The organism is Novosphingobium jiangmenense, from assembly GCF_015694345.1.
GTDB classification, from domain to species: Bacteria; Pseudomonadota; Alphaproteobacteria; order Sphingomonadales; family Sphingomonadaceae; genus Novosphingobium; species Novosphingobium jiangmenense.
Window position 1 is genome coordinate 115,220 of sequence record NZ_JADQDC010000011.1, and the last position, 47,568, is coordinate 162,787.

Below are 47,568 nucleotides of genomic sequence, written 5' to 3' on the forward strand. Positions count from 1 at the left end.
CCATCCGGTCACGACCAGCACGCCGCCGAGCGCGGCCATCGGCACCTCGCGAAGGATGAACGGCAGCAGCGCGACGAAGCCGAGGATCCACACGCCGTGGACCATTGCCGAAAGACGCGTCTTCGCGCCCGCCTGCACATTGGCCGAACTGCGCACGATGACGCCGGTCATCGGCAGGGCGTTGAAAACGCCGCAAAGCAGGTTGCCCACGCCCTGCGCGCGCAGTTCCTTGTTGTAGTCGGTCCGGGCCCCATCGTGCATGCGGTCAACCGCGGCGGCCGAGAGCAGGGTCTCGGCGCTGGCGATGAACGCGATGGCGATGGCCGAAACGATCAGCGACCCTTGCGTCAGCGGCGCGAGGAAGCCGCCATCAGGCAAGGCAAATGCGGCACCGATCGAATCCGGCACCACAATCCGGGCTACGTCCAGCCCAGCGCCCCAGGCCACCAGCGTCGCCGCCAGAACGCCGAGCAGCGCCCCCGGCAGCAGGCCGAGGCGGGCGGGCTTGAGCTTTTCCCAGCCGATCATCGTGGCGATGGTGAGCAGGCCGAGCATCAGCGCCAGCTCGGTCGAGCGCAAGTCGAACGGGGTCAGGCCGAGGATGCGCGCGGGCATCATGGCAAGGTTGTCGATCCCGCTGGACTGGGGCTTGGCATCGAACAGGATATGGAACTGCCCGATCACGATCAGCGCGCCGATCCCGGCGAGCATGCCGTGGACCACGGCAGGGGAGATCGCGCGGAAGACGCCGCCGAGCCGGGCAACACCGGCCACGAACTGCAAGGCTCCGGCAAGCACGAGGACCGGGCCGAGGGCGGAAAGGCCGTTGTCGCGCACGAACTCGAACACAATGACCGCCAGACCTGCAGCCGGACCACTCACCTGAAGGGGCGAGCCGGCCAGCAGGCCGACGACGATGCCGCCGATGATGCCGGTGACCAGCCCCTTTTCCGGCGGCACGCCCGAGGCGATGGCGATGCCCATGCACAGCGGCATGGCCACCAGGAACACCACGACCGAGGCCGTAAGATCGCGCGCAAGGAAGCGGGTCATCCCGCCTTGCGCGGCCGGAGCAGAGGTTGCCGCGTTCATTCTGCGGCCTCGGATGTCCAGCTGTCGATTACCGAACGGCGACGGGCCGGGAGCGCCACAGGCAACGGCTTGTCCTCGCGCAACGGCGAGAACTCGCCGGTCTCGCCATCGAGCCCGAGCACGACGCCGGCGCTGATGTCCACGAACCAGCCGTGCAGCGCCATTTCACCGCGCGCGATGGCTGCCGCGACCGACGGGTGGGTGCGCAAGTGTGCCAGTTGGGCAATCACGTTCTGCAGGCTGACGGCGCGAACCCGCTCGTCGCCATGAAGGTTGGGCGAGCAGGTCGATACGACATGCTCCGCCGCCGCGCCGTGGCGCAGCCAGGCAACCACGTTCGGCATGCCTTCGGGCAGTTCGGGGGCGGAGAGCGCCTTCATCGCGCCGCAGTCGGAATGGCCGCAGACGATGATGTCGCGCACGCCGAGCGCCATGACCGCGTATTCCACGGTCGAGGTCACGCCGCCGTTCATCGTCGCAAAGGGCGGGACCATGTTGCCGGCGTTGCGGCAGACGAAGAGTTCGCCCGGCTCGGCCTGCATGATCTGTTCGGGCACGATGCGCGAATCCGCGCAGGAGATCATCAGCGCCTTGGGGCTTTGCCCCTCGCTCACGAGCTTGCCGAACAGTTCGCGGCTGTCGGGGAAAACGGTCTTCTCGAAGTGGAAGACGCGGCCGATGAGTTCGTTCACGGCGCTGGACCTTTCGTTAAAGCGGACGACCGACGGACGGCGTCCAAGCCCTAACCAAAGTATGTATCGCGTCTTTCCGCTTCGGCGCGGCTTCGTAACGAACTGTTTCGCCTGCCCTCAGTTCGTCGCAAGCGGGAAGCGGACGGTCACCACCAGGCCACCGGTCGGCCGGTTCCGCAAGTGCAGGATGCCGGCATCGAGCTGGATCGCCCGGCGTACGATGGCCAGTCCCAGCCCCATGCCCGGCGTATCGCGCGAGCGGGCGGAATCGAGCCGGACGAACGGCTGCAGCACATCATCGATGCGGTCGGCAGGAATGCCCGGACCATCATCGTCGATGACGATTTCGGCCATGTCCTGATCGCGGCGCACCGTCACCCTCACGTTGCCGGCATAGTGCAAGGCGTTCTCGATCAGGTTCGAGAGCGCCCGGCGCAGGGACACCGGACGGGCCATGATCTCGAGGCTTTCCAGCCCGTGGAACGTGGCATCGGCACCGTTGTCTGCGGCCGTATCGACCAGCGTCTGCGCCATGACGGCAACGTCGATCCGCTCGGCCGGCAGGCGGCTGCCTCCGGATTCGACGAAGGCCTGAAGCGATTCCAGCATGTGCCGCATCTCGCCAAGGTCGGCGCTCATGCCTTGGCGCGACTCGTCGTCGAGGTCGAGTCCCTCGATCCGCAACTGCATTCGTGACAGCGGAGTGCGCAGATCGTGCCCGATCGCCAGCATCGATTGCGTGCGATTGGTCATCGATTCATAGACGCGCTGCTGCATCTCGTTGAAGGCGTGGATCAGGTCGCGCACTTCGGCCGTGCCCTGCTCGGCCAGTGGCTGCGGCGGCCCTGCCCCCACCGTTTTCGATGCCCGCACCAGCGTGCGCAAGGGCGCCAGCGTCGCCCGGAACAGCACCCATGCCAGCAGCACCAGCGCCAGAGTTGGCAGCAGCAGCGTCACGATCCGTCCGGCGTTCAGCGACCACGCACCGCTTTCGTAAGTCTGGAACAGCAGGACGCTGCGATCGGGCAACAGCAGCGAACCGCTGACATTGCCGGCGCCGACGGGCTTCAGATGCAACTGGAGATCGGCCCGGCCGAGTTCGGCCGCATCCTCGACAATCTGCTCGCGCAGCCGCGAAAGCTGTACCGAGCCGGTGGGACGCGCCCCCTGCGGCCGCCAGTCGAGCGCAAAGCGATCGGAACTCAGCGCCTTGGCCACCTGCTGGCGCTCTGCGACAGGCGCCCGTCCGATCGCGCGGCTGGCAATGACCAGACTCTCGGCGACGCGCGCGGCATCGTCCTCGCGCAGGGCAAAGCGGTTGGCGCGCTCGAACAGGAAGGTGTTCGCGGTGAAATCGACCACTGCAACAAGCAGCAGGATCGCCAGGAGTCGCTCGGGCAGGCCAAAGCGGCGGGACAGCATCAGCCGCGCTGCACTTCCGCCTTGAACATGTAGCCCACGCCCCGGACCGTGACGATCGGCGCATTGCCGCCCGCCGCCGAAAGCTTGCGGCGCAACCGGCTGACCAGCACGTCGACGCTGCGATCGGAACTGTCACCCAGACGCGTGCGCGAAAGCTCGATCAGGCGCTCGCGCCCGAGCACGCGCTGTGGCTGGCCGATGAAGGTCGCGAGCAGGTCGAACTCGGCGCCGGTCAGGTCGACCATCGCGCCGCTTGGCGAATGGAGTTCGCGCCGCGCCATCGAGACGGTCCAGCCATCGAAATGAATGTCGCCACTGCGGTTGCCGGTATCGCCCGCCGTATCGGTGACGACATTGGCACCGCGGCGCAGCACCGCGCCGATCCGCGCGACCAGCTCGCGCGTGCTGAACGGCTTGGGCAGGTAATCGTCAGCGCCGAGTTCCAGCCCCAGCACCCGGTCTTCCTCGCTGCCACGGGCCGAGACGAAGATGATCGGCACTTCGCTCTGCTTGCGCAGGCGGCGGAACAGTTCGATCCCGCTCGTCCCCGGGAGCATAATATCGAGGACCACGAGGTCCGCCGGCTCACTTTCGAGCGCGACCCACATCTCCGCCCCGGTGGCGGCGGTGCGGACATTGTAGCCGTTCTCGCGAAGGGCGCGTGCGGTCAGCGTCCGCAGCGGTCCGTCATCCTCAACAAGTACGATCGAAGGAGATTGCATAAGATCCCGACGCGGTTGCAGCAGCACGGTCCACGATAACAGCGGCAGCCGTGGTGCCAAGGTTGAAGAACACGCATTCTGGTGGCGATTTCCGGGGAAAAGCGCCGGAAAGGCGAAAGAAAAGCCGCCCGCCCGGCCTGCCCCCGCAGACCAGCACACCCGCAAGCTGGAGTCCGCGCTTTGCGGGTGACGGGCCACTACGAGACAAAATGTTGCTGGATTACATTTTTGACTGATCTGGTCTGAATTGCGAGAGGTCGAGCCGCTCGCTCGGCCCCAACCACATCACGTGTGCCGTGTGGTCTGCCAGGTCATCGCCGCTATTGCCGTGGCAGAACACGGTGAACTGCCCGCGATGCAGCATTAGCCATTCGATCGCCTCGCCGATTCGCGCTGCCGGTATCGTCATCTGGCAGGACCCGCGCGGATGTGGCCCGACGGGCTGGCGATGCACGCGCCCCATCGCCACGCCCAGCGCCGCTTTCATGGCAGCGCACAGCGTGCCAGCTTCCTCCGCCTCGTCAGCGTTGAAGTAGACGTGTGCGTGGTAGTCGGCAAAGCCCTGCATTTCCTGCTATTGCGTCAAGCGCTTGCCAATCGCAACATCGTGCTGCCAAGGACTTCCCGATCGGCTTGCCGCTTCGGCAGAGTCGACGGATATCTACGACTATTGTCCAAAAGCCCAAACGGCCGACACACGATAGATTAGTGGGCAAGAGAAAGCTTCGAGGAGGGTTTGTACATGGGCGCAACAGTCTATCCGGTCCCCGCACAATGGGCCGAGAACGCCCTTGTCGACGAGGCACGCTACTTCGAGATGTATCGCCAGTCGGTAGAGGATCCCGAAGGCTTCTGGGCCGAGCACGGCAAGCGGCTCGACTGGATCAGGCCCTTCACCAAGGTGAAAAACGCCTCCTACAACGAAGCCGACTTCGGCATCCGCTGGTTCGAGGACGGCACACTCAACCTATCGGCCAACTGCCTTGACCGCCATCTGGCAGAGCGTGGCGACCAGATCGCCATCCTGTGGGAGCCGGACAGCCCGAGCACGCCGCACCGCGAGATCACTTACCGCCAGCTCCACGAACAGGTCTGCCGCTTTGCCAACCTGCTCAAAGCGCAGGGGGTGAAGCGCGGTGAGCGCGTCACGATCTACCTGCCGATGGTGCCCGAAGCTGCCGTTGCCATGCTCGCCTGCGCCCGCATCGGTGCGATCCACTCGATCGTTTTCGCGGGCTTCAGCCCCGATGCCCTCGCCGGCCGCATCGTCGACTGCGACAGCCGCATCGTGCTGACCTCCGACGAAGGCCTGCGCGGCGGCAAGAAGGTTCCGCTCAAGGCGAATGTCGACGAGGCGCTCAAGCAATGCCCCGGCGTGAACAGCGTCATCGTGCTGCGCCACACCGGCGCCGACGTGCCGATGGTCGAAGGCCGCGATGTCGATTGGGCTTCGGGCGTTGCCGCGCAAAGCGCAGAGTGCGCGCCTGAGGAAATGAACGCGGAAGACCCGCTGTTCATCCTCTACACTTCGGGCTCCACCGGCAAGCCCAAGGGCGTGCTGCACACCACCGGCGGCTACTCGGTCTGGGCCTCGATGACCCACCAGTACGTGTTCGATTACCGTCCCGGCCAGATCTACTGGTGCGCGGCCGACATCGGCTGGGTCACCGGCCACTCCTATGTCGTCTACGGACCGCTGACCAATGGCGCGACCACGGTGATGTTCGAAGGCGTGCCCAACTTCCCCGATCCGTCGCGCTTCTGGCAGGTGGTCGACAAGTTCAAGGTCGAGATCTTCTACGGCGCCCCCACCGCCCTGCGCGCCCTGATGCGCGAAGGCGATGACTGGGTAAAGAAGACCAGCCGCCAGTCGCTGCGCCTGTTGGGCTCGGTGGGCGAACCGATCAATCCCGAAGCCTGGGAATGGTATCACAAGGTCGTCGGCGACAGCCGCTGCCCGATCGTCGACACCTGGTGGCAGACCGAGACGGGCGGCGCGATGATCACCCCACTCCCCGGCGCCACGCCGCTCAAGCCCGGCTCGGCCAGCCGCCCGTTCTTCGGCGTGAAGCCGGCGCTGGTCGACAACGATGGCAACTTCCTTGAGGGCGCAACCGATGGCTGCTTGGTCATCACCGACAGCTGGCCCGGCCAGATGCGCACCGTCTGGGGCGACCACGAACGCTTCTTCCAGACCTACTTCAGCACGTTCAAGGGCCTCTACTTCACCGGCGACGGCTGCCGTCGCGACGAGGACGGCTACTACTGGATCACCGGCCGCATCGATGACGTGATCAACGTCTCTGGCCACCGCATGGGCACCGCCGAGATCGAGAGCGCGCTGGTCGCCCACGCCAAGGTCGCCGAAGCTGCCGTGGTCGGCATGCCGCACGATATCAAGGGCCAGGGCATCTACGCCTTCGTCACCTGCAATGCCGAGGTCGAGCCGGACGAGGCCCTGCGCAAGGAACTGATCCAGTGGGTCCGCCACGAGATCGGCCCGATCGCCACGCCCGACGTGATCCAGTTCGCCCCCGGCCTGCCCAAGACCCGCTCGGGCAAGATCATGCGCCGCATCCTGCGCAAGATCGGCGAGAACGACATGTCCAATCTCGGCGACACTTCGACGCTGGCCGATCCCAGCGTGGTCGACAACCTCGTCGCCAACCGGCCGCAGCTGGAAAAGGCCTGATCTGAAGAGGGGCGCGGCTGCTCAGCTGCGCCCCCCTGCCGGACGTCAGCCTGAATTTTCGTCCCCGCATAAACCTTCGTCATTGCGAGGAGACGAAGTCGACGAAGCAATCCAGCGTTGCCCAAACCGCCCTGGATTGCTTCGCTACGCTCGCAATGACGAGCGTGTATCTGCGAGATTGGTGCGCTTACGTCAGCAGCTTGCCGCTCTTCTCGCGGATCACGCCTTCGATCATGCGCTTGGCAAAGCCGAGGCTGGCGGGGATATCCACTTCGACCACCAGCTCCTTCTCGGCCAGTTCCACCCCGCAATCGAGCGTGTAGCCCATCGCGCTGACGGTCATCACCATGTGGTCGTCGTCGGTGAAGGTTGTGCTCACAGTGGCCATGCCATCGGCCTTGGCCGCCGCCTGCGCCGCCTTTTCGCGCAAGCGCCGCCGTGCTTCGTCACGGTCGAGCGAGTGGGGGATGGCGATGCGCATTCAGGAGACCTTCGGAGCTTCAAGCTGGGGCGCCGCCTCTAGCCCTTCCCCATAGCGATAGTCCAGATAGCGCCCGCGTACCGCCAGTGCGTCGAGATCGCCCGATGCCAGTTGACGCGTGATCTCGTCGATCTCCTTGCTGATCTTGCCGAGCCCATCGGCCAGTTGCTGATCGGCATTGCGCCCGCCGCGCTCCTCGCGCCGCAGATGGGCCGGGATCTTGCGGTAGCTCTCCACCATGCCCGGCAGATGCTCGCCCACCAGCTTGCGCACTTCAACCGCAGCGGGTTCGGCGGGATCGATGCCTTCCAGCTGCAGTCCAAGGCCATCAAGCTGCACGCCGATCTGGTCCACCAGTTGCACCGCAGGCGCGGGCAGCGCGGGCCGCTGCGCTTCGAGCCACAGTTCGGTGCGACCGACCATCGTGCGCACGTCGCCGGTGTTGAGCGCCGCAAGATCAGGCACCTTCATCTTCGGGAACGTCGCGAAAAACCACAGCGCCGCCACGATGGCGAGGCCGAGCACCATCACCCCGGTGATGCCGATGCCGTCGAGGATCATCCCCGCCACCATCGCGCCGACCAGCAGCACGCCGACCGACATGGCCATGCGCGCGGCCTTCTTGCCGAAGTGCTGGCGCTTCAGTTCCGCAGACCGCCTGCCGATGCTGCGTCGGCCGCCCGCCTGCTGGCGCACCAGCGATGAGCGCGCTTCGGCAAGGATGCGGTCGCTGTCATGAGCCGAGGAATTGGCCATGCCTCGCTCAGCCCTCCAGCGTCAGCAGCGGCGAGGTGTCCGGCCCTGCCAGCTTGGCCTGTGCAGCCCCTTCGGCGCGCGCGATGTAGCCCTTCGACTTCTCGACCTCGCCCGAAAGCGTATCGACCGTCTGCTTCATCGCATCGAGCGCCTTGAGCTTGAAGGTGTCGATCGTGTCCATCGTATCGTAGATGTTCTGGAAGGCACGCTGCAGCGTCTCCAGCGGGATCGTGCTGGAAGCGGCCATCTCGTGAATCTTGCCGGTCTGTTCGCGCAGCAGCTTGCCGGTGGAATCGATCATGTTCGCGGTGGTGGTGTTGAGCGCGGTGATCTGCTGGAGCACCAGCCGCTGGTTGGTCATCGCCTGCGCCACGGTCACTGCCGTGCGCAGCGCCGCCACCGTCGTGGTGCTGGCGCGGTCGACGCCCTTGACCAGTTCGACGTTGTTCTTCTTGACCAGATCGAGCGCGAGATAGCCCTGCACCGTCACCGCCATCTGGGTCAGCAGGTCCTGCGTACGCTGGCGGGTGTAGAACAGCGCGCTTTCGCGGATCGCCTTGGCCTTCGCCGGATCGGTGTGATCGAGATCGGCAGCGGCTTCCTCCAGCTTGGCATCGAGCGTCCTGGAGATGTGGATCATCTGCTCTAGATTGCCCATCGCTTCCCACAGCTTCTGGCGCTCTACATCGATGCCGGCGTTGTCCATCAGCAACTCGTCCTTGCCCGAGGCGAGGCGTTCGAGGATCGCCTTGATGTGGCCCTGCGCCGAGGTGTAGCCGTCGAAGTACTTCTTCAGGCTGTTGCCGAAGGGGATGATGCCAAGGAACTTGCGGCCCGAGGACAGGTTGCCCTGCCTACCGGGATCGAGGTCCTCGATCGTGCGGCGCAGCGCGGCAAGGTCGGCGCCAACGCCGCTGTCCTTGTCCATCGCGCGGATCGGCCGGTCGAGGAAGCGGTTCGACATGCCCGCTGCCTGCGAAATCTCCTTGCGGCCCATGTTGGTCAGCTGATCGACCTTCTTGCCGAACTCCGGACTTTGCGCGTCGACAGAGATCAGGTCAGCCACGAAGGCATCGACCTTGGCTTCCAGCTTGGAGCGGTTCTCGTCTGAAACCGGCACTAGCCCTGCCGCCTGTGCGGGCGCGACCACCGGCACCGGATCGGGCGGGGTCAAGCTGATCGGGGTCATTGTCGCGGTTTCGGTGGGGGTAGAAGCCATCGTGCTGGGACTTTCGGAATTGAACGCGTTCAAAGCTATGCTCGCAACATGGTATGTCGCGCCGTCGCGCGCAAGCTGTCTTATACTCGCAACACAGCGCCGCGCCTTGGGCCATATCGACGGAGCGTTGCCACAGGTCCATCAACGGCATGATGACCACGATGAAACGATGCGCCGTGTTCGGCGCCAGCGGCGGGATCGGCGCCGCCCTGACCACCCTTCTCGCCGCACGCGAAGACATGAGCGAAGTCCACGCCCTGTCGCGCAGCGGCGGCATTGGCGCGGGCAAGATCATCGCCCACCACTTCGACCTGCTTGACGAAACCTCGATTGCGCAGGCCTGCCAAGGCATCGGCGCACCGCTCGACCTCGTGATCGTCGCCACCGGACGCCTGGTCCGCGAAACAGGGGAAGGCCCCGAAAAATCCTGGCGCGCGCTGGATGCCGCCGCGATGGCAGAGCTCTACGCGATCAACACCATCGGCCCTGCCCTGATCGCGCGGCATACGCTGCCCCTGCTGCCAAAGGACCGCCCCGCCACGTTCGCCGCGATCTCCGCCCGCGTCGGCTCGATCGGCGACAACCGCCTTGGCGGCTGGCATTCCTATCGTGCCTCGAAGGCGGCGCTCAACATGCTGGTGAAGAACTTCGCCATCGAACTCGCCCGCACCCACCCGCAGGCCGTGGCCGTCACCCTCCACCCCGGCACCGTCGACACACCGCTATCGCGCCCTTTCCAGCGCGGCGTCGCGCCCGAAAAGCTGTTCACCCCCGAACGCTCGGCCGGGCATCTGCTCGCTGTGATCGACAGCCTGACACCAGCGCAAAGCGGCAAGATGATCGCGTGGGACGGTGCGGAAGTGCCCTTCTAGGAAACCGCAGCGGCCAAGGCTTCAGCAACCCTCGCCTGCTCAATACTTGACGTTGCGGGTAAAGCCGCCGTCGACGGTGAGGTTCACGCCGGTAATCCACGAAGCCCGCGCCGAGGCGAGGAACAGCACGGCATCGGCAATCTCCTCTGGCTTGCCGAAGCGACCCTGGGGATGTCGGCTGCGATTGGCCTCGGTGTATTCGGGCATTTCCGTGCCGAGAAAGCCCCAGCTGCCATCGGGGATCCACACCGGCCCGGGACACACGCAATTGCAGCGGATGCCATCCTTCATGTAATCGACCGACAGCTGGTGGGTGTAGTTGATCAGCGCGGCCTTCATCGCCCCATAACTCAGCCCGGATTCGCCGAACGCGTGGTTCTCGATGGCGGTGATGGTCGACATCTGCACGAACGCGCCGCCGCCTGCGGCCTTCAGATGCGGCAAGGCGGTGTCGAACATCGCCACGGCCGACATCAGATCGACATTGTAGTTGATGTCCCAGCCCTTGCGGCTGCGCGGTATCCCGCCAAGCGCGCTGGCATTGGACACGACGATGTCGATGCCGCCCATGTCGGCAGCGGCCTTCTCGACCCAGGCGGTCACCTGATCGAAATAGCCGCAATCGACAACCGAGCCATAGACCTGCCCGCGCGAGGACAATGCTTCGACCGCATCCTCCACGCCGTCGCCCGCCAGCTGCGTGGCGTAGACCTCCTTGTCGCTGGGGTTCGGCTCGCCAGAGCGTGCCCTGCGGCCGCAGAACGAGACGATTGCGCCCTCGTCGAGAAAGCCCTCGACGATCCTGCGCCCGATCCCGCGCGTTGCCGCACTGACGATGACTTTCTTGCCCTTGAGTTCAAGATCCATGGCGTCTCACCTGTTGTCGTGCCGGCTTCAGAGCGGCGGGATGGAATCGTTCGGATGGATTTCCATGATTTCGAACAGGTTTCCGAAGAAGTCCCGTCCATAGGTCGCGGCATGGCCGGTCTTGTTGCCGTGCGCGTCGGTCTCGATCACCGAAAGATCGGGCGGCGTGTTGAACTCCAGCCCGGCGGCAACCATCCGCTCATAGACGGCCTGAATGTCGTCCACCTGAAAACCGATGTGGGTGTAGCCGTTCCGGCTCACCGGTCGCCTGGGATCCTGCGGCGGCGAGACCGGCGAGGTATACTCGAAGACTTCGACATGAATGTTTTTCAGGCGCGCCATGAAGGTCTTGGCCGCCGATCCCTCGATCCCGACGATCGCATCGATCCAGGCATTGCCGGGGTGCCACTCCACCGCCATGATCTCTTCGGCTCCCAGCAGGTCGATATAGAATCTCCGTGCCGTCTCGATATCCGGCACCGAGACGGAGACGTGGTGCACGCCTTGCAGGTGCTGCTTCACTTGGCCCCCTCCAGATACTTGTCGAGCGTATCGTGCAGGTGCCGGATGCGCGCTTCCTGATAGATCGAGAGCGTTTCGGCCCCCTTGCCGCTGGCATACATGCCTTCGCGCTGCAGCCGCATGATGTCGGTATCCTGATCGAGCACGCTGGCGAGGAAGGCATCCATGCTTGCGACGCTGGCAAAGGTCTCGTCCTCGCGGATGACCTCGACAGAGGCGACCTCGAAATCGCCGTCGCGTGGCTTCGGGTGAAGCACGTACTGGTCGAATATCGCCCGGTCCCGGTCATGGCCATCGGGGCGGAACTGCTGGATCAGGCACAGGCCCGGCGCCGGATAGACCAACAGGTTCGGAAAAAGATGATACTTCAGGGAATCGATCATCTCCGGAACCGAATGGGTCGAATAATCAAGGCCATGCCGCGCGCGCATCTGGTTGCGAAGCTGCTCGGCCATGACCCAGCGCGCGGTCTTCCCCTCCGGCACCCTCGCCCGCTCGCCGACCAGCGCACTGTCGGCCACGAGCATGCTGTCGAGCAGTTCCTGCTCGCTGGGCGGGTTCGTCACGGTGGGGCTTGGTGAAGCCATCGCGCACAGATCGCGGCTGACATGGTCGGAGAAGATGTCGTGCTGCATGTTCTGGTCGCCGACCGTCCGGGTCATCTCGGGATGGACGTAGGGCGTATGGTACGCTTCCATGAACGCTTCCATCGCCAGCTTCCAGTTGCCCGGCAGGTGCTTGCGCACATGCGTGGCAACGTACCAGCCGGTCAGGTCCCAGTTCGCGAAATGATCGGGAAGCACTTCGAGATAGTCGAGCAGCGGCGGCGCATCGCGATCGAAGTTCACGAAGATCATGCCGTTCCAGCTCTCTACGCGGACTTCGGGCAGGCACGCCTTTGCCCGGTCGAGCTGGGGGAATTCGAAATCGCAAGGGATGGCCTTGAGCGTACCGTCGAGGTTCCATTGCCAGTTGTGGAACGGGCAGGTGATGTCGGGCGACCACCCGGTCGCCCCCGATGGCTTGAGCTTCGTGCCGCGATGCAGGCACGAGTTGTAATAGCCCTTGAGCCCGTCCGGGCTGCGCGTGATCAGCACCGAAAAGCGCCCGATATCGTGGACCACGTAGTCCCCGATCTCGGCAAGATGCTCGTCCCGGCAGGCGAACTGCCAGACGCGCTTCCACATCCGCTCCATCTCGGAATCGAAGAATTGCTGATCTGTGTAGCGCGCAAAGGCAATGTCGCGCAGGTCCTGAGGCGGGTTGGATTGCTGCACCAGCACCTCGGGCAAGTCACCATCGCGCCCCGCCACATCGGCCCAGGTCCTGCCCGGATAGCGATCGCGCATCATCTGCTGAACGTCAGTCATGGATAAGCCACTCCCAAACGAAAAAGAAGATGAATTCATGTTCTGATTAAGGCTCCATTCTCTCCCTCTTCGGGTCAATTACGAGAAAGGATAGGTCTGGCGCTGCCCGGCGGGTTCCATCTCGGGAGAGCCCGGGCTCAGCTCTCGATCCTGAGGTAGCGCAGCGCCATCTCCAGCGCCTCGGACGCAAAATCGCCGTCGGTCACTTTGAGGCCGCGACCATATTCCCCGTCCATTGGCAGGACCGACCAAACCACGGCCCCCCGTATGATCGAATGCGCATAGAGCACCTGCCGCCGCAGCTGCTCCGGATCGCGGTCCGGCAGCTTTTCGACCAGAAGATCGGCCACGAGCGCAGCAACCGTGTCGTTGGCGTTGCTCTGATCCTGATGGACGTCCGGATTCTCGAGGCGCATGCGCTCGATCAGCCGCAGCAGTCCGGCATCGACCGTGAACGCCGTGAAGACGATGTTGAGGTGAAGCTGCACGATCTCGCGCGGCGTGGCCGCACGTGCCACAGGGGACGTACACAGCGCAGTGATCTCGCGCATCCGGCACGACCGGTATCCGGCAATGATCGCGGTGAGCAGGGCCTCCTTGTCAGCGAAGTGCTTGTAGAAGGTGCCGACCGGCACGCCCGCCTCGCCCACGATGTCGGCGACGCGCGTTGCGTCGATCCCCTTGGCAGAGAACTGCTTCACCGCGCTTCTGACGATGCGGCCCAGCGACTCCCTGCTTCTGTTCTGCAGCGGCTTCGAGAAGGCCTCGCTGCCTTCCATCCACCGCAAGGGATCCCGTTCGAAGGAGATGGAGTCCGCTGAGGAGGCTGGATCGCTTTGGGCTGGCACTCGGCGTGATTAGCCGTCTTGTGCGGTGATTGCTACGCTGCCGGTTCGCCCACCTGACACATTCGATACCTGACGCGTTCCTCGGCGCGCGGGATAGTGCGCTGCGAATTGGGGATCGGAGGATGTGACATGCCAGAAGCGCAAGCACTCGGGTTCGAGGTCGTGGCCGAAGGTTTCGCGTTCATCGAGTCGCCGCGTGTCATGGCAAACGGCGACCTGTGGTTTTCAGACCTCAATGGCGGCGGCGTCTACCGCAAGCGCAAGGGCTGCGCGGTCGAGACGATGCTGCCGGGCAGGCAATGGGTCGGCGGCATGGTGTTCGATGAATCCGGCGCCGTGCTCTGCGGCGGGAAAGGCGGCATCGTCGCGCTCGATCCTGTCTCCGGGGCGACGATTCCCGTCCTGTCCGAACTTGAAGGCGTGCCGATCATCGCCGTCAACGACATGGAAGGCGATGGCCGCGGGGGCTTCTTTGCCGGGACGATCGACTTCGTCTCCATCATGGAAAAGGGCGAGCCCCCCTCACCCGGCTCGTTCTTCCACGTCTCTGCCGAAGGAAAGGTAACGGTCCTCAGGCGCGACGTCTTCGCCTCGAACGGCATTGCCACAAGCCCCTGCGGAAACTGGCTCTACCACTCCGAGACCTCGCGTGGGATCTGGCGCTACCGGCTTGGTGCCGACGGCCTGCCGGGGGCGGGAACGCTGCTGGTCGAGGAAGAGGACAGCGACGGCCTTGCCGTCGACAGCGAAGGCAATCTGTGGCTGGCCTGCTGGAGTTCGAGCCGACTCATGCAGTACGCGCCAGATGGCACCGCGCTCCAGGCGCTGACCCTCCCTTACACGCACATCGTCAGCGTAGCGTTCGACCCGACGAACAGGCACCGCCTCTTCGTTGCCACCGGCGGCAATGACAGCGCGCCGAAGGCCGGAGCGGTCGTGAGCATCCAGGTCAAAGTGCCCGGCCTCCCCGGTCCGCAGACAAGGCTCGAAGCTCTGTCCAATTGGACGAACAGAGCGAAGTAGGCGCGAGACACGAGAGTTCCGCAAAGGCACCCGCTGCGCCGCGTTTCACTCAACGATGCGCGAAATGGAGCGGTGAAGGGAATCGAACCACGCTCGTAGCGGCTTGCCGCGAAGAGCCACAAAGACTCGAGGTTTCCCCGAAGGCACCCGCTGCGCCGTATTTCTGCTCAACGATGCGCGAGATGGAGCGGGTGAAGGGAATCGAACCCTCGTATTCAGCTTGGGAAGCTGCTGCTCTACCATTGAGCTACACCCGCGCGCGGCGATTGCCGACGAGGACCGTCTTGCGGACAGCCGGCCTCTGCCATGGCCGGGGGGAGCCGTCAACATTTGGGCGTCAACCTTTGCATGCGAGCCGCTGCGCGAGGGCGTGATCTGCGTATCGACGCAGATCTTCCAACGCGCGAGACTCACCTTCAATCCAGCCGAAAATCCTTTTCGCATCCGCAAAAACAAAGGCGTTGACGAACTTTTGACATCTGTCCAGTCTTTCCTCGACACCGCGTTCGACTCGTTTCCGGACACGGCCTGCCAAGGGGGAAATCGCGACCATGACTTTGGCCGAAACTGCTGCCCGTGATGCTGCCACGGATGTAAGCCAGACGGGGGCGAAGCGCCCGCATCGTCGGCACCTTCTGCAATTCCTTGCCCTGACCGCGCTCCCGGCCTCGATCGTGCTGGCGCAATCCGCGAAGGAGCCGCCGCGCGCTCCTTCGAACCCGGTCGAGACCGAGGCCGGCATCGCGATCAAGGACCCCTTGGTCGTCGAGAAGTGCGGCACCTGCCATACTGCAGATGCGAAGGGCAACCTCTCGCGCATCTCTTATGTGCGCACCACCCCCGAAGGCTGGGCGCAGGTGATCCGGCGCATGGCCTCGCTCAACGGCCTGTCGATCACGCCGACCGAAGCCAAGGCGGTGATCCGCTCGCTCTCGGCCAGCAACGGCCTTTCGCCCGAGGAAGCCAAGCCGGTTTCCTACCTGCCCGAACACCGCATCGTGGTCGAAAGCAACATTCCCAACGAGACGATCCGCCAGTCCTGCGCCGCCTGTCACGCCTTTGCCCAGCCACTGTCGTGGCGCCGTTCGAAGGCGGAATGGAGCCTGCTGCGCAACTTGCACGTCGCGATGTATTCGCAGGCTGACGCGCAGTTTCGCAAGCCGGTGGAAGACCCGACGCAGCCCGTCCCCGCCAATGGTGCGCCCAAGCCGCTCCCGGTCGAGGTCGCGCTCGACTACATGAACAAGAACGCGCCGCTGATGACGCCCGAGTGGACGAAGTGGCAGGCCCGCCAGTCCTCGGCCAAGCTCGGCGGCAAGTGGCTGGTCAACGCCTTCCTGCCCGGCAAGGGCCTCTATGTCGGCGAGATGATGCTGACGCCCGCTGGCGCCGATGACGATTACACCACCGCCATCACCCTAAAATCGCTGGCCGATGGCTCGACCCTCACCCGCAGCGGCAAGGGCCTGGTCTACACCGGATATTCCTGGCGCGGCACGTCGTCGAGCGGCCCTGCCGGGGCCCGCCCGGACGCACCGCAAGACCACGAAACCCGCGAGACCATGCAGTTCTCGCCCGACCGCAAGAGCGCGGAAGGCCGCTGGTTCTGGGGTGACTACACCGAGTTCGGCTTCAACGTGAAGCTGACCCGCGCCGCCGCCGAACCCACCGTCTCCGCCGTCTGGCCCTATGCGCTCAAGGCCGGAAGCAAGGGTGCATCGCTCAAGCTGATCGGCGATGCCTTCCCGGCGGGCCTGAAGGCTTCTGACATCGATCTTGGCAAGGGCGTGACGGTGACCAAGGTCATCTCCGCCAGCCCGACCGAGGCGGTGCTCACGGTCGATGTCGCCCCCGATGCCACCGTCGGCGCGCATGATGTCGGCGTGGGCGGATCGATCCTGGCGGCCGGCCTGCCGGTCTACAAAAAGGTCGATTACATCAAGGTCACGCCCGAAACCGCGATCGCCCGCCTCGGCGGCAGCGAGAAGCATACGCCCGGCTACCAGCAGTTCGACGCGCTGGGCTATGACGCCGGACTCGACGGCAAGCCATACACGGCGGACGACGTTTCGCTTGGGCCCATCGACGTGACCTGGGCGATGGAGGAACTGCCGACCGTCTATTACGACGACGACGTCAACTACGTCGGCAAGCTCAGCCCGACCGCGCTGTTCACGCCCGCCATCGACGGGCCGAACCCCGAGCGCAAGTGGGGCCGCAACAACTACGGCGAAGTCTGGGTCGTCGCCACCGCCAAGACCGAGAAGGACGCGCTGGGCAAGCCGCTCAAGGGCAAGGCGTTCATGGTCGTCTCGGTGCCCGCTTACAAGCGCTGGGATCAGCCGGAGGTGGCCAAGTGACCACCGCCCTCGTCCCCAAGTATCGCCGCGGCGACATCCACCTGTTCGAGGCCGAGGGCGCTGGCTTCGTCTACCTTGCCTCGGCAGGTGCGATCTTCGCGCTCGATGAAGGCGCAGCCAATGTCATGGCCGTGCTCGGCGAACGCCAGATGGCCTATGGCGAGATGGTTGCCGCGCTGGTCGAAAAGGGCTATTCGCGCGCCGATGCCGAAGACCTGATCCGCGAGCTGCGCGCGGTGCGGGGCATCGTCTCGGACGAGATCCGTGAGGCTCCCCTCGCCCCGGCGGCTCCGCCCGAGGACTACCCGTTGCAGGCGCTGGTGCTGAACGTCACCAACCAGTGCAACCTTGCCTGCACCTATTGCTACGAATTCGGCGCGGACAAGATTGCCACGCCCGCAGGCAAGCCCAAGTACATGACGCTGGAGACGGCCAAGACCTCGGTCGACTTCCTGCTCAAGAGCTCCGGCGAGCGCGAGGTGCCGCACATCACGTTCTTCGGCGGCGAGACCTTGATGAACTTCAAGCTGCTGCGCGACGTCGTGCTCTATGCCAACGAGGCCGCCGCTGCGGTCGGCAAGCGCATGACCTACAGCCTGACGACCAACGCGACGCTGCTGACCGACGAGATCATCCAGTTCCTTTCCGATCAGGCAATCGGCGTCACGGTATCGATGGACGGTCCGCCCGACCTGCAGGACCGCCACCGCGTCTACAAGAACGGCAAGGGTTCCTACGCGGTGATGGAACCGCGCCTCAGGAAGCTCATCGCCGGGCACAAGACCCGCGCGATCACTGCCCGCGTCACGCTGACCGAAGGCGTGACCGACGTGATCCGCATCTACCGCCACTTGAAGGACGACCTCGGCTTCCACGAAGTCGGTTTCGCTCCTGTGACCGACTCCGGGCAGCAGGCCTACACGCTTGACGACGAGGGCATGGACACGGTCGTCGCCGCGTTCCACGAACTCGCCGCCGAATGGCTCGCCTACGCCTTGCGCGGGGAGATGCATGGCTTCTCCAACGTTTCGGAGACGATCAGCGAGCTGATCCAGGGCACCAACAAGTCCCACCCCTGCGGCGCGGGCCTTGGCCTTGTCGGCGTGAGCCCGTCAGGCGATCTATCACCCTGCCACCGCTTTACCGATGCCGATACCCATGTGCTCGGCCACGTCACGACCGGGCTGGACAAGGAAAAGCGCACCGACTTCCTGACGCGCGGGCATGTCGGCGCGAAGTACGAATGTTCGTCCTGCTGGGCACGTCCGCTCTGCGCCGGTGGCTGCCATCACGAGGCCTTCGTCCGCTACGGCGATACCGGCCACGCCAACCTGCACTACTGCGACTGGATCCGCGAATGGACCGAGGCCTGCCTCAAGATCTACGGCACGGTCGCCCAGCGTAATCCCGAATTTCTTGAACGCTTTGCTGCACGAAAGGGCTTGTCATGAAGCACCTGAAACCCCTCAACAAGAAGGCTCTGCGGATCGAGGAAACGATTGCCTCGACCGAGGAAGACGTGATCGCGCTTCAGCAGAAGCCGATGCACACGCCGATGGGCTGTTCGATCTCGTTCTCGCCCGGCTGGGAAGTCGATGCGGGCGGCGGCACGGCGGGCCTGTGCCAGCCGGCCGAGCGCGACATTTATGACTGCTATGTCACCTGCTTCTGGCCGGTGCAGGTCCCCGATCACGTCAACTACTCGCCCGACTGGGCCAGCAATTGCGCGACCGCGGCCAAGGACTGGCGCAGCCTCGACATCATCTTCCCTTGAGGGCTTCCGTCCTCACGTGACCTCACTGCATCGGAAGACCAGACCCATGAAGAAACTAGGGTTAGCTCTCGTCTCGCTTCTCGCCGGCACCGTCCCGGTCCATGCCTCGACGGTGTTCATGGGGTCATACCCCGACAAGATGCTGATCGTCGACGAGGCGACGGGCGAGATCAAGGACCGCATCACGCTGGCCTCGGGCCTGCCGACTTCGATGCGCATCTCGAACGATCAGAAGAAGATCTACGTCACCACGATCACCACCAGCGGCATCGAGGTGATCGACACGGCGACCAAGAAGGTGGTCAATTCCTTCAGCCTGAACACGCCGACCACGCGCTATCGCTTCGGCGGCGGCGTGCCGGACCCTTCGGGCAAGTTCTTCTACACGATGATCCAGAAGTTCGAGAAACTGCAGGATCGCTGGACCGTCAGCCCGCAGATGTTCGGGGTGATCGACCTGACCAAAAAGGCGGTCGTCCGCACCGCCGACGTGCCCGACGAGGACGTGCGCAATGGTGCAGGGCGCGGCAACTACATGCTGTCCAAGGACGGCAGCACGCTGTTCCTGATCCGCGACAAGGTGCTGGTGATCGATACCGCCTCGCTCAAGGTCAAGGACCGGCTCGAGTTCTCCAAGCCCGAGGCGACCGGCATCGAGGGCGTCAGCTTCGGCGGCGGCGTGGAGGCACTGCGCAACCCCGATCAGTACGTCTCGATGTTCACGGCGCAGGACCCCTATATCCGCAACAAGGTCTATGGCGTGGGCCGCTTCGACCTCGTCACCAAGAGCTTCGACTTCCGCCCGATCGGCCCGGCGCCGGTGGGCGGCGGCATGGCCGGCCTGCAAGTGTCGAAGGACATGAAGGAAGGCTGGACCGTCGTCACGCAGGAGAAGGTCGGCAACAAGCGCTGCGAATTCTGGCACCTCGACCTGACGACCAACCTGGTCAAGAACAAGGCCGAATTCCCCTGCCGCACGCGCTTCCAGTTCGGCATGTCGGGCGATGGCAAGCTGCTCTACATCTATGGCGCGAGCTACGACATCGAGATGTACGATGCGCAGACGCTGCAGCACGTAAAGACCATCGATCTCGGCAACGACACCACCGGCGCGGGGATGATCATTACCCAGTGACGATCTCTGCACTCTTGAGGGGGCAGGGCGTCGCGGTGGCTACGGCCGCGCACCTGCTGGACCGGGCCGGGTTTGCGTTTGCGCGCGAGCCCGGCCTGCGGCGTCCGGTGCCGGTGATCATGCTGAGCGATGCGGCACTGGGACTGCTGCGAGACGTGTTCGGCAATGGGGCGCTTTTTGCCGACAGGCCTCGGATCGAGCGGCGGGTGGTGAAGTGGGGCAGCGCTGAGGCGGTGGAGATGCCGCACGGGGCGGTTGTCGTTTCGGAAGACAGTCTAGCCGATGTTCTTGATATGTTTCCCCGGGGAAACGTAGCGAAGCGAAGTTCAGCGAAGCCCGACAGGGCGCAGCTAAACATCCAACAATCCAATGATTTCAATGCAAAGATTACCCTCCAAGCAATGCCGCCGTTCTCGTGCGGAGAAACCTTGCGCTTCGGCGAACGGCTGTCGACGACCGCGCGAGTCACCCTGAAAGCAGACGCCCCTGCCCGCACCTGCTGGATCGAAGCGGTGGACGCAGGCTGGCTGTTCCTGATCCCCGATGGCTTCGGACAAGCGTGGCTCCTCGCCGTGGGCGGTAACCCCCAGACCCTGGCGCAGGACGCCCCGCTGATCGGCCCGCTGATCGACATGCTGGAGCCGGCCGGCGGCCAGTTCGACACCAGTCCCCGCATGCTGGCGCAATTGGCGGGCGTTGGCTGGCTGGCCTGTGGCACCGCCGCCATCGCCTTCGACCCGATCTGCGGCGACGGCACCGCGCAGGCGGCGCGGGAAGGCATCCTTGCCGCCGCCGTGATCGGCGCGCTGGCACGGGGCGAGGACCCTGCCCTGCTGGCCACGCACTACCACTCGCTGCTGCTCGCCTCGCTGCGGCGGCACCTGCAACTGTCGCTGCCATTCTATGCCAATGGCGGTGCGGGGCGCTGGTGGCATGAGCAATACGCAGCCGCCAAGGCTGGCTACGAGCAGACGACCGCCTTGCTGGCCAGGCTCCCCGAACCGCGATTTGCGCTCCATGGCTTCGATCTTGTCCGGCGCGAGCGGGCGGCATGAGTGAGGCGCCCAAGATCGCGCCGTGGAGCACCTACAAGCGGCTGTGGCCGTGGCTGAGGCCCTATGCGCCGCGTCTGGTTCTGGTGCTGCTCGGCAGCCTCATGGCCACCGGGCTGACGCTCGCGCAGCCGTGGATCTCCAAGCTGATGATCGATGAGGCGCTGCTCAAGCGTGACTGGCCGATGCTGGTCCGAATTGCCGGGCTGATGATGGCCGTGACGGTGGGCGGCTTTGCCGTCAACGCGCTGGTGTCATACCGCTACGTCTCGCTCTCGGCGCAGATGCTGTTCGACATGCGCGTGGCGCTGCTGCGCCATCTTCAGCGCCTGTCGCCGCGCTTCTATGGCAGTTTCCGGCTGGGCGACCTGATGTCGCGGCTCAACTCCGACGTTTCGGACGTGCAGCGCGTGGCGGGCGATACGCTGCTTTCGGTGCTGAGCAACGTCCTGTTCTTTGCCGGCTCCGTCGCAATGATGCTGTGGCTGGACTGGAAACTGTTCCTCGTCGGCACGGTGCTCGTGCCCTTCGCGGTCATGAGCTTCCTCCACTTCCAACGCCGCATGACCGACCTGACCCGCCAGATGCGCGAGCGCGGCGCGGACATCGGCAGCCTGCTCGCCGACACGATCCTCGGCGTGCGTACCGTCAACGCGCTGGGGGCCGAGGCGCATGAAGCGGAGCGGTTTGCCAAGGCCAACGGCGGTTTCGTGGCGACAATGCTGCGGATGCAGACGACCTCGTTCCTGACGGGGGCACTGCCGGGCACGATCGTCACGGCATCGAGCGCAGCGGTGATCCTCTATGGCGGGAAGCAGATCATCGACGGCACGATGACCATCGGCGCGCTGGTGGCGTTCATCACCTACCACGGCCGACTGCTTGCCCCGGTGCAGGCCTTGATGGGGCTGACCGCGAGCCTTGCGACGGCGCGCGTCGCCCTCGCCCGCATCTTCGAGCTGTTCGATACCGCGCCCGAAGTGATCGAGGCCGAAAAGCCCTGGCCGCTGCCGCTGGTTGCGCGCGAGATCCGGCTGGACAACGTGACCATGCACCATGGCCGCGAGCCGGTGCTGGACGGCGCAAGCCTGACGATCCCGGCAGGCTCGTTGACGGCGATCCTCGGCCCCTCCGGCGCGGGCAAGTCGACACTGGCGGACCTGCTGGTGCGGTTCCTCGATCCGGTTGCGGGCACGGTGAGCATCGACGGGGCGGACTTGCGGGAGGTATCTCTGGCCGACTTGCGCGCTCGCGTCCTGCTGGTCGATCAGGCGCCGTTCCTGTTCAACGCCTCGATTGCGCAGAACATCGCCTTTGCGAAGGCTGAAGCCTCGACAGAGGAGATTGCCAATGCCGCCAACGCCGCCGGGCTCGATCCGCTGATCGCGCGCCTGCCCGAGGGCCTCGCCACCCGCACCGGCGAACGGGGCCTAGCCCTCTCGGCAGGCGAACGCCACCGCATCGCCATCGCCCGCGCGCTGCTGCGCCAACCCGACGTGCTGATACTTGATGAGCCGACGGCAGCGCTGGACGAGGAAACCGAGCGCGTCGTGGCGCTGGGCCTGCGCCGCGCGCTGCCCCACGCCACGCTCATTGTGATTACCCACAAGCCTGCGCTGGCGGAGATGGCCGATCATGTGATCCGGCTTGAGAACGGCAAGGCGCGGATGGAACCGCAGGTGACGGCGCATGGCTAGAGTCGCGGTGATCGACAGCGGAGTGCATCCGACGCACCCGCACATCGACGCGGCGCTTCTGCTTCCGGGGTGCTCGGTGCTGGCCGATGGCACGGTGCTGCGCGACCCGTTCGAAACGCTGGACAAGCTCGGCCACGGAACGGCGGTCACGGCAGCGATTCAGGAACTGGCACCGCAGGCGCAGATCATGCCGATCCGTGTCTTTCGCGATGGCCTGCGCGCCTCGGCTCGCGCGCTGGCGACAGGTATCCGGCAGGCGCTGGAGGCGGAGTGCGATGTCATCAACCTCAGCCTCGGCACGCCCAATCCGCAACATGCCGAAGTCTTTGCCCTGCTGGCAGAGGAGGCGGAAGCCCAAGGCGCGCTGATCGTCGCGGCCTACGAGGCCGAGGGGCAGCCGTGCTGGCCAGGTTGCCTGCCGGGAGTACTCGGCGTCGGCCTCGATTGGGACCTGCCGCGCGGCGTCCCTTGCCTGTCGCCTGACCAGCGCAAGGTCATGGCCTCGGGCTATCCGCGCCCGATCCCCGGTGTTGAGCCGCGCCGCAACCTCTACGGCGTGAGCTTTGCAGTGGCGCAGGTAACCGGGTGGATCGCAGCGCGCGGGTTGACGCGCCGGGCCGAGGCCATAGCCGCTTGCGCCGAATTGCGTACACCGCAAGGGGCCGCTGCCGATTAGGCTGGCGCCATGATCCAGCAATTGCGCGCGCCCTCGCCCCAGCAAGCCCTCGCCGAGGGAGAAGCCCTGCTGGCCAGCGCGCCGCACAAGGCGCTGACCGTGGCAGAGGCGGTGCTGCGGCAGGCGCCAGGCTTCCCGCCCGCTGAATTCCTCGCCGCCCGCGCGCTGCGCAGGATGGGCAAGGGCAAGCAGGCTGTCGTCAGGCTCGATGCCTTGGCGCGGGGCAATGGCCGGGTGCCCGCCGTACTGTGGGAACTGGGCCAAGCCGCTGCCGAAGCCAAGGACACCCCGCGCGCCATTGCCGCCCTGCAGGCACTGACGCAGTTGCAGCCATCGGTCGCGGGAGGCTGGTTCCTGCTTGCGCGGCAATTGCGCAAGGCGGGGCGCGCTGACGAAGCGTGGCGGGCGGACCTTTCGGGCGTCCATGCCTCCTCGCGCGACACCGGCCTGCTGAATGCGGCGGTGGCAGTGCAGGACGGCGATCTCGATGGCGCTGACCGGATGCTGGCCGAGCGGCTGGCGCGCGAGAGCGACGATCCACCGGCCCTGCGCCTCCACGGCGAAGTGGCCTGGCGCAAGGGCGAGATGACGCCCGCGATCGAGCGTGTGAAGAAGGCCGTGGCGCTCGCTCCCGGCTTTGATCTGGCGCGGGATTTCCTGATCCGCCTGCTGCTCCAGACCAACCGCCTGCCCGAGGCGCTGGAGCACGCCGAAGTGCTGCAAGGCTCGCCGATCCCCTCGCCCGGACACAGGCTGATCCTCGCATCGGTGTTGGTGCGGCTGGGGCATCAGGAGCGGGCGGCAGGGCTCTATCGCGGCCTGCTGGCTGACGATCCGGAGCAGCCGCAGGTCTGGCAGAATCTCGGTCACGTGCTCAAGACGCTTGGGCAACAGGGCGAGGCGGTGGAAGCCTACCGCGCCGCCGTTACCCGCCAGCCGACGATGGGCGAGGCGTGGTGGAGCCTCGCCAATCTCAAGACGGTGAAGCTGGGCAGCGAAGACATCGTCGCTATGGAAGCCGCCCTCGCCTCGCTTGCCGATACGACTGAGGAGCGCAAGGAGGACGTGTTCCACCTGCACTTCTCGCTCGGCAAGGCACTCGAGGACGCCAAGGATCACGCCGCTTCTTTCGCGCACTACGACAAGGGCAATGCCCTGCGGCGGACGATGATCCTGCACGATGCCGATGCCTTCTCGGCCGACGTAGAGGCGGCGAAGCAGACCTTCACCGCGGCGTTCGTCGCCAGCATGGGAGACGGCGGCTGTCCTGCCCCGGACCCGATCTTCGTCGTCGGCCTGCCGCGCTCGGGCTCCACGCTGGTCGAGCAGATCATGGCGAGCCACCCGCTGATCGAGGGCACGATGGAACTGCCCGAGATGATGATGATCGGCGCGCGGTTGCAATCGCGGGTCGATGAAGGCGAGTTCGCCGACTTCGCCACGATGATCGCATCGCTCACCCCCGCTGACCGGCTGCGGCTGGGCGAGGAATACATCGAGCGCACCCGCGTCCACCGCCAGACCGACCGGCCGCTGTTCATCGACAAGATGCCCAACAACTGGCAGCACGTCGGTCTGATCCGGCTGATCCTGCCCAATGCCAAGGTCGTCGATGCGCGACGGCATCCGCTCTCGTGCTGCTTTTCGGGCTGGAAACAGCACTTCGCGCGCGGGCAGACCTTCACTTACGACCTCTCGGACATCGGGCAGTATTACCGCGATTACGTCGGCCTGATGGCGGCCTGGGATGCGCAAGTGCCGAGCCATGTCCATCGCGTGATCTACGAGCGCATGGTGGCGGACACCGAGGCCGAGGTGCGGCGCCTGCTCGACTACATCGGCGTGCCCTTCGATCCCGCCTGCCTCGAATTCTACAAGACCGAACGCGCGGTGCGCACGGCGAGTTCGGAACAGGTGCGCCAGCCGATCTTCAGGGACGGGCTGGAGGCGTGGAAGCCCTATGAGCCGTGGCTGGGGCCATTGAAGGCGGCGCTGGGGCCTGTGCTGGCCAGCTATCCGGACGCGCCTGCGGGCTGATTAACCCGATCACCAAGAGTATTCTGCTCCCCCGCGCAGGCGGGGGCCTCGGTCGGTTTACGCCAATGTTCCGTGACAACACCGAGGTCCCCGCCTGCGCGGGGACGCACAAGTTGTGCCCACAAAAAAGCCCCCACGGTTTCCCGTGGGGGCCAGGTGCCTTACGCAGGGTAAAGTGGTTGAAAGCTCAGTACTTCTGGCCCCACCGGATGCCGAAGAACTGCGGCTTGATGATGAAGGTACGCGACGAACCCGAGCAGAAGTCGATCGAGCAGAAGGTGTTCTTGGTCAGCTGACCGCGCTTGTCGAAGGCGTTCTGCAGGAACACGTCGAGCGTCCAGCTTTCGGTCTTAACACCGGCCGAGAAGTCGAAGCTGACGAAGCCGGGGGTATTGCCGTAGAGCGCGTTCTGGTCGACGTTGAGGTCCTGCGTCGCACCGGTCTGGTAGAGCGCCGCACCCTGGACGTAGAAGTCCTTGTCGCCCCAATCGCCGTCATAGCGCACCGACGTGGTGCCCTTGAACTTCGGCTGGCGCGGCAGGCGGGTGCCGTCGATGGCGGCGACCGAGGAGGTCTGGCCATTGGTGCCCGGAACCGGCGTACCGACGGCGCAGGTCGCGAGCTGCGTGATGGTCAGCGCCGCGCGGTCTGCCACGAAGTTGCAGAAGTCGCCCTTGAGCTTGCCGTCGTTGAACGCGCCCGAGGTGGAGATCGTGACCTTGCCGAGCTTCAGGTCGGCGTCGTACTCGATGCCCTTGACCTCGGCCTTGCCGGCGTTGCCGGTGTAGCCCGCCCCCTGTGCGCCAGCCACGACCACGCCGTACTGGATGTTGTTCCACTTCTCGAGGTAGATCGCGGTATTGAGGCGGAACATGTTGTTCCATGTGCCCTTGAAGCCGATTTCGAAGTTGGTCAGCTCTTCGGACTTGAACGGCGGCGCGGCGACGACCACGCCCGGAAGCGTCGCGGTTGCGCGGATACGCAGCGGACGGTTGTAACCACCCGGACGGAAGCCGGTCGAGTAGTTGGCGTAGATCATCTTGTCGGGCTGGAACTGCCAGTTGAGCGCAACCTTGTGGGTTTCGCCCTGCTCGCGATAACGACCGATGCTGAGCGGATCGAGGCGGTTGATGTTGCGGCACTGCAGGCGCTCCGCCGGCAGCGGCAGCGGGCATCCCACCGAGTTCGTCGGCAGGAAAATCGACGGCGCGTTCTGGGCCGAGGCCGCAACGCCGGCAAAGCCGGTCACGTCATAGCGCGTCCAGAAGTAACGAATGCCACCGGTCAGCTTCAGTTCGGGCGTGATGTTGTAGTGCCCTTCGGCAAAGACCGCGTAGTCCTTCCAGTGGTTGGTCTGTTCGGTCAGGTAGAAGGCATCGCGCTTCACCGCGGGAGAGCCTAGCACCATGGTGCCGCCCTGGCTGACAGGAATGCCGAAGCCCGCCGGGTTGCTGTCGCCACCGCCGGACCGGGTATAGCCGACGATGTCGGCCAGGCCGTGGATGCCGTAGTCGTTGTTGATGTCGTTGGTCTGGTGGTGGAGGAAACCGCCGATGGTCACGTCGAACGGCCACGACTTCGGGGTGGTCAGCCGCACTTCCTGCGTGAACTTCTTCTCGTTGCGAAGCCCGCTGTAGAACTGCGTCGGATTGATCAGGCTGCTGCACTTGAGCGAGGCGCCGGTCCCGGTGCAGCCGTTCTTGCTGAAGAACTGCAGGTAGTTTTCGTAGCCAGGTCCGAAGCCGTCATAGGTGACGGTGTAGTAGGTGTAGTCGTTCAGCAGCTTGATCTGGCGCTGGTAGTAGCCGGTGGCCGAGACGAGATCGAAATCGCCGATGTGGCCGTGGATGCTGAGCGCGGCCTGGTAGAACTTGTCGTTCTGGCTGGTCTTGTCGTAGTCGTGGACCTGAAGGTCGCCGACGCGCGGGTCGAAGCCGAAGTAGCCATTGGCGATCTGCTTCTGCGCGGTGATCTGGGGCATGATGTCCCAGCCGTCGAACGGCTGCCACAGCACCTGGACGCGGCCACCGTAGCCTTCGATGGTGTTGTAATCGTCCTGGGCGATCGCCGAGTTGTCGAGCGTGAAGCTGGTGTTCGGGTTGTTGTCGCCCAGCGTCAGCACCGAGGGGCGGCCGTCGTTGAACTTGCCGTTGTTGGGCGTGTTGTCGATGTAGCCGCCATCGCGGCGGTAGAAGCCCATCGCACGGACGGCGAGATTGTCGGCGATCGGAATGTTGATGTAGGTCTGGTACTGGCCGCCGAAATCCCCCTTGCCGTACTTGTTGACTTCGGCATCGTAGCCGAACTCGAACTTGTCGAGCTTGGGCTTCTTGGTGATGAAGCGGATCGTCCCGGCGAGCGAGCCTGCACCGTAGAGCGTGCCCTGTGGACCGGACAGCGCTTCGATGCGCTCGAGGTCATAGGCCATGATGTCGGGCAGGCCGGTGCCGGTGATCGGAATGTCGTCGATGTAGTAGCCGACCGATTCACGACCGCCGCCTGCGGGCACGATGCCACGGAAGTAAGGCGTATTGCGGCCCGGGCCGATGCCGGCAAAGGTCACCGAAGGAAGCAGCGAGGCGAAGTCGGTCAGGCCCTTGACCTGGCGCTGGCCGAGCGTGTCTGCGCTCAGGGCCTGCATCGAGATCGGCACCTTCTGGATCGAAGTGGCGGTGCGCGTGGCGGTCACGACGATTTCGCCCAGACCCTGGTCGTCCGCAGCCTGCGGCTCGGCGGCCGGAGCGACGGCTTCCTGCGGTTCTTCGGCCGCGCGGGCTACGACGGGCAGGACCATGGTCGAGAGAATGGTGGTCATGCCCAGAGCCCTCATGGCTCGCGATTTCAGTCCGGTCTGCTTCTTCATCTGGTCAACCCCCTGTTATGACTGGCCATCCGGCCCGTGCGCTTCTCCCGTGCATCCATCCCCAATATCGTTGCGCCTCGCTCCATGTCGCAGTGCAACATGGCCTGGACGGCGACGCGAGCCGTCCGGTTCGTGCAGGCAAAGCCGTCCCGTCGCCGAAGACAGAAGCGTCTCCAGCCCCGCCGCATCGGCGCGGCAGACTTCAGGTTGTCAGCAATACCCCTTCGACGGGCGCGGCCTTTTGGCCATTCCATGACGCCTGTCCGAGATTGATAATGCTGCAGGGCAACATGGAGTCAACGCCCTTTTGGGCAGGTGCTCCACCCTTTTCAGGTCACGGGAGAAAACCTGTTGACGCACAACGAAAACGGCGCCCGGATCGCTCCGGACGCCGTCGGCCATTCTTCAGCGAACTGGCGGGTTTTTACCAGCTGCCGGTGTTAGGCATGCTCGCCCAGGGCTCCTGCGGTGGCAGATGGCCTTCCTGCAGCAGCTCGATCGAGATGCCGTCGGGCGTCTTGACGAAGGCCATGTGGCCATCGCGCGGCGGACGGTGGACGATGTGCCCGGCATCCAGAATGCGCCGGCAGGTGTCGTAGATGTTGTCGACGCGGTAGGCGAGATGGCCGAAGTTGCGGCCCCCGGCGTATTGCTCGGCAGGTGAGCCGTCCTCGGGCGGCCAGTTGTACGTCAGTTCGACCTCGGCCACGCCCTCCTGCCCCGGTGCGGACAGGAAGATCAGGGTGAAGCGGCCCTGCTCGCTGGAAAAGCGGCGCGTTTCCTTGAGGCCGATCAGCTCGAAAAAGGCGATGGTGGCGTCCGGATCGGTCACCCGGATCATGGTGTGAAGGAACTTGGTCAAGGCTGCGCTTTCCATTGAAGGGTCGGTCATCGCACAAGATAGCGACGATGCGCCCGAAACCCAAGGCGCGGCAAAGCGGTTCCCCCTGCGTGCTTCACCTGATGGAACCGGCAAGGCGCCGTCGGCCAAAGGTGTTGCATCACGCACAGCGCAGGGCCATATCGCCCGCTAATCGAGGGTCCATGTTCAGCAAGCTTCGTTCGCTTTTTTCCAAGCCCGCCGAAATGTCCGCGCCGGTGCAGGCGTTTGTCCCGGCGGGTCGGCGCGTCTATGCCATCGGCGACATTCACGGGCGGCTCGACCTGTTCGAGCAGCTTCTCGCGAAGATCGACCAGGACGATGCCACGCGGGGCGAGGCGGAGACTCTGCTGATCCTGCTCGGCGATCTGGTCGATCGCGGTCCGGACAGCCGCGGCGTGGTGGAACGGGCAATCCAGCTCATGGCCTCGGGCCGGGTGCGCGTGCTCGCCGGCAATCACGAGGAGATGATGCTCGCCAGCCTGCGCGATACCGAAGTGCTGCGCTACTTCCTGCGCCATGGCGGCAGGGAGACGCTGTTCAGCTACGGCCTCACCGCCGAGGAATACAGTCGCGGCAATCTCGACGAGATCCGCGAGCGGGCGAACGCCTTGATCCCGCCGGCCCACATCGCCTTCATGGAGGCGATGGAGAACCAGATCGTCGTCGGCGACTATCTGTTCGTCCACGCCGGAATCCGCCCCGGTGTTCCGCTCGACCGGCAGATGACATCCGATCTGCGCTGGATCAGGCGCGAATTCCTCGAGCATGAACGGCCGTACGGGCACTTCGTGGTCCATGGCCACACCATCATGGAAGAGCCGGACCTGCGCCCCAACCGCATCGGCATAGACACCGGTGCCTTTGTCACCGGCAAGCTGACGGCGCTGGGCCTGGAGGGCGACGATCGCTGGCTGCTGAGCGCGTTCATCGCACCCGAGGAACGCGAGGCAGCTTGACCCGCCGCGGGCCGCAACTCGCTGCACTGCAACATTTTTGTTGAGTGTGGCGACTATGCCACGCGTTGTTGAAAGTGCTGCCTTTTGAGCAAAATTGGCAATCTAAAATTACAATAGAACCAAATCTGCGACATTTTGTTGCGCAGCTGCAGCAGGCGCTGCCGCGTAGCTGCAACCAAGTCATTATAGTGTCACCTGAGACCGGTTTTGAGCAACCGCGAGGGCGGTTAAGGCCGCCCGCGACGGTGCGGCGACTAAGTGATTCCCCGGATGCGATCCGGGCTGAACTTCCCGCTGACCGAAGCACAGCGCGGACCAACCGCGCTCCAACCGCGCCCACCGGCGCAGCAAACGGGGTCAGATAATGCAGATGAAGTTCCTGGTCGCGGCGTCGACCATCGCTATCGGTAGCGTTGCCATGGCAGGCGCAGCCCACGCCCAGTCGACCGGCTCGGTTGACGTCGAAGAGGCGATCGTCGTCACCGGCGCGCGCGGGGAAGCAGCCGTCAACGGTTTCAAGTCGCCCGAAACGCCCAAGGCCAAGGCGGTCATCACCCAGGAACTGGTCGCTCGCCAGAACCCGGGCAAGGCGATCTTCGACACGATCAACATCGTCCCCGGCGTGAACTTCACCAGCACCGACCCCTATGGCGCGGCCGGCGGCAACCTGCGCATCCGCGGCTTCGACGGCGCGCGCATCTCGGCCACCTTCGACGGCGTCCAGGTCAACGATTCCGGCAACTACTCGCTCTACACCAACCAGCAGCTTGATTCGGAACTGATCGAGCAGGTCAACATCAACTTCGGCGCGACCGACGTCGACAGCCCCACGGCCAGCGCCGCAGGCGGCACCGTCAACTACCGCACCCGCCTGCCCAAGGAAGAGCTGGGCGCCGCGCTCAACTATTCGCACGGCACCTTCAACTACAACCGCGTGTTCGGCGTGATCGACACCGGCGTGTTCACCAAGTTCGGCACCCGTGCGTTCTTCTCGGCCAGCGACACCAAGTACGACCAGTTCCGCGGCCCCGGCGGCATCCACAAGCAGCAGTACAACGTCCGCGTCTACCAGCCGATCGGCGAAAACGGCGATTTCGTGAGCCTTGCCGGCCACTACAACGAGAACCGCAACAACTTTTATCGCCGCGTCGGCCTGAACGACATGCGCACGCTGCTCGGCGCGGCGACGATCCCCGCTGCCGCCAGCATCACGCCCGCATCGCCGCTCGATCTCGGCAAGCTGACCGAAGCGCAGCAGGACACCATCTTCAACTTCAACAATGACGCGACCTGCACTCTGCCGAGCACGGCCGGTGGCCCGGGCCGCCAGTCGGACACCTCGTCCTGTGCCAGCTACTACAACACCTCGATCAACCCGTCGAACACCGGCAACATCCGCTTCAACTCGCGCTTCACGCTCAGCGAGAAGCTGATCGCCACGCTCGACGCGAGCTACCAGTACGTTCTGGCCAACGGCGGCGGCACCTCGGTCTTCGCCGAAGCCGATGCCAACAAGGGCGTTTCGGGCGTCTACAACCGCCAGGGCAACCGCATCGGTGCGGGCGTCGCCAGCGGCGTGGACATCAACGGCGATGGCGACACGGCTGATCTCGTCCGCCTCTACTTCCCGTCGAACACCCGCACCCATCGCCTCGGCGCGACGTTCTCGCTGCGTTATGAAATGTCGCCCGAGAACACCATCCGCCTCGCCTACACCTGGGACCGCGCCAAGCACCGCCAGACCGGCGAAGCCTCGCGCCTTGATGCGTTCGGCAATCCGGTCAACGTCTTCGGCGGCATCGATGATGCCGATGCGGTCAAGGATGCTGCCGGCAACGTCATCCAGAAGCGTGATCGCCTGTCCTACGCGATCCTGCATCAGGTGGCGGGCGAATACATCGGCAAGTACTTCGACGATACGCTGACCATCCAGGCCGGCGTGCGTGCGCCGTTCTTCCGTCGCAACCTGACCAACAACTGCTGGACCATCGCCGGCAGCTCGAACGACGCCTACTGCACCTCGCAGAGCGCCGCCGCCGTCGAAGCGCAGTTCCCCGCCTACGCCGCACCTTACGCCGCCCGCAAGGTCGCCTACAGCGCGGTTCTGCCCAACGCCGGGTTCGTCTACAAGTTCGCACCGCAGATGAGCGTGTTCGGCAACTTCAGCCAGGGCTTCTCCGCCCCGCGCACCGACAACCTCTACGGGTTCGACGGCGTGAAGATCCAGCCGACCACGCTGGTCAAGCCCGAGCGCACCAACAGCTTCGACCTCGGCGCGCGCTACACCAGCCGCGTCGTTCAGGCCCAGGCCAGCGCATGGTACATCGGCTACAAGAACCGCATCATCTCGTCGCAGGTGCTGCTCGAGGACGGCAGCTCGCTCAACCTCGACCGCAACGTCGGTCGCGTGCGCAGCTATGGCTTCGATGCCAGCGTTGCGGTGCGCCCGGTCGACATGCTCTCGCTCTACACCTTCGCGTCCTACACCAATGCGAAGCTGAAGGACGACGTGGTCTCGCCTGCCGGTGCCGTGCTTTCGCCGACGAAGGGCAAGTTCGTCGCCGAAACGCCGAAGTGGCAGGTCGGTGGCCGCGCACAGTTCGATCTCGAGCCGGTTTCGGTCGGTGCGCAGGTCAAGTACGTGGGCGACCGCTTCCTGACCGACATCAACGACGTGATCGCCCCGTCCTACACCACGGTCGACCTTGATGCCCGCATCAACCTCGGCAAGGTCAACAACAAGGGCGGCGTCTATCTGCAGCTCAACGTGATCAACCTGTTCGACAAGTTCTACATCGGCAACCTGTCGACGCAGGCCGCTGCATCGAACAACCCGCAGGTCGAATTCGGCTCGCCCCGCACGGTGATCGGCTCGATCCACTTCGAGTTCTGATCTGCCTGCAAGGCTGAACAAAAAGGCGCGGGAGGGGCAACTCTCCCGCGTTTTTTGTTGGTGGGGGTGAAGTAGTGACGACGACCCGGAAGGCGGCTGGTCGTTTCCACGATGGGCAACATTCAAGTTCGGTACAAAGCAGGCATTTCTACCAGTTGATGTGAACGACGGCTTCCAAAGTATCTGGTCATTCCGACGGCATCCACGATTGGGTAAGGAACTGCCAAAAATTTTGCCGGTTGCTGATGGACGGCCTTTTTTGGAATTGATTGAAAGGCCAATTCTGGGTCAATGTTCCATGACCACGGATTTAGGATTTTTCCATGGAAGTCATTATCTCTTGCATGGAATGCCAAGTTCAAAGCGGCTTTCCCAATTTCAGCTCTCACTCAATGATGCGCCTGCCTGATGATGGGGTAATCGAAGCAACATGTCCCCAAGGGCATCAAACTTTCACGATCATACAAGACGTGAAATTTGAACTGTTGTCAGATATGGCCGTCAAGGCAATCGTTGATGGCTATTATCGTGATGCTATCGCTTCCTTTACCGCCGCTCTCGAACGTCTCTACGAATTTTATGTCGAAGCAGCTTGCCGAAAAAACGGCATCGGGCCGGACGTGTTTCGATTGTCATGGAAATCGCTCGCCAAACAATCGGAGCGGCAATTAGGGGCGTTCATCGCGGCATTTTTGATCGAAACCGGGTCGCCTCCCAAGCTCTTGCCAAGGCCCCGAACGGAATTGCGCAATGAAGTGATTCACAAAGGAAAATTTCCAAGTCGGCAGGAAGCAATCGACTTCGGTCAGGCGGTGGCCGAATGCGCCTCCCCGATACTCGAAATATTGCGGTCCGATCCCTTCGCGGAAATAGTTCAAAAACTGGTCGGGGAGCGGCTGCGTGATCGACAAAAGCGTGCGAAGGACGCCAATGCGCGGGCCTCAACATGCTCTATAAGTACCACCTTTAGCCTAACGCGCTCTGAGCTGGAACTGGATATCGAAAGGGCTGTGGCAGCCTATGCCTTGCGTCCCGACATGGCTCAAGTCGTACGGGACGCGCACGAAATAGGGGCCAAGATTGACTTCATCCGCCAAAACTCTGAAGCTTCTTGTATTAGCAAATGACTGGTTCTGGAAAACGCGGTCGTTCATCCGTCGGCCTGGGAATGCCTTGATTTGGTCGGCAGAAGCCCCGCCCTCAGTTATATACGCAAGCATCCAGCGCATCGTTCTTCACCACGCCCACGCGCCGCGCGATGGCGTTGCCGTGACGCCGGGTGAAGCCGCCGGCGCCGTTGACTTCGCGCTGCTTGGGTAAGGGCAGGACGGCGGCAATGCGGGCGGCTTCGACCGCGCTCAGGTTCCGCGCGCTCTTGCCATAGTAGCGTTGCGCCCCGGCCTCCACGCCGTAGGTGCCGATGCCCGTCTCGGCCACGTTGAGGTAGACTTCCATGATCCGGCGCTTGCCCCAGATCGTCTCGATCAGGACGGTGTACCAGGCCTCCAGCCCCTTGCGCAGATAGCCGCCACCTTGCCACAGGAACACGTTCTTGGCGGTCTGCTGGCTGATCGTGGAGCCGCCGCGGATGCGTCCGCCCTTCTGGTTGCGGCGGAACGCCTGCATCATCGCCTCGTGATCGAAGCCGTTGTGCAGGCAGAACTTGCCGTCCTCGCCCGAGATCACGGCGGCAACCATGTCGCGGTCGATGTCGGACAGCGGCGTCCAGTCCTTGGTGATCGGATGATCGTCCATCAGCATGGTCAGGGTGATCGGCACCGGCACGAACTTGTAGATCACCACCTGGACCACCGAGATGATCAGGAATGCCGCGATCAACCTCGCCAGCAGCCAGCCAAGGCGGCGGACAGGGCCGGGTCGGCCGGTGGCGGGGCGGTTCGGGTTGCGCAGGTGTTCAAGCATGGCGTGAACCTATCCGCGCCCATGGCCGTCTGGCAACGTCTTCGAGAGGGCGCTCAGGCCGTCTGTGAATAACGATGCAACCGGTCGGCCAGCCGGGAAACCGAAGGCACGATGATCCGGCGCCCCTCGCGCTGCACCAGCCCTTCCTTGATCAGCAGCGAGAACTCGCGCGTCACCGTCTCGCGGTTGGTGCCGATCCGTGCCGCCAGTTCGGCCTGGGTCGGGACGCGACTGATCGTGGCGGCACCGCTGGCATCGGCTTCCCCTGCCAGTCGAAGCAGTTCGGCCTGGAGACGCGGCCCCACGCCCATCGTCGACAATTCGTAGATGCGGTTCGTCAGGTAGCGGACCTGATGCGCCAGATAGCGCGCCAGCCACAGCGAGAGGACCGGCTCCACTCCCAGCAATCCGGCGAAAGTGGCGCCCGGAATCACCAGCAACGTGCTGTTCTCCACCGCCACCACATCGGCCGAGCGCGGCTCGCCATCGATCGCGGCAAGCTCGCCAAACATCTCGGCCGGGCCGATGGTACGAAGTACGGTCTCGCGCCCCTGGGCCGAGACCAGCGAGACGGTGACGCTGCCCTCGAGCACGACATAGACGTCGGTCGCCGGCAGCCCCACGGCAAGCAGCACCTGTCCCTTGCGCACGCGCATCTGCCGCCCGTGCCGGGCAAGTACCGCCTGGACGTCGTCCGGCACCGTAAGGTTCGAATTGGACACAGTTATCACCGTTCCTGCGGCATCTCACGGCCAAGGCTTAGAGAATGTGCGCCAAATCACAAGGGGGCGGTGCGCTTGGGACCGGACGACTTGTGGCTCGAGGCGGCATATGGGTCAGCCCCACCCCCATGAAGTCAAAGGCCTTGCCGCCGATGACGAGCCATCGAGGCTGATGCAGCGCTATCTCATCTGGAAGTCAGGTCCCGGCCCCCTGCAGGTCGAGTTCCGCCGCGTTGGCGAAGCGATCCTGCGCCCCTCGCTGCAGATCGTGACGCCGACCGGCTCGCGCCCGCTCCCGCGCGAGGACGAATGCGACATCGCCCGCTTCGCCTTGTCGGACGACGATGTCGCACGCGTCCTGGCGGCGCGTGACGAGTTGCGACCGCCCTGCCTGATGCTGCAATGCGACGCGTTCCTCGGCCTCGCTTGCGACAAGCGCCGCTGGGGCTGGTCGATCCGGGTATCGCGCGCGGGCACGGCCCTGCCCTGCCACGACCTTGCCGGAACGCCCCTGCCCTTGCGCCGCGACGGTTTCACCCGCGCCCGAATGGAGCGCATCCCCGAACGCTCGGCGATGGCGAGCAGCCATCAGATCTTCGGCCTGTCGTGATCCCGTCCGAAGCCGGACCCGCCGAATCGGTCCGGATGGACAACCGATTCTCGTTGCGATTCAGACCACAAACTGAATATCTGCCACTGCCAGTCCGTTCGGCGCAGGATTCGACCGGGCTGTCATGGGGGCATGAGGCAGAGACGTGGGGGGCCAGGGATTCGATACTGCTGCCGGGCAACCGGTGCAGCCCATCACCGGGCCGACGGGAGGGCAGGTTCCGCCCCTGTCGGGCGATATCGAAGCCGTGCGCTTTGCCACGATCCTCTTTGCCGACATCGTCGGCTCGACCCGGCTCATCTCGGTGCTCGATCCCGAAGATGCGCGTGACGTGCTCGACAGCACGATCTCGCTCATTGCCAAGGCCATTCACGATTTCGACGGACTGGTCGTGCGCGTGCAGGGCGACGGGGTGATGGCCGTGTTCGGCGTGCATCCGGCGGTAGAGGACCATGCGGTCCGGGCCGCGCTGGCCGCCCGCGCCATTGTCGAGCGGATGCGCACCGGTCCCTCGGGCATTCTCCCGGCACCGCGCGCGCGCGTCGGCCTCCATTCCGGCCCGATCCTGCTGCGCCGCCAGGACAACGACTTCGGCAGCATCCTCGACGTCGTCGGCCATGCCACCCATGTCGCCGGACAGATCGAGAAGCTCTGCCCGCCCGCAAGCGTGGCGATCTCGGCAACCACCGTCTCGCTGATTGCCGAGCCGTGCGAACTGCTGCCGCTCGGCACCATCGCCAGCGAGATCGACCAGCGCGGCGAAGCGGTGTTCGAACTGGCCGCGGTGGACTTTGCCGGGGGTGATCGCATCCCGGTCAAGGGCAATGCCACCAGCCCGCTGATCGGACGCGATGCCGAGCTCGATGCGGTCAAGTCCCTGCTGAACGACCCGTCGGGCAGGGCGCTCGGCATTCTCGGAGAAGCCGGCATGGGCAAGAGCCGCCTCCTGCTGGAAGGTGCGCGTCACGCGGCCGGTCTCGGCGTCACCGTGCTCGTCGTGCGCGGCAATGCGCTGCTCGCCCCGGTACCGTTCGGCTGCCTCGGCGCGCCGGTGCGCCACCTGATGGAACTGCTGCGACCGCTGGTGCCCGATGTCGCGCTGGCAGCGACGCTGACGCCCGAGCAGACCGAATGCCTTGAGGGACTGGTCGGCAACCGCCAGACTTGGCTTGCCCATCTTGCGCCGGGCGATCGCAACCGCATCGCGACGCAGACCATCCTCCGGCTGTTCCAGTTGGCGGTCAGCCAGCTGCCGCTGCTGCTGCTGGTGGACGATGGCCAGTACCTCGACCGCGAAAGCCTTGCCGTGCTCGGCGGCGTCCGAGAAGGCCGGATCATGCAGATGCTGATGGCGGGGCGGCCGGAAGCCGGGGACAGCCTCTCCCGCTGCTGCGACGAGGTGCTGGCGCTGAATCCCCTCGCCCCATCCGCCGCGCGTAGCCTTGTGGCGATGATCAACCGCTTCGCTCCGCTTGACGACGTCACCATCGACCGAATTCTCGAACGCGCAGAGGGCCTGCCGCTGGCGCTGCAGGAGTTTGCCGTCACCGCGCAGGCCGAAGAGGACGGCGAGGCTTTCGATCCGTCAGCCCGCGTGCCCGCGCGGCTCGACGCGCTGCTCGGCGCAAGGCTCGCCGCACTGGACGACGACGCCACGCGCCTGTGCCAGTTCTGCGCCGCGCTGGGTCCCGCTTTCCCGCTGAGCCGGTTGCAGCAGGGCGCGGCGCTGGTCTGCCGCAATCCGGCGAGCGCGATCAACCGGCTGGTCGAAGCCCGCGTGGTCGAGTTCGCGGTGGCGAACCAGGCGCGCTTCACGCACCAGCTCGTGCAGGAAGCCGCCTACCGCACCATGCCGCGGCGGCGACGCACGGCCATGCACGCCAAGGCGCTGGAAATGCTCGGCACCCGGCAATCGCACGAAGGCGAAGCGGCAAGCCACGCCGAACTTGCCACCCATGCCGAGAAGGCCGGCCAGCCCCAGCCGGCGCTGGCCCATCTCTGGGAAGCCAGCCAGCAGGCGCTCAGCCTCGCCGCGATCGATTCCGTGCGCCAGCTCTACCAGCGCGCGCGTGTTATGGCCGCGCGGCTCGATCCCGCCGCTGCTGCCTTCGAACGCGCGCGCTTCTCGCTGCTCGCATTCGACACGCTGCAACAGCTCTCGCAGGAGCAGGTCACGCGCGAGGACATGGCTCTCCTGGCCGACGGCACGGTCGACATGGGGCCCGGCATCCGCACCGTCGCCCGCATCAACATGGCCGTGCTCGACTGGATCGATGGCGCGCCGCTCAAGGGCGAGGCATGGCTTGCCCGCGCCGAGGCCGATCTCGATGCGCATGACAGCATCCCGCGCCGGACTTATGCCGACCTGGTCGGAGCGTACCTCGCATTCTCGCAGGCGAGGCCGCGTGAAGCGATCGCGCGGATCGAACGGCTCGGCAGCCGCCTTGACGACGGCCAGCGCGGTTCGACTTTCGGCGCGGTGGTGGTCATCCCCCACGTCCTCGCCCGAGCCTTTGGCGCGTGGTACCTCACCGATCTCGGCGACACGGCCAAGGCGCGCTCATGGGTGGCCGAAGCGCTCAACCTGTCGCGTCGCTATGCGCACGATTACTCGCGGTTGGTGGCAGACCTGGCCCACGGCTACCTGCACTACAGGAAAGGCCGTTTCGACCGGGCTCTTGGCATCCTGCGCGGGGCCTATGCCGATTGCCTGCGCCACAACTTCGTCGGCTTCGAACCGGCCAGTGCCAGCTGGCTGGCGCTGACGCTGATCGAACTGGGGCGGCTGCGCGAGGCCGAGGCCGTGCTGGCAGAGTCGGTCGCCCGCGGCCATTTCCGGGACGTCCGCACTTCGGCCACCTATTATCTGCACGAAGCCCGCGCGCGGCTTGCGCTTGCACAAGGCAAGACCGTGCAGGCCGCAGATCTTGCCGCCGAAGCGCTCGAACACTGCCGCTCCTGCGGCGAGGCCATGCACGAACTGCACGCGCTGGTCCTGTGTCGCGAGGTCGAGGCGCAGACCGGCATGGCCGTGTGGGGCGCGCAGGACGTACCCGCCGACGAACTCGTGAAGCGCATCGGCGAAGTCGGCATTGCTTCGCTGCAACAAAAGCTCGCTGTCATCGGGGGACAGATCGCATGAACCAGCAGGCAGTCCTCGCAGCGGCTGCCCGGCAGCTGGCCCAGCCTGGAGCGCCCGCCCTGCTCCGCTGTCCCGCGCTGGAAAAGGGCGGCATCCGCGTCTTCGCGGCCGCGCGGCACGAAGTGGTCAGCGCCGTGCTGTGCGATGAGGAGACCTTCTCGCTGCAGCAGTATGACGAGCTGCTGCAGCAGGTCCTGCCCGGCACGCGCTATCTGGTGGGCGAGAACGACGCGAACCGGCAGGTGCGGCTCCGGCAGCTTCACGCCGCGCAGGGTTGGTTGAATGCGCGCCTGCCCGGAGTGGACCCGAAGCTTCCACCCAATCTCGATCCCGGCTTCCGCGGCTGGATCGCCGCAATGGCGCGCGAGGAAGCATCCGGCATCCTCGATGTTCTCCAGCCCCGCGCGCGCACCACGGAAACCATCAACTTCGTTCGCGAGTATGCCTTCCTGCTGGCGTACCGCATGGCACGCCGCGTGCTGGGCGTGCCCGCGCCGCGCACCGTGCCATGGCCGGTGCCGCTCATGCTGTTCGCGCGCAACCTGATCAAGGGCGGCCCCGCACTGCGGCGCAAGGACGAACTGGGCGATGCATTGAGCGCCCTGTTCCTGCAGGTGCCACTGTTCGGCCACGTCTTCGGCACGATCACCACCAGCGCCGGCATGTTGCCGTGGCTCGCCGGGAAAACCGCCAGCGTCGGCCTCGCCGCCATCGACGATGCGTTCGACATGCCGCAAGTCGCGCCCGAAACCAGCCTGCTCAGCGCGCTTGTCGCGGTGGAGCCGCAGTTTTCCGAAGTGGCCGACTACCGCCTGCAGGCCCGTAGCGTGCTGTTCGAGCTGACCGGGGCACTGGTGCTGATCGTGGGCAAGGTCCTGTCGGAGATTGCCGCATTCAGCGCGTCGGACCGCGGGCGCGAGGCAGGCATTCCCTGGCCTTCGCTGGTGGAGCGCCTGCGCGATCCCGTGCTCGAGCCCCGTGCGCGCGACGCCATCATTGCCGAAATGCTCCGCCTTGCCGATACCAGCCAGCTCGTCCGCCGCGTGCGCCATGCCTGCATCTGGCGCGGCGAGCAGTTGAAGGCGGGCGACCGCGTGGTCGCCCTTGTCGGCGATGCCGCGCATGACGAAGCCGCCTTTCCGCAAGCCCACCGCTTCGCGCCCGATCCGGCTCGCCCTTACATCACCTCCGGCCCGCTGCAGGGCCCGCACGTCTGCTACGGCCGCGGCATCGCCTGGACCATCATCGCCGAAGCGATCGCCGCCACCGCAGGCCGCATCGAACCTGCGCCCGGCGCGAAACTGGGCACCTTCGTGAACCTGCCCGACGACCTGCGCTTCACCGCCATCCGCCAGTAAACGCAAAGGATCCAGCCTTTGAGCGTCAATCAGGACTTCGTCACCGTCGCCATCCCCTTCGGAGACAAGTCCGAATGGTGCGACGTCGGCGACATCGAGCGCGAGATCGCCGAACTCGGCAACCCTGCAAATGAAGCCATGGCCAAGGCCCTGCGCCAGACCCGCGTGGTCCACTTCGCCAGCATCCACGCCATCCCGCCCGAAGCACCCGGAGCCCGCGCGCATCTGGTGATCGAGGCCACCGTCGATGGCGACGCAGGCCGCGCGCTCGATCTGATCGCACAGCACGCCGGACCTTTGTTGCTGCCCGTATTGAAGCTGACCAGCGGCATCAGTGCGATCGGCGAAGTCCTGCCCCTGCTCACCCAGCACGCCTACGGCATCAACCCCGCCGTGTTCCGCGTGCCGCTGCTCGACCGCCGCCTGACCGGCCTGCCGTTCGTCGGGCTGCCAGGGCTCGGCGTACGCACCATCGACGAGAACCGCGAGATCGTCGCCAAGGCAAGAGCGATCATCGCCCGCGAGCGCGCCCGCTCGTCGCTCCACGGCCCGCAGAGCCTGTTCCGCGTCGTCGCCACCGAACTGAAGGGCGACCTCGCCAAGCTCGAAGACCGCAAGCCGCCCAAGCTCGCCTTCTGCGAACGCGCCGATGCCCCTTGGCTCGATTTCGCGCGCTCGCGCTGGACGCTGGGGTGGGTCGGCAAGGGCCTCGCCAACGCCAAGGGCCTGATCCTGCCGCTGCTGGCGATCGGCTACGTCCTCGCCCTGATGCTCGGCTGTGCCGGCGGCGCGAGCGGCTTCGCTCTGTTCAAAGGCGCGATCTTCCCTGCCGTGTTCATTGCCCTGCTGATCGTCGCCGCCGTGGCATGGTTCCTGCGCCGCGACGAACTCGCCAACACGCCGGTCGACCGCACCCCGTCAGCCGCCGCACTCGGCGCGATGATGGCCAAGGAAAACGCCCCCGGCGTCATCCCCAACCACATGGTCAGCGTCACCACCCTGCGCAAGGCATGGGTGCGCCGCTGGACCTTGCCGCTCGCCTTCACCGCCGTTGCGATCATGGCCAAGATCGGCGTGATGCGGAAAGGCTTCCTCGCCACCATCGGCACGATCCACGCCGCGCGCTGGGTCGTCTTGCCCGGCACGCGCCAGCTGGTGTTCTTCTCGAACTACGACGGCAGCTGGGAAAGCTATCTCGAGGACTTCATCACCAAGGCCTCCGAAGGCGTCACCGCCGTCTGGAGCAATGCCGAGGGCTTCCCCGCCACCCGCTTCCTGTTCTTCAAGGGCGCAGAGGATGGCGACCGCATGAAGCGCTACGCGCGCTGCTCGATGCGCCCCACTCCGTTCTGGTTCGCCGCCCACCCCGATCTATCGACCACGGCCATGCGCAAGCACGCGCTGATCGTCAGCGGCCTATTGTGCAAGGACCGCCTCGAAGCCAACCCGTCGGATGCCGAAGCCTGGCTCGACCTGTTCGGCTCGATCCCCCGCCCCGACTATGGTCTGCAATACGAGGAGATCCAGACGCTGATGTTCGGCGGGCTGAAGCGCCATCCGCACAGCCGCGTCATCGCGCTCAACTTCGGCGAGCCCCGCCGCGAAGGCAGCGCCCACCCATACGCGCATGTGCAGAAGTGGCTGGCCGGGCTGATCGCCGACGATCTCGTCGCCTTCGGCGACAAGCCGCCGCAGGACTTTGTCTGCAACATCGCGTTTTCCGCGGAAGGGCTGCGATTGCTCGGGCTGGACAAGGAACTCGCGCTCGAAGGTCCCGGCACCGAACAGGGCTTCCCGCCGGCCTTCTCGCTCGGCATGGCCCACGCCAGCCGCAAGCGCGCGCTGGGCGATCCGGACCAGCTGGAGTGGTGCGATCACGAAACGCACGTGGTCCTGCTGCTCTATGCCTCGGACAAGACTTCGGCCCGGCAGTTCGCGCGGATCGTTGCCGATGCGGCAAAGCTGGGCATCACCGAGAAAATCTCGATCCGCACCGGCCTCAAGAGCTTCGACCTCAAAAGCTTCAAAAAGGCTTGGGAAAACAGCGACGATTCCGTTTCCGCTCCCGCCGATGCTCCCGGCTTCGTTCACGCCAAGTCAAGCAACGACGACCTTTCGGAAGAGCCCTTCGGCTTCGTCGACGGCGTCTCGCAACCGCTCGTGCGCGGCTTCCCCGGACGCCACGGCGCGCCCGATCCGGTCCACGGCGTCGAGCCCGGGGAGTTCATCCTCGGCTACACCGACAACCGCGGCTACTATCCGCCCTCCCCGCTGGTCGAACGCAAGATGGACGCCTTGGGCATGCTGCCCGAAGTCCTGCTCCCATCGCCCCCGCCCGACCAGCCGACGCAGTACCCGGACTTCGCCGACCAGGGCGCCCGCGCGCGCGATTTCGGCCGCAATGGCAGCTACCTCGTCATCCGCCAACTCGCGCAGGACGTCGACGGATTTCGCAAGCAACTCGACGAGAAGGCCCGCGAGATCTGCAAGCAGCCCGACGTCATCAACCCGCACAACGGCAACATCCACCGCACCCGTGAATGGATCGCCGCCAAGATGCTCGGCCGCTGGCGCGATGGCTCGGCGCTGATCGACAACCCGTTCCACCCGGCGATGAAGAGCGGCGTGGATGCGATGCGGAAGAACGACTTCCTCTACAAGGACGCCGACCCGCAAGGGTTGCGCTGCCCCTTCGGCAGCCATGTGCGCCGCACCTTCCCGCGCGACAGCCTCGCGCCGACCGAGCCGGTGGAACTCTCGGTCAGCAACCGCCACCGCCTGCTGCGCCGAGGCCGCCCCTACCTCGACAATGATGGCGATACCGCGCGCGGCACGCTGTTCATGGCCTTCAACGCCGATCTCGAACGCCAGTTCGAATTCGTCCAGCAAACCTGGCTCGCCTCGCCCACCTTCCACGGCCTCGAATGCGAGCCCGACCCCTTCGCCATGCACAAGGGCCCAAGCGAGAGCAAAGACCAGCGCTTCACCATCCTCGGCCGCAATGCGCCACTGGAGCTGTGCCCCGTCCAGCGCTACGTCACCTTGAAGGGAGGCGGCTACTTCTTCCTCCCCGGCCGACATGCCCTGTGGTTCCTTGCCGGAGCCGCGCTGGATACAGACCGGCTGCACATGTCGTAACCCTTCACTTCGTCATTGCGAGGAGGCGAAGCCGACGAAGCAATCCAGAGTCGTGCTGAACCGCCCTGGATTGCTTCGCTCCGCTCGCAATGACGAAGCAATGGCCCCAAACGAAAACGGCCGGGCTCAACACCCGGCCGCTTCGTACCATTCACTCAACCCAGATCAGGCCGGCAGCAGCTTGCGCTCCACCGCGATCCGCTGGATCGCCTTCTGCAGCTTCTCGAACGCGCGCACCTCGATCTGGCGGACGCGTTCGCGGCTGACGTTGTAGACCTGCGAAAGTTCTTCCAGCGTCTTCGGCTCGTCGATCAGGCGGCGGTCCGTCAGGATGTGGCGCTCACGCTCGTTGAGGCTGTCCATCGCCTCGACCAGCAGCTGGTGGCGATAGCTTGCCTCCTCGGCCTCGGCCACGGTCTCGTCCTGCAGCGGGCGGTCGTCGGTCAGCCAGTCCTGCCACGAACCTTCGCCGTCCTCGCGCATCGAGACGTTGAGCGAGGCATCGCCGCCCATCATCATGCGCCGGTTCATGTTGACCACTTCCTGCTCGGGCACGCCGAGGTCGGTCGCGATCTTGCGCACGTCGTCCGGATGCAGGTCCGAATCCTCGAACGCCTCGAGGTTCTTCTTCATCCGGCGCAGGTTGAAGAACAGCTTCTTCTGCGCCGCCGTGGTGCCCATCTTGACCAGGCTCCACGAACGCAGGATGAATTCCTGCATCGAAGCCTTGATCCACCACATCGCATAGGTGGCAAGACGGAAGCCCCGGTCGGGCTCGAACTTCTTCACGCCCTGCATCAGGCCGATGTTGCCTTCGGAGATCAGCTCGCTGACCGGCAGGCCATAGCCGCGATAACCCATGGCGATCTTCGCCACGAGACGCAGATGGCTCGTCACCAGCTGGGCGGCAGCTTCGGGATCCTGGTGTTCCTGGAAACGCTTGGCGAGCATGTATTCCTGCTCAGCCGTAAGCACGGGGAACTTGCGGATTTCCGAGAGATAGCGGTTGAGGCTGGCTTCCCCGCCAAGGGCAGGTACTGTCACAGCGTTTCTTTCCTCACTCACCTGAACACGTCCTTTCTTCGCGTCGGTTCCCATGTGACGGCCCCCTGATGGGCGACCGGCGGCGGGACCACTCAAACGGAGCCTCCTCGCGGACGACTCCAAAGTCCTTCATTACAACATCGCCAGTAGCTTTGCATCATGCCCTTCAGCGCAGAGTTCGACGATGAGTTCCCGCATGTCGACGGGCGTCGGGCTGGCGAAATGATGGGCCGCGCCGGTAACGGGGTGAATGAACCCCAGTTCCGCCGCATGCAGCGCCTGGCGTTGAAACCCGAGCCGCTGGAGCAGCGGCCGAAGCTTTGAAGGTGTGCGTCCATAGACAGGATCACCCAATAGCGCATGGCCGATTGACGCAAGGTGAACGCGCACCTGGTGGGTTCTCCCGGTCTCGAGCCGACATTCCACCAGCGCCGCCCCATCCAGCGCCGCCAGCGTGCGGAAGTGCGTCACCGCGTGCTTCCCGCGACCGTCCTCGACCAAGGCCATCTTCTTGCGGTCATGGCTTGACCGCGCAATCGCCCCGCGCACCGTGCCCGATGGCGGCATCGGCACGCCCGCCGTCACGCACTTGTAGGCGCGCACGATCGAATGATCGGCAAACTGCTTGGCCAGCCCCTCATGCGCCACGTCGGTCTTGGCGACGACGAGCAGCCCGGACGTATCCTTGTCGATACGATGCACGATCCCCGGCCGCGCCACCCCGCCAATGCCGGACAATTGCCCCCGGCAATGGTGCAGCAGCGCGTTGACCAGCGTCCCGTCCAGATTCCCCGCCGCCGGATGCACCACCAGCCCCGCCGGCTTGTCCACCACGATCAACGCATCGTCCTCGTAGACGACGCTGAGCGGAATATCCTGCGCCACCGCCTCGGCAGGCGCGGCTACCGGCACGCGGATTTCGAAGGCGGTGCCCTCGGCAACCTTGACCGAAGCTTGTGAAACGACCTTCCCCGAAAGACTGATCCGCCCTTCGGCCAGCAAAGCCTTCACCCGCTCGCGAGACAGCCCGGAGGCATCGGCCAAAGCTTTGTCGAGCCGCTGCCCTCCGCTCGCGACGGTTCCGGAAATGATCGTATCAGCGGCCCCCATTGGGTGGGATATGGGGAGGGTGCGGGTGGGGTACAAGGAGCAGAATACAAAGCGATTGCCAGACCGGAATCGGCGCCCCTCATAAGCGGAAGCGGAGATTATAACTTGGCACAGTTGTTAACTACATCTTTGCCTTTAGCCAACGAAAGTATTGCCCTGCCAGAAAAGTCATGCAAACTTTGCGGTGTTCAAAACTTGGAGGATCTTATGGCGACAATTACAGTCCCGGCCGCACAAGCTCGGCAAGGTAGCTTGGTTATTCTGGCAACGACGATAAAGGTCAGAGATCTGGTTAGGGACGGGTTTTATAGTGTTGACACGCTCGATCCAGAAGATGGCGGGAAGGGTTACCAAAGACTCTTAAACACAGCGCGCGCAAGACGCTTGGCTGATTACATTGTCGCCGGACAAGATACGAAGGATGCATTTTTGCCTACCTCCGTTTTCTTGGCAACCGATAAAACGCTTTACCCCAACTCTACCAATAACACGGTTACAATTGACACCGATGCCGTTGGTCCATTTAGCGTTGTTGACGGTCAGCACCGCCTTGAGGGCCTAAAGCTTGCCGCCGAGCGCGACGAAAGAGTGCTGGATTTTGAAGTTCCTGTAAATATTGCAACAGGCCTTACTCCAATTGCCCAGATGTGTCACTTTCTTATTGTGAACACTACTCAGAAAAGCGTTGATAAAGCAGTTGAGCAAAGAATAGTTGCACGATTAACTGACGCCTTGACCTTTGAAGACATTCCAAGCTTACCGAGATGGATATTGAAAACTGTCGAAAAGGGCGAAGTCGACAAGGCTTTGAAATTGGTTGATTATCTAAATTCCGAAGTTGGCTCACCATGGCATGGAAAAGTACAGATGGCTAATGACGACTCTGTAAAAGGAGCGGTCAATCAAAGGTCTTTTGTAAAATCTGTTATAAAATTTGTACTTACACCAAACAACCCCTTGGGAGCATTCAAAGATTTTGAGAAGGAAAAGAAAGCTTTTTTGAATTACTGGAAAGCAATTGCAGCAGTTTTGGATGATGGAGAATCGACCACACTATATAAATATAATGGTATTGAGTTATTTTGCCGGTTCTCAATTCCATTTTTCACGCGGATGTTTGATAAGAAGAGCTTTACGGTGGACATGATGCAGGGTGCACTTGCCCAATGCTTTGAGGCGATGGATGGGGAATGGGCGGGTGTAGGGCATCCGGAGTTTTGGCACAGTGGGGGGAAATCAAGCTTTTTGAACGCCGCAGCGCTTAGCGTGATAGTTCAGGAAATGGCTCTCGCACTTCACAAAACTGGTCTGTCGACGGATGTAGAACTTTGAACGTCAGTCGGTTGACCCCCCAAGTAGAGGGTTCAGAACACTTTAGTCGTGATAGGACTAGGTACATTCCTAGCGCCTCGGGCTGCTATGCTTTAGTCACAGTGACAGGGCATATACTTTATATAGGCCTAACAGTAAATCTGTCGGCGCGATTTTGCGTAACTGCTCAGGTGGTTGGCACTGATGCCGATCAAGCGACGGCGAAGCGTCCATCGACGAGATCGCGGATTGCGCTGAGTGCGGACTGGCCAGAGAGGCGTGCAGTGCCTGTGACGGAACGGTATC

37 protein-coding genes and 1 tRNA gene (1 of these 38 running past the window's edge) are annotated in these 47,568 nt (G+C 64.5%); 19 read left to right on the forward strand and 19 right to left on the reverse strand.

The genetic code is table 11. The features are described 5' to 3' along the window. The 5 genes from I2488_RS15275 to I2488_RS15295 all read right to left on the reverse strand — a co-directional run. Positions 1-1,092 carry the 5' portion of a SulP family inorganic anion transporter gene (locus I2488_RS15275; protein ID WP_196276673.1) on the reverse strand. It extends 444 nt beyond the left edge of the window, so the window shows 1,092 of its 1,536 coding nt (coding positions 1-1,092); the start codon lies at positions 1,090-1,092; its stop codon lies off the left edge, out of view. After that, positions 1,089-1,784, reverse strand: coding sequence for a carbonic anhydrase (locus I2488_RS15280; RefSeq protein WP_196276674.1), 696 nt, complete (start codon positions 1,782-1,784; stop codon positions 1,089-1,091). The genes I2488_RS15275 and I2488_RS15280 overlap by 4 nt, the downstream gene beginning before the upstream one ends. 117 nt (positions 1,785-1,901) lie before the next feature. Beyond that, on the reverse strand, positions 1,902-3,206 hold the full coding sequence (locus I2488_RS15285; protein WP_196276675.1) for an ATP-binding protein: 1,305 nt from the start codon (positions 3,204-3,206) through the stop codon (positions 1,902-1,904). Next, complete coding sequence (locus tag I2488_RS15290) at positions 3,206-3,928, reverse strand: response regulator transcription factor (protein WP_196276676.1); 723 nt, start codon at positions 3,926-3,928, stop codon at positions 3,206-3,208. The genes I2488_RS15285 and I2488_RS15290 overlap by 1 nt, the downstream gene beginning before the upstream one ends. A gap of 220 nt (positions 3,929-4,148) precedes the next feature. Beyond that, the gene (locus I2488_RS15295) at positions 4,149-4,496 is read right to left on the reverse strand and encodes a DOPA 4,5-dioxygenase family protein (RefSeq protein ID WP_196276677.1); all 348 of its coding nucleotides are present in this window, start codon (positions 4,494-4,496) and stop codon (positions 4,149-4,151) included. 174 nt (positions 4,497-4,670) lie between these two features. Between I2488_RS15295 and acs the strand changes: the two genes are divergently transcribed. Next, complete coding sequence (acs, locus tag I2488_RS15300; RefSeq protein WP_196276678.1) at positions 4,671-6,620, forward strand: acetate--CoA ligase; 1,950 nt, start codon at positions 4,671-4,673, stop codon at positions 6,618-6,620. 187 nt (positions 6,621-6,807) lie between these two features. Here the strand turns inward: acs and I2488_RS15305 are convergent, their stop codons facing one another. The 3 genes from I2488_RS15305 to I2488_RS15315 are packed head-to-tail and all read right to left on the reverse strand — an operon-like array spanning position 6,808 to position 9,076. Next, positions 6,808-7,101 carry a polyhydroxyalkanoic acid system family protein gene (locus tag I2488_RS15305; RefSeq protein ID WP_196276679.1) on the reverse strand — a complete coding sequence of 98 codons (294 nt, stop codon included), beginning with the start codon at positions 7,099-7,101 and terminating at the stop codon, positions 6,808-6,810. Beyond that, positions 7,102-7,857 carry a hypothetical protein gene (locus I2488_RS15310; protein ID WP_196276680.1) on the reverse strand — a complete coding sequence of 252 codons (756 nt, stop codon included), beginning with the start codon at positions 7,855-7,857 and terminating at the stop codon, positions 7,102-7,104. Positions 7,858-7,864: 7 nt separating this feature from the next. Next, positions 7,865-9,076 (reverse strand): toxic anion resistance protein, encoded by a 1,212-nt coding sequence (locus I2488_RS15315; protein ID WP_196276681.1) that lies wholly within the window; start codon positions 9,074-9,076, stop codon positions 7,865-7,867. A 161-nt stretch (positions 9,077-9,237) separates the two neighbouring features. Here I2488_RS15315 and I2488_RS15320 point away from each other — a divergent pair, with 161 nt between their 5' ends. After that, entirely contained in the window at positions 9,238-9,948 is a 711-nt protein-coding gene (locus I2488_RS15320) for an SDR family NAD(P)-dependent oxidoreductase (protein WP_196276716.1), read from the forward strand. 39 nt (positions 9,949-9,987) lie between these two features. Here I2488_RS15320 and I2488_RS15325 read toward each other — a convergent pair whose 3' ends face one another. From I2488_RS15325 to I2488_RS15340, 4 genes are all read right to left on the reverse strand, one after another. Further along, positions 9,988-10,815, reverse strand: a complete 828-nt coding sequence (locus tag I2488_RS15325) for an SDR family NAD(P)-dependent oxidoreductase (RefSeq protein ID WP_196276682.1) — start codon at positions 10,813-10,815, stop codon at positions 9,988-9,990. Between the two features lie 27 nt (positions 10,816-10,842). After that, positions 10,843-11,337, reverse strand: coding sequence for a VOC family protein (locus tag I2488_RS15330; RefSeq protein WP_196276683.1), 495 nt, complete (start codon positions 11,335-11,337; stop codon positions 10,843-10,845). Next, positions 11,334-12,707, reverse strand: a complete 1,374-nt coding sequence (locus I2488_RS15335; RefSeq protein WP_246465700.1) for an aromatic ring-hydroxylating oxygenase subunit alpha — start codon at positions 12,705-12,707, stop codon at positions 11,334-11,336. Before I2488_RS15335 ends, I2488_RS15330 begins: the two co-directional genes overlap by 4 nt. 137 nt (positions 12,708-12,844) lie before the next feature. Beyond that, on the reverse strand, positions 12,845-13,486 hold the full coding sequence (locus tag I2488_RS15340; RefSeq protein ID WP_196276684.1) for a TetR/AcrR family transcriptional regulator: 642 nt from the start codon (positions 13,484-13,486) through the stop codon (positions 12,845-12,847). Between the two features lie 198 nt (positions 13,487-13,684). On the opposite strand from I2488_RS15340, the gene I2488_RS15345 reads away from it, so the two are divergent. After that, the gene (locus tag I2488_RS15345) at positions 13,685-14,578 is read left to right on the forward strand and encodes an SMP-30/gluconolactonase/LRE family protein (RefSeq protein ID WP_196276685.1); all 894 of its coding nucleotides are present in this window, start codon (positions 13,685-13,687) and stop codon (positions 14,576-14,578) included. Between the two features lie 183 nt (positions 14,579-14,761). Here the strand turns inward: I2488_RS15345 and I2488_RS15350 are convergent. Further along, positions 14,762-14,835: transfer RNA gene (locus I2488_RS15350), tRNA-Gly, on the reverse strand. A gap of 294 nt (positions 14,836-15,129) precedes the next feature. Between I2488_RS15350 and peaA the strand changes: the two genes are divergently transcribed. The 8 genes from peaA (at position 15,130) to I2488_RS15390 (ending at position 25,309) form a co-directional block, all read left to right on the forward strand. After that, positions 15,130-16,938, forward strand: coding sequence for a quinohemoprotein amine dehydrogenase subunit alpha (gene peaA, locus I2488_RS15355; protein WP_196276686.1), 1,809 nt, complete (start codon positions 15,130-15,132; stop codon positions 16,936-16,938). Beyond that, entirely contained in the window at positions 16,935-18,389 is a 1,455-nt protein-coding gene (peaB, locus tag I2488_RS15360; protein ID WP_196276687.1) for a quinohemoprotein amine dehydrogenase maturation protein, read from the forward strand. Before peaA ends, peaB begins: the two co-directional genes overlap by 4 nt. Further along, complete coding sequence (gene qhpC, locus I2488_RS15365; protein WP_144902617.1) at positions 18,386-18,712, forward strand: quinohemoprotein amine dehydrogenase subunit gamma; 327 nt, start codon at positions 18,386-18,388, stop codon at positions 18,710-18,712. Before peaB ends, qhpC begins: the two co-directional genes overlap by 4 nt. A 46-nt stretch (positions 18,713-18,758) precedes the next feature. Beyond that, positions 18,759-19,847: a YncE family protein gene (locus I2488_RS15370; protein WP_196276688.1), complete on the forward strand. Its 1,089-nt coding sequence runs from the start codon at positions 18,759-18,761 to the stop codon at positions 19,845-19,847. A 107-nt stretch (positions 19,848-19,954) separates the two neighbouring features. Further along, the gene (locus I2488_RS15375) at positions 19,955-20,902 is read left to right on the forward strand and encodes an NAD(P)/FAD-dependent oxidoreductase (RefSeq protein WP_196276689.1); all 948 of its coding nucleotides are present in this window, start codon (positions 19,955-19,957) and stop codon (positions 20,900-20,902) included. Further along, positions 20,899-22,596 (forward strand): ABC transporter ATP-binding protein, encoded by a 1,698-nt coding sequence (locus I2488_RS15380; protein ID WP_196276690.1) that lies wholly within the window; start codon positions 20,899-20,901, stop codon positions 22,594-22,596. The genes I2488_RS15375 and I2488_RS15380 overlap by 4 nt, the downstream gene beginning before the upstream one ends. Beyond that, positions 22,589-23,272 (forward strand): subtilisin-like serine protease QhpE, encoded by a 684-nt coding sequence (qhpE, locus tag I2488_RS15385; protein WP_196276691.1) that lies wholly within the window; start codon positions 22,589-22,591, stop codon positions 23,270-23,272. The genes I2488_RS15380 and qhpE overlap by 8 nt, the downstream gene beginning before the upstream one ends. A gap of 9 nt (positions 23,273-23,281) precedes the next feature. Next, complete coding sequence (locus I2488_RS15390) at positions 23,282-25,309, forward strand: tetratricopeptide repeat-containing sulfotransferase family protein (RefSeq protein ID WP_196276692.1); 2,028 nt, start codon at positions 23,282-23,284, stop codon at positions 25,307-25,309. Between the two features lie 187 nt (positions 25,310-25,496). Here the strand turns inward: I2488_RS15390 and I2488_RS15395 are convergent, their stop codons facing one another. Next, positions 25,497-28,124, reverse strand: coding sequence for a TonB-dependent receptor (locus I2488_RS15395; protein ID WP_246465701.1), 2,628 nt, complete (start codon positions 28,122-28,124; stop codon positions 25,497-25,499). Between the two features lie 472 nt (positions 28,125-28,596). After that, a complete protein-coding gene (locus tag I2488_RS15400; protein ID WP_196276718.1) occupies positions 28,597-29,034 on the reverse strand; it encodes a VOC family protein in 438 nt (145 codons plus the stop codon). Between the two features lie 182 nt (positions 29,035-29,216). Between I2488_RS15400 and I2488_RS15405 the strand changes: the two genes are divergently transcribed. From I2488_RS15405 to I2488_RS15415, 3 genes are all read left to right on the forward strand, one after another. After that, complete coding sequence (locus I2488_RS15405; RefSeq protein ID WP_196276694.1) at positions 29,217-30,011, forward strand: metallophosphoesterase family protein; 795 nt, start codon at positions 29,217-29,219, stop codon at positions 30,009-30,011. A 364-nt stretch (positions 30,012-30,375) separates the two neighbouring features. Beyond that, positions 30,376-32,904 carry a TonB-dependent receptor gene (locus tag I2488_RS15410; RefSeq protein ID WP_246465702.1) on the forward strand — a complete coding sequence of 843 codons (2,529 nt, stop codon included), beginning with the start codon at positions 30,376-30,378 and terminating at the stop codon, positions 32,902-32,904. Positions 32,905-33,227: 323 nt separating this feature from the next. Beyond that, the gene (locus tag I2488_RS15415) at positions 33,228-34,031 is read left to right on the forward strand and encodes a hypothetical protein (protein ID WP_196276695.1); all 804 of its coding nucleotides are present in this window, start codon (positions 33,228-33,230) and stop codon (positions 34,029-34,031) included. A gap of 73 nt (positions 34,032-34,104) precedes the next feature. Here the strand turns inward: I2488_RS15415 and mtgA are convergent, their stop codons facing one another. Beyond that, the gene (gene mtgA, locus I2488_RS15420) at positions 34,105-34,827 is read right to left on the reverse strand and encodes a monofunctional biosynthetic peptidoglycan transglycosylase (RefSeq protein ID WP_196276696.1); all 723 of its coding nucleotides are present in this window, start codon (positions 34,825-34,827) and stop codon (positions 34,105-34,107) included. Between the two features lie 53 nt (positions 34,828-34,880). Further along, entirely contained in the window at positions 34,881-35,549 is a 669-nt protein-coding gene (locus tag I2488_RS15425) for a cyclic nucleotide-binding domain-containing protein (protein ID WP_196276697.1), read from the reverse strand. A 172-nt stretch (positions 35,550-35,721) separates the two neighbouring features. Between I2488_RS15425 and I2488_RS15430 the strand changes: the two genes are divergently transcribed. The 4 genes from I2488_RS15430 (at position 35,722) to I2488_RS15445 (ending at position 43,797) form a co-directional block, all read left to right on the forward strand. Beyond that, positions 35,722-36,159, forward strand: a complete 438-nt coding sequence (locus I2488_RS15430; RefSeq protein WP_196276698.1) for a hypothetical protein — start codon at positions 35,722-35,724, stop codon at positions 36,157-36,159. 145 nt (positions 36,160-36,304) lie between these two features. Continuing rightward, a complete protein-coding gene (locus I2488_RS15435; protein ID WP_196276699.1) occupies positions 36,305-39,301 on the forward strand; it encodes an AAA family ATPase in 2,997 nt (998 codons plus the stop codon). Then, positions 39,298-40,659, forward strand: a complete 1,362-nt coding sequence (locus I2488_RS15440; protein ID WP_196276700.1) for a cytochrome P450 — start codon at positions 39,298-39,300, stop codon at positions 40,657-40,659. The genes I2488_RS15435 and I2488_RS15440 overlap by 4 nt, the downstream gene beginning before the upstream one ends. Positions 40,660-40,677: 18 nt before the next feature. Then, a complete protein-coding gene (locus I2488_RS15445) occupies positions 40,678-43,797 on the forward strand; it encodes a Dyp-type peroxidase (protein ID WP_196276701.1) in 3,120 nt (1,039 codons plus the stop codon). 165 nt (positions 43,798-43,962) lie between these two features. Here I2488_RS15445 and rpoH read toward each other — a convergent pair whose 3' ends face one another. Both rpoH and I2488_RS15455 read right to left on the reverse strand, forming a co-directional pair. Next, positions 43,963-44,895, reverse strand: coding sequence for an RNA polymerase sigma factor RpoH (gene rpoH / locus I2488_RS15450; protein ID WP_196276702.1), 933 nt, complete (start codon positions 44,893-44,895; stop codon positions 43,963-43,965). A gap of 78 nt (positions 44,896-44,973) precedes the next feature. Further along, a complete protein-coding gene (locus tag I2488_RS15455) occupies positions 44,974-45,951 on the reverse strand; it encodes an RluA family pseudouridine synthase (protein ID WP_196276703.1) in 978 nt (325 codons plus the stop codon). A 105-nt stretch (positions 45,952-46,056) separates the two neighbouring features. On the opposite strand from I2488_RS15455, the gene I2488_RS15460 reads away from it, so the two are divergent. Further along, positions 46,057-47,283, forward strand: a complete 1,227-nt coding sequence (locus I2488_RS15460) for a DGQHR domain-containing protein (protein WP_196276704.1) — start codon at positions 46,057-46,059, stop codon at positions 47,281-47,283. Positions 47,284-47,568 lie beyond the last annotated feature (285 nt).

What these genes read in the sequence shown, in the direction of transcription:
- rpoH (WP_196276702.1), bottom strand. Translation starts at nt 44,895, where the DNA reads ATGGGAACCGACGCGAAGAAAGGACGTGTTCAGGTGAGTGAGGAAAGA.
- I2488_RS15370 (WP_196276688.1), top strand. Translation starts at nt 18,759, where the DNA reads ATGAAGAAACTAGGGTTAGCTCTCGTCTCGCTTCTCGCCGGCACCGTC.
- I2488_RS15410 (WP_246465702.1), top strand. Translation starts at nt 30,376, where the DNA reads ATGCAGATGAAGTTCCTGGTCGCGGCGTCGACCATCGCTATCGGTAGC.
- I2488_RS15325 (WP_196276682.1), bottom strand. Translation starts at nt 10,815, where the DNA reads ATGGATCTTGAACTCAAGGGCAAGAAAGTCATCGTCAGTGCGGCAACG.
- I2488_RS15395 (WP_246465701.1), bottom strand. Translation starts at nt 28,124, where the DNA reads ATGACCACCATTCTCTCGACCATGGTCCTGCCCGTCGTAGCCCGCGCG.
- I2488_RS15455 (WP_196276703.1), bottom strand. Translation starts at nt 45,951, where the DNA reads ATGGGGGCCGCTGATACGATCATTTCCGGAACCGTCGCGAGCGGAGGG.
- I2488_RS15285 (WP_196276675.1), bottom strand. Translation starts at nt 3,206, where the DNA reads ATGCTGTCCCGCCGCTTTGGCCTGCCCGAGCGACTCCTGGCGATCCTG.
- qhpC (WP_144902617.1), top strand. Translation starts at nt 18,386, where the DNA reads ATGAAGCACCTGAAACCCCTCAACAAGAAGGCTCTGCGGATCGAGGAA.
- I2488_RS15440 (WP_196276700.1), top strand. Translation starts at nt 39,298, where the DNA reads ATGAACCAGCAGGCAGTCCTCGCAGCGGCTGCCCGGCAGCTGGCCCAG.
- peaA (WP_196276686.1), top strand. Translation starts at nt 15,130, where the DNA reads ATGACTTTGGCCGAAACTGCTGCCCGTGATGCTGCCACGGATGTAAGC.
- I2488_RS15380 (WP_196276690.1), top strand. Translation starts at nt 20,899, where the DNA reads ATGAGTGAGGCGCCCAAGATCGCGCCGTGGAGCACCTACAAGCGGCTG.
- I2488_RS15315 (WP_196276681.1), bottom strand. Translation starts at nt 9,076, where the DNA reads ATGGCTTCTACCCCCACCGAAACCGCGACAATGACCCCGATCAGCTTG.
- I2488_RS15295 (WP_196276677.1), bottom strand. Translation starts at nt 4,496, where the DNA reads ATGCAGGGCTTTGCCGACTACCACGCACACGTCTACTTCAACGCTGAC.
- I2488_RS15305 (WP_196276679.1), bottom strand. Translation starts at nt 7,101, where the DNA reads ATGCGCATCGCCATCCCCCACTCGCTCGACCGTGACGAAGCACGGCGG.
- mtgA (WP_196276696.1), bottom strand. Translation starts at nt 34,827, where the DNA reads ATGCTTGAACACCTGCGCAACCCGAACCGCCCCGCCACCGGCCGACCC.
- acs (WP_196276678.1), top strand. Translation starts at nt 4,671, where the DNA reads ATGGGCGCAACAGTCTATCCGGTCCCCGCACAATGGGCCGAGAACGCC.
- I2488_RS15310 (WP_196276680.1), bottom strand. Translation starts at nt 7,857, where the DNA reads ATGGCCAATTCCTCGGCTCATGACAGCGACCGCATCCTTGCCGAAGCG.
- I2488_RS15290 (WP_196276676.1), bottom strand. Translation starts at nt 3,928, where the DNA reads ATGCAATCTCCTTCGATCGTACTTGTTGAGGATGACGGACCGCTGCGG.
- I2488_RS15415 (WP_196276695.1), top strand. Translation starts at nt 33,228, where the DNA reads ATGGAAGTCATTATCTCTTGCATGGAATGCCAAGTTCAAAGCGGCTTT.
- I2488_RS15340 (WP_196276684.1), bottom strand. Translation starts at nt 13,486, where the DNA reads ATGGAAGGCAGCGAGGCCTTCTCGAAGCCGCTGCAGAACAGAAGCAGG.
- I2488_RS15335 (WP_246465700.1), bottom strand. Translation starts at nt 12,707, where the DNA reads ATGACTGACGTTCAGCAGATGATGCGCGATCGCTATCCGGGCAGGACC.
- I2488_RS15430 (WP_196276698.1), top strand. Translation starts at nt 35,722, where the DNA reads ATGCAGCGCTATCTCATCTGGAAGTCAGGTCCCGGCCCCCTGCAGGTC.
- I2488_RS15345 (WP_196276685.1), top strand. Translation starts at nt 13,685, where the DNA reads ATGCCAGAAGCGCAAGCACTCGGGTTCGAGGTCGTGGCCGAAGGTTTC.
- qhpE (WP_196276691.1), top strand. Translation starts at nt 22,589, where the DNA reads ATGGCTAGAGTCGCGGTGATCGACAGCGGAGTGCATCCGACGCACCCG.
- I2488_RS15405 (WP_196276694.1), top strand. Translation starts at nt 29,217, where the DNA reads ATGTTCAGCAAGCTTCGTTCGCTTTTTTCCAAGCCCGCCGAAATGTCC.
- I2488_RS15320 (WP_196276716.1), top strand. Translation starts at nt 9,238, where the DNA reads ATGAAACGATGCGCCGTGTTCGGCGCCAGCGGCGGGATCGGCGCCGCC.
- I2488_RS15390 (WP_196276692.1), top strand. Translation starts at nt 23,282, where the DNA reads ATGATCCAGCAATTGCGCGCGCCCTCGCCCCAGCAAGCCCTCGCCGAG.